Origin of the sequence: Lentilactobacillus kribbianus, assembly GCF_013184075.1 — a bacterium.
Lineage (GTDB): Bacteria > Bacillota > Bacilli > Lactobacillales > Lactobacillaceae > Lentilactobacillus > Lentilactobacillus kribbianus.
This window is the reverse complement of record NZ_JABEQQ010000002.1, coordinates 172887-230150: the sequence shown is the minus strand read 5'-3', so window position 1 is coordinate 230150 and position 57264 is coordinate 172887. Positions and strand designations below refer to the sequence as shown.

The 57264-nt window shown below is 35.9% G+C and carries 67 protein-coding genes, 2 tRNA genes, 1 other RNA gene, 2 pseudogenes and 1 other annotated feature (2 of these 73 running past the window's edge); of the genes and pseudogenes, 27 read left to right on the top strand and 45 right to left on the bottom strand.

The window, feature by feature from the left end; genetic code table 11:
- Both HII32_RS05895 and HII32_RS05890 read right to left on the bottom strand, forming a co-directional pair.
- On the bottom strand, window positions 1–638 hold the 5' portion of the coding sequence (locus HII32_RS05895) for a glycerophosphodiester phosphodiesterase family protein (protein ID WP_172189293.1). Its footprint begins 583 nt before the window's first position; the window shows 638 of its 1221 coding nt (coding positions 1–638); its start codon is at window positions 636–638; the stop codon falls past the left edge of the window.
- A gap of 254 nt (window positions 639–892) precedes the next feature.
- The gene (locus HII32_RS05890) at window positions 893–2017 is read right to left on the bottom strand and encodes a D-alanine--D-alanine ligase family protein (RefSeq protein ID WP_172189291.1); all 1125 of its coding nucleotides are present in this window, start codon (window positions 2015–2017) and stop codon (window positions 893–895) included.
- A 128-nt stretch (window positions 2018–2145) separates the two neighbouring features.
- On the opposite strand from HII32_RS05890, the gene HII32_RS05885 reads away from it, so the two are divergent.
- Window positions 2146–2817 carry a DUF975 family protein gene (locus HII32_RS05885; RefSeq protein ID WP_172189289.1) on the top strand — a complete coding sequence of 224 codons (672 nt, stop codon included), beginning with the start codon at window positions 2146–2148 and terminating at the stop codon, window positions 2815–2817.
- 48 nt (window positions 2818–2865) lie between these two features.
- Here HII32_RS05885 and HII32_RS05880 read toward each other — a convergent pair whose 3' ends face one another.
- From HII32_RS05880 to HII32_RS05755, 26 genes and pseudogenes are all read right to left on the bottom strand, one after another.
- The gene (locus tag HII32_RS05880) at window positions 2866–3636 is read right to left on the bottom strand and encodes an ABC transporter permease (protein WP_172189287.1); all 771 of its coding nucleotides are present in this window, start codon (window positions 3634–3636) and stop codon (window positions 2866–2868) included.
- Complete coding sequence (locus HII32_RS05875; protein WP_172189285.1) at window positions 3626–4504, bottom strand: ATP-binding cassette domain-containing protein; 879 nt, start codon at window positions 4502–4504, stop codon at window positions 3626–3628. Before HII32_RS05875 ends, HII32_RS05880 begins: the two co-directional genes overlap by 11 nt.
- Window positions 4504–4869, bottom strand: a complete 366-nt coding sequence (locus tag HII32_RS05870; protein ID WP_172189283.1) for a GntR family transcriptional regulator — start codon at window positions 4867–4869, stop codon at window positions 4504–4506. The genes HII32_RS05875 and HII32_RS05870 overlap by 1 nt, the downstream gene beginning before the upstream one ends.
- A 127-nt stretch (window positions 4870–4996) precedes the next feature.
- Window positions 4997–5821 (bottom strand): MetQ/NlpA family ABC transporter substrate-binding protein, encoded by an 825-nt coding sequence (locus HII32_RS05865; RefSeq protein WP_172189281.1) that lies wholly within the window; start codon window positions 5819–5821, stop codon window positions 4997–4999.
- A gap of 14 nt (window positions 5822–5835) precedes the next feature.
- On the bottom strand, window positions 5836–6531 hold the full coding sequence (locus HII32_RS05860) for a methionine ABC transporter permease (RefSeq protein WP_172189279.1): 696 nt from the start codon (window positions 6529–6531) through the stop codon (window positions 5836–5838).
- Window positions 6524–7558 (bottom strand): annotated as a pseudogene (locus HII32_RS05855) (methionine ABC transporter ATP-binding protein). The gene HII32_RS05860 and the pseudogene HII32_RS05855 overlap by 8 nt, the downstream one beginning before the upstream one ends.
- Window positions 7559–7618: 60 nt before the next feature.
- Window positions 7619–7855: a binding site (T-box leader), on the bottom strand.
- 51 nt (window positions 7856–7906) lie between these two features.
- Entirely contained in the window at window positions 7907–9109 is a 1203-nt protein-coding gene (locus HII32_RS05850) for an FtsW/RodA/SpoVE family cell cycle protein (RefSeq protein ID WP_172189277.1), read from the bottom strand.
- A gap of 18 nt (window positions 9110–9127) precedes the next feature.
- Window positions 9128–9349: a DUF2969 domain-containing protein gene (locus tag HII32_RS05845; protein WP_172189275.1), complete on the bottom strand. Its 222-nt coding sequence runs from the start codon at window positions 9347–9349 to the stop codon at window positions 9128–9130.
- A gap of 23 nt (window positions 9350–9372) precedes the next feature.
- Entirely contained in the window at window positions 9373–9687 is a 315-nt protein-coding gene (gene yidD / locus HII32_RS05840) for a membrane protein insertion efficiency factor YidD (RefSeq protein WP_216655655.1), read from the bottom strand.
- Entirely contained in the window at window positions 9656–10666 is a 1011-nt protein-coding gene (mreB, locus tag HII32_RS05835) for a rod shape-determining protein (protein WP_172189271.1), read from the bottom strand. The genes yidD and mreB overlap by 32 nt, the downstream gene beginning before the upstream one ends.
- A gap of 122 nt (window positions 10667–10788) precedes the next feature.
- Window positions 10789–12099, bottom strand: a complete 1311-nt coding sequence (gene murA / locus HII32_RS05830) for a UDP-N-acetylglucosamine 1-carboxyvinyltransferase (protein WP_172189269.1) — start codon at window positions 12097–12099, stop codon at window positions 10789–10791.
- Between the two features lie 33 nt (window positions 12100–12132).
- On the bottom strand, window positions 12133–12363 hold the full coding sequence (locus HII32_RS05825; protein ID WP_172189267.1) for a DUF1146 family protein: 231 nt from the start codon (window positions 12361–12363) through the stop codon (window positions 12133–12135).
- Between the two features lie 125 nt (window positions 12364–12488).
- Entirely contained in the window at window positions 12489–12917 is a 429-nt protein-coding gene (locus HII32_RS05820; RefSeq protein ID WP_172189265.1) for a F0F1 ATP synthase subunit epsilon, read from the bottom strand.
- Window positions 12918–12929: 12 nt separating this feature from the next.
- A complete protein-coding gene (gene atpD / locus HII32_RS05815) occupies window positions 12930–14348 on the bottom strand; it encodes a F0F1 ATP synthase subunit beta (RefSeq protein ID WP_172189263.1) in 1419 nt (472 codons plus the stop codon).
- 30 nt (window positions 14349–14378) lie between these two features.
- Entirely contained in the window at window positions 14379–15287 is a 909-nt protein-coding gene (locus tag HII32_RS05810) for a F0F1 ATP synthase subunit gamma (protein ID WP_172189261.1), read from the bottom strand.
- Window positions 15288–15305: 18 nt separating this feature from the next.
- Window positions 15306–16844, bottom strand: a complete 1539-nt coding sequence (gene atpA, locus HII32_RS05805) for a F0F1 ATP synthase subunit alpha (RefSeq protein ID WP_172189259.1) — start codon at window positions 16842–16844, stop codon at window positions 15306–15308.
- Between the two features lie 26 nt (window positions 16845–16870).
- Window positions 16871–17413 carry an ATP synthase F1 subunit delta gene (atpH, locus tag HII32_RS05800; protein WP_172189257.1) on the bottom strand — a complete coding sequence of 181 codons (543 nt, stop codon included), beginning with the start codon at window positions 17411–17413 and terminating at the stop codon, window positions 16871–16873.
- The gene (gene atpF, locus HII32_RS05795) at window positions 17400–17918 is read right to left on the bottom strand and encodes a F0F1 ATP synthase subunit B (RefSeq protein ID WP_172189255.1); all 519 of its coding nucleotides are present in this window, start codon (window positions 17916–17918) and stop codon (window positions 17400–17402) included. The genes atpH and atpF overlap by 14 nt, the downstream gene beginning before the upstream one ends.
- 35 nt (window positions 17919–17953) lie before the next feature.
- Window positions 17954–18166, bottom strand: a complete 213-nt coding sequence (gene atpE, locus HII32_RS05790) for a F0F1 ATP synthase subunit C (protein ID WP_172189253.1) — start codon at window positions 18164–18166, stop codon at window positions 17954–17956.
- 22 nt (window positions 18167–18188) lie between these two features.
- On the bottom strand, window positions 18189–18902 hold the full coding sequence (atpB, locus tag HII32_RS05785) for a F0F1 ATP synthase subunit A (RefSeq protein WP_172189251.1): 714 nt from the start codon (window positions 18900–18902) through the stop codon (window positions 18189–18191).
- A gap of 267 nt (window positions 18903–19169) precedes the next feature.
- Window positions 19170–19799 (bottom strand): uracil phosphoribosyltransferase, encoded by a 630-nt coding sequence (upp, locus tag HII32_RS05780; protein ID WP_172189249.1) that lies wholly within the window; start codon window positions 19797–19799, stop codon window positions 19170–19172.
- Between the two features lie 67 nt (window positions 19800–19866).
- Window positions 19867–21105: a serine hydroxymethyltransferase gene (gene glyA / locus HII32_RS05775; protein ID WP_172189247.1), complete on the bottom strand. Its 1239-nt coding sequence runs from the start codon at window positions 21103–21105 to the stop codon at window positions 19867–19869.
- 24 nt (window positions 21106–21129) lie between these two features.
- Window positions 21130–22158 carry an L-threonylcarbamoyladenylate synthase gene (locus HII32_RS05770; RefSeq protein WP_172189245.1) on the bottom strand — a complete coding sequence of 343 codons (1029 nt, stop codon included), beginning with the start codon at window positions 22156–22158 and terminating at the stop codon, window positions 21130–21132.
- Entirely contained in the window at window positions 22148–23026 is an 879-nt protein-coding gene (gene prmC, locus HII32_RS05765; RefSeq protein WP_172189243.1) for a peptide chain release factor N(5)-glutamine methyltransferase, read from the bottom strand. Before prmC ends, HII32_RS05770 begins: the two co-directional genes overlap by 11 nt.
- Window positions 23019–24101, bottom strand: a complete 1083-nt coding sequence (gene prfA, locus HII32_RS05760) for a peptide chain release factor 1 (RefSeq protein ID WP_172189241.1) — start codon at window positions 24099–24101, stop codon at window positions 23019–23021. Before prfA ends, prmC begins: the two co-directional genes overlap by 8 nt.
- A gap of 20 nt (window positions 24102–24121) precedes the next feature.
- On the bottom strand, window positions 24122–24691 hold the full coding sequence (locus HII32_RS05755) for a thymidine kinase (RefSeq protein WP_172189239.1): 570 nt from the start codon (window positions 24689–24691) through the stop codon (window positions 24122–24124).
- Between the two features lie 184 nt (window positions 24692–24875).
- On the opposite strand from HII32_RS05755, the gene HII32_RS05750 reads away from it, so the two are divergent.
- Both HII32_RS05750 and HII32_RS05745 read left to right on the top strand, forming a co-directional pair.
- Window positions 24876–26222 carry a Mur ligase family protein gene (locus HII32_RS05750; protein ID WP_172189237.1) on the top strand — a complete coding sequence of 449 codons (1347 nt, stop codon included), beginning with the start codon at window positions 24876–24878 and terminating at the stop codon, window positions 26220–26222.
- A complete protein-coding gene (locus HII32_RS05745; protein WP_172189235.1) occupies window positions 26222–26929 on the top strand; it encodes a type 1 glutamine amidotransferase in 708 nt (235 codons plus the stop codon). The genes HII32_RS05750 and HII32_RS05745 overlap by 1 nt, the downstream gene beginning before the upstream one ends.
- A 26-nt stretch (window positions 26930–26955) precedes the next feature.
- Here the strand turns inward: HII32_RS05745 and HII32_RS05740 are convergent, their stop codons facing one another.
- The 3 genes from HII32_RS05740 to HII32_RS05730 form a co-directional block, all read right to left on the bottom strand.
- Window positions 26956–27966: a serine hydrolase domain-containing protein gene (locus HII32_RS05740; protein WP_172189233.1), complete on the bottom strand. Its 1011-nt coding sequence runs from the start codon at window positions 27964–27966 to the stop codon at window positions 26956–26958.
- An 83-nt stretch (window positions 27967–28049) separates the two neighbouring features.
- Complete coding sequence (locus HII32_RS05735; protein WP_172189231.1) at window positions 28050–29879, bottom strand: ABC transporter ATP-binding protein; 1830 nt, start codon at window positions 29877–29879, stop codon at window positions 28050–28052.
- Window positions 29872–31614, bottom strand: coding sequence for an ABC transporter ATP-binding protein (locus tag HII32_RS05730; protein ID WP_172189229.1), 1743 nt, complete (start codon window positions 31612–31614; stop codon window positions 29872–29874). The genes HII32_RS05735 and HII32_RS05730 overlap by 8 nt, the downstream gene beginning before the upstream one ends.
- A 175-nt stretch (window positions 31615–31789) precedes the next feature.
- On the opposite strand from HII32_RS05730, the gene HII32_RS05725 reads away from it, so the two are divergent.
- The gene (locus tag HII32_RS05725) at window positions 31790–32119 is read left to right on the top strand and encodes a hypothetical protein (RefSeq protein ID WP_172189227.1); all 330 of its coding nucleotides are present in this window, start codon (window positions 31790–31792) and stop codon (window positions 32117–32119) included.
- Window positions 32120–32276: 157 nt separating this feature from the next.
- Here HII32_RS05725 and HII32_RS05720 read toward each other — a convergent pair whose 3' ends face one another.
- The 8 genes from HII32_RS05720 to HII32_RS05685 all read right to left on the bottom strand — a co-directional run bounded on the left by HII32_RS05720 (window position 32277) and on the right by HII32_RS05685 (window position 38111).
- Window positions 32277–32576: a hypothetical protein gene (locus tag HII32_RS05720; RefSeq protein WP_246224872.1), complete on the bottom strand. Its 300-nt coding sequence runs from the start codon at window positions 32574–32576 to the stop codon at window positions 32277–32279.
- Window positions 32577–32633: 57 nt separating this feature from the next.
- Window positions 32634–32999, bottom strand: coding sequence for a DUF805 domain-containing protein (locus tag HII32_RS05715; RefSeq protein WP_172189225.1), 366 nt, complete (start codon window positions 32997–32999; stop codon window positions 32634–32636).
- A gap of 86 nt (window positions 33000–33085) precedes the next feature.
- A complete protein-coding gene (locus tag HII32_RS05710) occupies window positions 33086–33424 on the bottom strand; it encodes a hypothetical protein (protein ID WP_172189223.1) in 339 nt (112 codons plus the stop codon).
- Window positions 33425–33456: 32 nt separating this feature from the next.
- The gene (locus HII32_RS05705) at window positions 33457–33804 is read right to left on the bottom strand and encodes a hypothetical protein (RefSeq protein ID WP_172189221.1); all 348 of its coding nucleotides are present in this window, start codon (window positions 33802–33804) and stop codon (window positions 33457–33459) included.
- Between the two features lie 314 nt (window positions 33805–34118).
- Window positions 34119–35279, bottom strand: coding sequence for a site-specific integrase (locus tag HII32_RS05700; RefSeq protein ID WP_172189219.1), 1161 nt, complete (start codon window positions 35277–35279; stop codon window positions 34119–34121).
- A gap of 325 nt (window positions 35280–35604) precedes the next feature.
- A complete protein-coding gene (locus HII32_RS05695; protein ID WP_172189217.1) occupies window positions 35605–36480 on the bottom strand; it encodes a hypothetical protein in 876 nt (291 codons plus the stop codon).
- A 175-nt stretch (window positions 36481–36655) separates the two neighbouring features.
- The gene (locus HII32_RS05690) at window positions 36656–37105 is read right to left on the bottom strand and encodes a GNAT family N-acetyltransferase (protein WP_172189215.1); all 450 of its coding nucleotides are present in this window, start codon (window positions 37103–37105) and stop codon (window positions 36656–36658) included.
- 100 nt (window positions 37106–37205) lie between these two features.
- On the bottom strand, window positions 37206–38111 hold the full coding sequence (locus HII32_RS05685) for a helix-turn-helix domain-containing protein (protein WP_172189213.1): 906 nt from the start codon (window positions 38109–38111) through the stop codon (window positions 37206–37208).
- 162 nt (window positions 38112–38273) lie between these two features.
- Here HII32_RS05685 and HII32_RS05680 point away from each other — a divergent pair, with 162 nt between their 5' ends.
- From HII32_RS05680 to HII32_RS05610, 15 genes are all read left to right on the top strand, one after another.
- Complete coding sequence (locus HII32_RS05680) at window positions 38274–38456, top strand: hypothetical protein (protein ID WP_172189211.1); 183 nt, start codon at window positions 38274–38276, stop codon at window positions 38454–38456.
- A 63-nt stretch (window positions 38457–38519) separates the two neighbouring features.
- Entirely contained in the window at window positions 38520–39194 is a 675-nt protein-coding gene (locus HII32_RS05675; protein WP_172189209.1) for a Rha family transcriptional regulator, read from the top strand.
- 13 nt (window positions 39195–39207) lie between these two features.
- Complete coding sequence (locus HII32_RS05670) at window positions 39208–39483, top strand: helix-turn-helix domain-containing protein (protein ID WP_172189207.1); 276 nt, start codon at window positions 39208–39210, stop codon at window positions 39481–39483.
- 72 nt (window positions 39484–39555) lie between these two features.
- Window positions 39556–39816 carry a hypothetical protein gene (locus tag HII32_RS05665; RefSeq protein ID WP_172189205.1) on the top strand — a complete coding sequence of 87 codons (261 nt, stop codon included), beginning with the start codon at window positions 39556–39558 and terminating at the stop codon, window positions 39814–39816.
- A 133-nt stretch (window positions 39817–39949) separates the two neighbouring features.
- Complete coding sequence (locus tag HII32_RS05660) at window positions 39950–40312, top strand: hypothetical protein (RefSeq protein ID WP_172189203.1); 363 nt, start codon at window positions 39950–39952, stop codon at window positions 40310–40312.
- 157 nt (window positions 40313–40469) lie between these two features.
- Window positions 40470–40811, top strand: a complete 342-nt coding sequence (locus HII32_RS05655) for a hypothetical protein (RefSeq protein ID WP_172189201.1) — start codon at window positions 40470–40472, stop codon at window positions 40809–40811.
- 85 nt (window positions 40812–40896) lie between these two features.
- Window positions 40897–41103: a hypothetical protein gene (locus HII32_RS05650; protein ID WP_172189199.1), complete on the top strand. Its 207-nt coding sequence runs from the start codon at window positions 40897–40899 to the stop codon at window positions 41101–41103.
- A 19-nt stretch (window positions 41104–41122) separates the two neighbouring features.
- Window positions 41123–41920, top strand: a complete 798-nt coding sequence (locus tag HII32_RS05645; protein WP_172189198.1) for a bifunctional DNA primase/polymerase — start codon at window positions 41123–41125, stop codon at window positions 41918–41920.
- A complete protein-coding gene (locus tag HII32_RS05640; RefSeq protein ID WP_172189196.1) occupies window positions 41913–43355 on the top strand; it encodes a virulence-associated E family protein in 1443 nt (480 codons plus the stop codon). The genes HII32_RS05645 and HII32_RS05640 overlap by 8 nt, the downstream gene beginning before the upstream one ends.
- 175 nt (window positions 43356–43530) lie before the next feature.
- Complete coding sequence (locus HII32_RS05635) at window positions 43531–43710, top strand: hypothetical protein (RefSeq protein ID WP_172189194.1); 180 nt, start codon at window positions 43531–43533, stop codon at window positions 43708–43710.
- A 1483-nt stretch (window positions 43711–45193) separates the two neighbouring features.
- Window positions 45194–45496: a hypothetical protein gene (locus HII32_RS05630; protein ID WP_172189192.1), complete on the top strand. Its 303-nt coding sequence runs from the start codon at window positions 45194–45196 to the stop codon at window positions 45494–45496.
- Window positions 45497–45551: 55 nt separating this feature from the next.
- Window positions 45552–45782 carry a type II toxin-antitoxin system RelB family antitoxin gene (gene relB, locus HII32_RS05625; RefSeq protein WP_172189190.1) on the top strand — a complete coding sequence of 77 codons (231 nt, stop codon included), beginning with the start codon at window positions 45552–45554 and terminating at the stop codon, window positions 45780–45782.
- A complete protein-coding gene (locus tag HII32_RS05620; protein WP_172189188.1) occupies window positions 45779–46045 on the top strand; it encodes a type II toxin-antitoxin system RelE family toxin in 267 nt (88 codons plus the stop codon). Before relB ends, HII32_RS05620 begins: the two co-directional genes overlap by 4 nt.
- A gap of 123 nt (window positions 46046–46168) precedes the next feature.
- On the top strand, window positions 46169–46615 hold the full coding sequence (locus tag HII32_RS05615; RefSeq protein ID WP_172189186.1) for an ArpU family phage packaging/lysis transcriptional regulator: 447 nt from the start codon (window positions 46169–46171) through the stop codon (window positions 46613–46615).
- A 143-nt stretch (window positions 46616–46758) separates the two neighbouring features.
- Window positions 46759–46923 (top strand): hypothetical protein, encoded by a 165-nt coding sequence (locus tag HII32_RS05610; RefSeq protein ID WP_172189184.1) that lies wholly within the window; start codon window positions 46759–46761, stop codon window positions 46921–46923.
- Window positions 46924–47232: 309 nt separating this feature from the next.
- On the opposite strand, the gene HII32_RS05605 is transcribed toward HII32_RS05610, so the two are convergent.
- Window positions 47233–47305: transfer RNA gene (locus tag HII32_RS05605), tRNA-Gln, on the bottom strand.
- Between the two features lie 122 nt (window positions 47306–47427).
- Here HII32_RS05605 and HII32_RS05600 point away from each other — a divergent pair.
- The 3 genes and pseudogenes from HII32_RS05600 to HII32_RS05590 all read left to right on the top strand — a co-directional run bounded on the left by HII32_RS05600 (window position 47428) and on the right by HII32_RS05590 (window position 49720).
- A tRNA-Glu gene (locus HII32_RS05600) sits at window positions 47428–47501 on the top strand.
- Window positions 47502–47615: 114 nt separating this feature from the next.
- Window positions 47616–48999 (top strand): annotated as a pseudogene (locus tag HII32_RS05595) (amino acid permease).
- A gap of 58 nt (window positions 49000–49057) precedes the next feature.
- Complete coding sequence (locus HII32_RS05590; RefSeq protein ID WP_172189182.1) at window positions 49058–49720, top strand: hypothetical protein; 663 nt, start codon at window positions 49058–49060, stop codon at window positions 49718–49720.
- A gap of 44 nt (window positions 49721–49764) precedes the next feature.
- Here HII32_RS05590 and HII32_RS05585 read toward each other — a convergent pair whose 3' ends face one another.
- The 4 genes from HII32_RS05585 to HII32_RS05570 all read right to left on the bottom strand — a co-directional run bounded on the left by HII32_RS05585 (window position 49765) and on the right by HII32_RS05570 (window position 54039).
- Window positions 49765–51105 carry a glucose-6-phosphate isomerase gene (locus HII32_RS05585; protein ID WP_172189180.1) on the bottom strand — a complete coding sequence of 447 codons (1341 nt, stop codon included), beginning with the start codon at window positions 51103–51105 and terminating at the stop codon, window positions 49765–49767.
- A 74-nt stretch (window positions 51106–51179) separates the two neighbouring features.
- Window positions 51180–52622, bottom strand: a complete 1443-nt coding sequence (locus HII32_RS05580) for a sensor histidine kinase (RefSeq protein ID WP_172189178.1) — start codon at window positions 52620–52622, stop codon at window positions 51180–51182.
- Window positions 52623–52624: 2 nt separating this feature from the next.
- On the bottom strand, window positions 52625–53341 hold the full coding sequence (locus tag HII32_RS05575) for a response regulator transcription factor (RefSeq protein WP_172189176.1): 717 nt from the start codon (window positions 53339–53341) through the stop codon (window positions 52625–52627).
- Window positions 53342–53352: 11 nt separating this feature from the next.
- The gene (locus HII32_RS05570; RefSeq protein ID WP_172189174.1) at window positions 53353–54039 is read right to left on the bottom strand and encodes a cysteine peptidase family C39 domain-containing protein; all 687 of its coding nucleotides are present in this window, start codon (window positions 54037–54039) and stop codon (window positions 53353–53355) included.
- Between the two features lie 115 nt (window positions 54040–54154).
- Between HII32_RS05570 and HII32_RS05565 the strand changes: the two genes are divergently transcribed.
- From HII32_RS05565 to HII32_RS05550, 4 genes are all read left to right on the top strand, one after another.
- Window positions 54155–54928: a Cof-type HAD-IIB family hydrolase gene (locus HII32_RS05565; RefSeq protein WP_172189172.1), complete on the top strand. Its 774-nt coding sequence runs from the start codon at window positions 54155–54157 to the stop codon at window positions 54926–54928.
- A 44-nt stretch (window positions 54929–54972) separates the two neighbouring features.
- Window positions 54973–55344, top strand: a transfer-messenger RNA (tmRNA) gene (gene ssrA / locus HII32_RS05560).
- Window positions 55345–55623: 279 nt separating this feature from the next.
- A complete protein-coding gene (locus HII32_RS05555) occupies window positions 55624–55959 on the top strand; it encodes a hypothetical protein (protein WP_172189170.1) in 336 nt (111 codons plus the stop codon).
- A gap of 70 nt (window positions 55960–56029) precedes the next feature.
- The gene (locus HII32_RS05550; RefSeq protein ID WP_172189168.1) at window positions 56030–56353 is read left to right on the top strand and encodes a heavy metal-binding domain-containing protein; all 324 of its coding nucleotides are present in this window, start codon (window positions 56030–56032) and stop codon (window positions 56351–56353) included.
- A 189-nt stretch (window positions 56354–56542) separates the two neighbouring features.
- Here the strand turns inward: HII32_RS05550 and HII32_RS05545 are convergent, their stop codons facing one another.
- Complete coding sequence (locus HII32_RS05545; RefSeq protein WP_172189166.1) at window positions 56543–57001, bottom strand: MarR family winged helix-turn-helix transcriptional regulator; 459 nt, start codon at window positions 56999–57001, stop codon at window positions 56543–56545.
- 150 nt (window positions 57002–57151) lie between these two features.
- Between HII32_RS05545 and HII32_RS05540 the strand changes: the two genes are divergently transcribed.
- On the top strand, window positions 57152–57264 hold the 5' portion of the coding sequence (locus HII32_RS05540; RefSeq protein WP_172189164.1) for a LicD family protein. Its footprint extends 718 nt past the window's final position; 113 of the gene's 831 nt are visible here — the first part of the coding sequence; the start codon lies at window positions 57152–57154; its stop codon lies beyond the right edge, outside the window.

Here is a 57264-nt window from a genome sequence, read left to right as displayed (position 1 = left end):
TTGGTTTCTCTAACATCCATTTCTACATAATCAAATTTTTTTAAAGCTGTTTGTTTTAAGGCCTTAATAGAATTAGGTTGTTGCTTAGCATTATATATACCTCGATGGGCAATAATTTCTTGCTTATTTTGATTATTTAACTGCCAAGTAGTTATTCCCCATGCCATATACCCACCAATACTAATAACTATTAATGTGCCTACGAATTGAATTGGAGTTACCTGAATCGGCAATTGCCATACTTTGGTTAAAAACAGTAGTTGCATGCCAGTTAAACCAACAATTAATAGTATATTTAAGGCCTTAATGAATACTAAATCATTCAATGACCAACCCACCAGTGCACTAATCAGTACTAATATCGTCTCACTAATTAACAGACCAAAATAATATTTTAGCAACCTAATAAGAGCCTGCTGATAACTAATAATTTGAACTTGGGCTAAAAGCCACGCCAGAAGACCTAATACCACAACTAATAGCATAATGCTGCCACAAATGATTAACTTAAAGTGTTCGTTCATAAATGTAATCATGACCGCGTTGACAGGTAGATGAATTAACATCACTGGTAAAGCACCAGCAATATTAAACCCAGTCCAAGATATAATTGCTAGCAACCAATAGATAATAATCATTATGGAACTTAGCTGCTTATGATAAATTTCAAATATTTGCTTCAAAGCTATTATCAGCCCGGTACCAATTAACATTAACCCCCACCATGTTAAGTGATATTTGTTATTGATTAATACATAATATTGACTACTTAAAAGACCAATAAACACCAAACTTAACCATATTAAACTATTTTTTCTTTCTACGTTCATATGCTCTCCAACTTCTCCTCAAAATAAAAAAGATTGAGGTTAATTACCTCAATCTTAACATATTATAAATCTTGATCTTTAGGGTCTAATGGTTTAAAATCATGTAAAATTTTAGCTTGATGATCGAATTCATCAATTCCTAATTGAATTAAGCGATCAATTAGTTCGGTATATGAAATACCTGATTTTTCCCACATTTGTGGATATAGACTAATATTAGTAAATCCTGGTAATGTGTTAACTTCACCAACATATGGAACACCGTCGTTTGATACTAAGAAGTCAATCCGGGCCATTCCTTTAAGTCCTAATGTCTTAAAAGTATCTAATCCCATTTTAGTGATTTCTTGAGCTAAAGCTTCGGGAATATCAACAGGAATATCAAACTTAACTTGGCTAGCGTCCACAAATTTGTTGTCATAGGTATAAAAGGCATCTTCAGCAGGTACCTTAATTGCTCCAACTACAGAAGCAATTGGATGGAAGTTACCCAAGATAGAAATTTCTAATTCTTCTGGACCGTTAATGGATTCTTCAACCAATACTTTATCATCATAACGAAAAGCATCTTCTAGGGCACTAATATATTCAGCAGTAGAAGAAACCTTATGAATACCAATAGAAGAACCTTGGTTAGCTGGTTTAACAAACAAAGTTGGTGTTAACTTTTCTGCTAAATCATCGTAAGTAAATCGTTCTGCAGTTTGTGGCGTCAACAATTCGTAACGGGTATTACGAATGCCGGCAAGGGTAAGCATTTTTTTAGTGATATCTTTATCAAAGCCCATAGCTGATCCAAGAACGGCACTACCAACATATGGCTTATTTAGCAAACGTAATAAGCCTTGGATAGTTCCGTCTTCCCCTAAGTTACCATGAACAATTGGGAAGAAAACATCAATAGAATCACTCTTAGCAATATTAATCACTGGTGCAAGCGGATTATTCATATCTAATTTTGGTAATTCTTCGGCAACTATTTTATCTTCTGGTTCACCATCAAATACTCGTTTAGAAGCTTCAGAAGTCAAGAAAATTCCGTTCTTAGTGATTAAAAACAAGGAAACATTATATTGATCCTTATCCATTGCATCATAAATATTATGTGCTGATCGCTTTGAAACATCATGTTCGGAAGAATTTCCCCCAAATATCAAACCAACATTTAACTTCTCTTTATTTTCCATAGATTGCTCATCCTATTCGTATATATTTCAGAAACTTAAGTATACCACGAAAGTAGCTACCAAGCCAATTTTAGGATTGAAATTTAATGTATGGTAAACTAAAGTTATTAAATTATTGGAGGGATTAAATGAACAACGTACCGTTTTCACAATTAAAAAATGAGGTTCGCCAACTATTCGAAAATCGTTGGTCAATCGCTATCAAAATTTGTCTGGGCTTTTATTTACTTAATATTTTATTTTCACTCATTAACACCCCTGGTCAAATCACCGATAATGATGTCACTGCTAACTTAATTAACCAATACACTGGCACTAATGGCGTAATTCTCTTCTTGTTTAATGCTATTATTACATTTGCCACCGTAGGAGTCCAATATTCCTTTTTAGATTGGTTACGTACTAATCAGCCAGTTAATAACCCCATCACCTCTGGATTACAAACTTTTTCACGTAAATATTTTACTTCTACTTTAGCAATTTATTTGATCAAAATGATTTTAACCTTTTTATGGGGACTTCTTTTTCTTATTCCTGGGATTATCAAAAGCTATTCATATTCGATGGCCTTTTTTATCTACAAGGATCGCATTCAGTCTAATCCTGATATTAGTTTTTTAGATTGTATTACTGAAAGCAGAAAATTAATGAACGGTCACAAAATGGATTTATTTCTTTTACAATTAAGTTTTATTGGTTGGTATTTACTCGGTCTTATTACTTTTGGCATTGGCTTAATTTGGGTAATTCCTTACAAGGACGCTGCTAACGCCAATTTTTACCGTCATTTAGTTAAATAGTTGGTGCTCAAATAAAAGTGCGTATCGTAATTAGCGATACGCACTTTTTTATTCTCGTTTTAATTGTTTTTTATTAAAGAAAATTTTAGTGATAAAAAGCATAAAGCCACTCCATAATACCTCGGTCACTACCAAAGGAATAGGATTGAATCGTCCGGCTTCTTTACTATAACCAATAATAAAAGTAAAGACATCTTCTAGCCAAGTTACTTGTAAATGAGTTGTTATAAATAATCTAATCATAAAAACTGCGCCTACCACTAAGATAATGGGAATGGCAATTAGTGTTATTCGTTGAGCTCGTTTAGAAAGTAAGGATAAGATACTGCCAAACGCCATTAATGAAACGATAACTGCTGTTGAAGTTAAAATTCTAAGTACAGTTTCAAAAAGACCGTTAAAAATTTGATTACTAATAAAATAACGGTACAAACTAGTGTAAATGCTATCTTGGCCTTTTATAGGAACAATAATTAACCAATAATCAATTTCATTAACTAGAGAACCAATTAAAATTAATAATCCCGTAGTCTGAATTTGACCTCTAAAAAAAGTATTACGAGAAATACCATTTTGGATTAAAAACTTATAATTTTCGTAAGTAGCTGAAGACAAATAAGCAATCGCAAAGGTCGTCACAAAAAAGAAGTATGACGTATTGCCCAATTCATTAGAAAGTGAATAGTATCGTAATGTACCACTTCCTAAAGCTAATAACAGCGGCCAGACCGTATTTACAATGAAGAAAATAGCATAAGCCATTAATAAGTATTGAAATTGTTTTTTAAATAAATATTTAGTTACCCGGTTAGTTTTCATCCTTAGCACCTCCCGTGTAATCAGTTAAATTAATAAATAATTTTTGTAAATCTAATGGTGTAATCGTTACTGTATCAGGTATTTGTCGATCATCTGGTAACTCATCAAAAACATAGCTAGCTTTTAATTGACCAATATTTTCATGCCCAATTACATGTAATCCCATTATGTATTGATCTACAGCACTTGTAGGACCAACCACAGCCACCGCCTTTGCCGTAACATTTTCCACAGAATCATTTAAGACCACTTCACCTTGATTAATGACAATGACATCACTAATGATATTAGTTATTTCTTCAATTAAATGGGTGGAAATTACAAATGTTCGTGGTCGTTGACTAAAGGATTCCAACAAAACTGAATAAAATAATTCGCGGTGGTTAGCATCTAGTCCCAACACCGGTTCATCTAACAAAACGTATTCTACTGGTAAAGACATTGCTATAATTAATTTAAAAATACTTCGATAACCCGTAGATAACTTACCAAATTTTTGTGCTAAATCCAAATTGAATTTAGTGGCTAAATCGTTTACTAATTCCCGATCAATATTGCCATAAAGCATTTCAGTATCATCAATAATTTTACTCAACCGATCACTATCACGATATAAATTAATTTCACTCATCAAGTACATCTTACTCAATTGAGCATCATTATTATCAACCGGTTCACCATCAATAGTAATTTTACCGTTAGAAGGAAAAATTCGATTGGTCATGATATTTAATAAGGTACTTTTACCAGCTCCGTTGCGCCCTAATACTCCATATATTTTATTTTCGGATAATCTTAAATTAATGTCTCTTAATACTACTTTGTCGCCAAATTTTTTACCAACGTGATTAATGTCTAATACACTCATTATTCATACCCCCGTTGAATCATTTGATTGAGATCTTCAGCAGAAATTCCCAAATTAATTGCTTCTTTGACTAATTTGGCTACTTTATCATCATAAAAATTATCTCGTTTTTGCTGCTTAATTCGGTTCTTTGCGCCAGCAGTCACGAACATTCCTAGTCCTCGTTTCTTTTCAATTAATCCTACATCCACCAATAAATTCATTCCTTTTAACACCGTTGCCGGATTAATATGAAATTGTTTGGACACCTCGGTGGTTGAAGGAATTTGAGTTTCTTCAGCAAAACTCCCCGTCAAAATGGCTTCTCTGATCTGATCTGCCACTTGCCGATAAATTGGTTCAGAACTATTAAAGTTAAACTCCAAGGCTGTTAAACCTCCCTTATCTATCAATCAATTCGCTACTGGTTAATCACTCATGTAACTAACTATATTAGTCGATAACATTTTTGTCAATAAAAAAAGGAAAAGAAGGAATTCTTTTCCTTTTTGCTTATTTATCAGATTTTACTGGAATCACTGCACCTTTATACTTGTTATTGATCCATTTTTGGGTTGATTTAGATTTCAATACTTGAACCAATTTCTTAATTGCTGGTTGATTGCGATCTGCTTTTCTAACCGCAATAATATTAGCATATGGAGAGGTATCTTTTTCTAACGAGATGGCGTCTTTACGAGGATCTAATCCAGCTTGAACAGCATAGTTAGAATTAATGACTACCGCATCACCCTCACCATTTTGATAAAATTGAGGCATTAATTTTGGCTCTAAATTATGTTTAAATTTCAAATATTTCGGATTAGTAGCAATATCATCAAAAGTGGCTGCGGTAATGTTAACACCCTTTTTAATGGTAATTAGGCCCGCATCTTTAAACAATTGCAAAACTCGACCATAATCGGCTGTATTATTACTTACTAAGACAGTTGAATTATTTTTAAGATCTTTTAGGTTTTTCACTTTTTTAGAGTAAATGCCAATTGGTTCTAAATGAATTTTACCTACGTTCACTAAATCACCATGATTAGCATGGTTCCAATTATCTAAAAAAGGAGCATGTTGAAAATAATTAGCATCTAATTCCTTGTTAGCTAACGCTTTATTAGGCATTACATAATCTTGAAAAGTAACAATTTTTAAATTGATACCTTCTTTTTTTAACTCCGGCTGAATATGCTTTAAAATTTGAGCATGTGGCACATTAGAAGCTCCTACCGTTAGAGTGTTTTCTTTACTATTTTTGGAATTACCACAACCAGCTAGTCCTATTGATAATGCTATTAAGCTCAAAATATCCCAAATTTGTTTTTTCATGTTTTTGTCCTCCATTATTTTTCTCGATGATCCACTAATTTGGACCACCAATCACCACTCAACTGAACTACAAAAACGATTAAAACGATCACAATAGTTGCTACTAAGGTCACCGTGTTATTGTTCGATTGAAAACCATCTTGATAGGCTAAGTTTCCTAATCCACCAGCCCCAATTGCTCCTGCCATTGCCGAATAAGAAATTAACGAAATTAACGTTACAGTGGCTCCAGAAATTAGCGCTGGTTTACTTTCTGGTAATAAAACTTTACCGATAATTTCTAATTTTGATGCTCCCATAGATTCCGCTGCTTCAATTACCCCAGTACTCACATCACGTAAATTAGACTCTACTATTCGAGCGTAAAACGGTGCGGCACTAATAACTAAAGAAGGAATGGCTGCCTTAGGACCAATAATGGTGCCAATAATATCTTTGGTCATTGGCAACAGTAAAACAATTAGAATAATAAATGGAATGGAACGAAAGACATTAACCAAAATACTGACCAACCAGTTTATCAATTTAACCAAAAAATTAGGTGAGTCCCTGGTTTCAAATAATAACAGACCTAAAATGATCCCCAGAATAATAACAAAAATGCCAGCAACAATTGTCATCCAAATTGTTTCACCAGTTGCCGACCAAATTGAATGCCAATCAACATTTTGAAACTGAAAATATGACTTAATACCAGTTGCGTCATACATGTCCTAACACCTCGCTTTCTACTTCTAGGCGACTAATTTCGTTAATAACACCAGCAACATCTTTATCGGATCCAATTAATTGAACGTCTAAAGAACCCATTGCCCCCTTTTGAGTCTGGTGAATACTTCCTTGTAAAATATTTAACTGTACTTCAGGAAACTGACGAATTACATCAGACACAATGGGCATTTCCGTTTTGGGACCATCAAACGTTAAGCGAACAATTTTACCGTTGGGATACTTGCTTAATAGATCTGGCACAGAAATTGAAGTCTACCCCACCTTACCATTGAGTTCATCAGCAACAAACTGTTTAGTAATTTGTTCTTTAGGATGTTTAAAAACTTCGGTTACACTTCCAGTTTCAACTATTTGACCATTTTCCATAACCGCAACTTGTGAGCCAACCTTCGCTACCGCGTGCATTTCATGAGTAATTAGTAAAATAGTAATATTAACTTCCTGGTTGATTTTTAAAAGTAAATCTAATATTTCATTAGTAGTTTCGGGATCCAAGGCACTCGTTGCTTCATCAGAAATTAAAATATCTGGATTATTGGCTAATGCTCTCGCGATACCTACTCGTTGCTTTTGCCCACCAGATAATTCAGCCGGGTAAGCATTTTCTTTTTCTGATAAGCCCACTAACTTAGCTAATTCATGTGCTCTAGTCATCCGTTGCGTTTTGTTTATTCCGGCAATTTCCAATGGTAATAAAATATTTTGTAACACTGTTCTGGACCATAATAAATTAAAATGTTGAAAAACCATTCCAATTTTTTGTCGTTTTTGGCGTAATTGATATCCTTTTAATGCTGAAAGATTAGTTCCATTAATCAAAATCTGGCCTGATGTGGGTGTCTCCAATCCAGCCAACATTCTTACCAATGTGCTTTTCCCAGCTCCTGAAAAGCCAATCAATCCAACAATTTGACCATCATTAATTGTCAAATTAACGTCCTTTACAGCTGTTAAAACACCATTTTTAGTTTTATATTTTTTAACTACATTTTCAAATTGGATCAATTAATCTACCTCTTTCTCAGGAAAACAAAAAGGTCTTTCGTCCCATAGTTGTTGCAACAACTAAAGGGCGAAAGACCTCGCGGTACCACCTTTATTTACTGATTAATTAAAATCAGCCTTAAGAGTAATTTCTCTATTAACGCAATAATGAGCGTCAACCATTATTAATTTACTTGCAAGTTCATTAATAAACAAAACATCAAAGACCATATTCGAAAATCTCTACCGGCTTGCTTTCACCTTACCAAGCTCTCTAAACAGTGTCTGACCTTCTACTCATCTTCTCATTTGTTTTTAATAATTATTGTGTCTTAGTCTACTGAAAAAAACAAATAACGTCAAGTCTTTTTAAGAGAATTCTTTATCTTGGCCAAACATGTAGCTCTTATTATGATATTGCATGGACATCACTAACCCTATACCAATCATATTACCGACTAGTGCCGAACCACCAGCACTGACAAATGGCAAAGGAATCCCCGTAAGAGGCAGAAGGCCAATACTCATACCGATATTTTCAAATACATGGAAAACAATCATCATAATAACACCGGTGGAAATATACGCATAAAACACATTTCTAGTTTCAAAGGTTACCTTAATCATTTGATAGATTAATAACAAATATAGAAAAATTAATACGGCACTACCAATAAAACCAAAATTTTCTCCAATAACAGAAAAAATCATATCAGATTCTCGAACCGGGACGTAAACATGTGATTTATCAAAACCAGTTCCGAAAATGCTCCCAGAACCGATCGCTTTCATACTTTGCCAAAGTTGATAACCCTGATTGGTCGTATCAGCTTGTGGCTTTAACCAGGTATCCACTCGATTAAATTGATATGCTTGAAAACCAACTTTTTCCAAAATTTTACGTCCACCATCGGTTGCTACCAATGATAAAGCTGTAATTCCGATTGTCGCTACCCCAATAAAAGCTGGTAAAATGATTTTCCAAGTTATGCCAGAAACCAAAATTAGACCAGCTAAAATAGCAAAGAAGACCAGCATAGTACCAAAATCATTTTGTAATTTTAATAATACAACTACTGGCAAAGTCCAAATTGCCATCTTCCCCAGTAACATCCAATCACTTTTAGTTGTTCGTTCTGGGTACAAATCATTATGCTCAACAATAACTTTAGCCATCATTAAGATAAATGCCGGCTTCATAACTTCTGATGGTTGAAAGGTAAATGGTCCTAATGCAAACCAACTCTTAGCTCCGGTATTAGCGAAATATGCACGACTATAAAAGATTAACACAGCCGCTAAAAGGAGAATACCTGCCCCATAAGCATAAGGCGCTATTTTCCATAACTGTTCAGAATCAAACTGCATAATAATCACTACTGCTACCGTCCCAATCGCATACCACATCAATTGCGAAATAACTGATTTAACCACACTTGTGGAACTAGAATCATGATTAGCGGCAACATAAATTGATCCTAAACCAATTAAGGCCAGCATCAAAACGCAAAAAATGATTCCCCAATCAATTCTAGATTCGGCATCATCTTTTCCTCTACGACTAACTTCCAAAATATTTCTCCTTTCAACTTAGTGATGTAAGTGAAAAGCTTTAATCAATTCTTGGATTCCTTCATCAAAATTAGCCACTTTGTAGGTTTCACCATTAGTGGTTTCAATGATAAACTTACCATCTTGTTCTTTGACACTGCCAATTGAATTACCCGAAATAACTACTTCAGAAATCGCTTGTCCAGTGGCATTTTTTGTTTCATTAATTTGAACCCCAATACTCTTTTTTGCCTTACTCATTATTTATCTCTACACCTCAACTATTATTTTAAATGCATATCCCGGCGATACTTGGCAGCTGCTTCTTTATTTCGATGAATCGAAAAATGGTCCGGTACTGGATCGTAACCACCCTTAACAAAGGGATGGCATCTTAAAATCCTAGCCGTCCCCATAATGATTCCCTTAATAGCCCCGTGTTTTTGAATGGCTTGAATCATATAATTACTGCACGTAGGATAGTACCGACAAGTTGGTGGAAACAGCGGAGAAATATACCTTTGATATCCTCTAACCCAAAAAATAAAAAATGATTTCACAAAAAACCTATTTTTCTTCCTTTGTCCCTGGTTTACCATGCTTATTGTATTGTTCTAACAAAACACCCGCACCCTTGGCAACGTTATCAAGTGGGTTTTCTGAAATAATAACTGGTACAGTTAATTCATCAGCCATAACCGTATCAATGCCAGTTAACAAGGCACCACCACCAGTAAGCATTATGCCTCGATCAACAATATCGGCTGCTAATTCTGGTGGAGTCACTTCCAATACTTCCTTAGCTCCATCGATAATCAATTGAATGGTGTCATGAATAGCACTAGCAATTTCATTACTGGTAATAGTGACAGATTTAGGCATTCCCGTCACCATATCACGACCACGAACTTCCATTTCCTGTGGATTGTCATCATTTAATTTGGCAGTACCAATTTCAATTTTAATTTTTTCAGCAGTATGTTCACCAATTTGAAGTGAGTGATTTTGTTTAATATAGGCCACAATTTCGCTATTCATCTTATCACCAGCAACTCGAATAGACTTACTAGAAACCACATCACCTAATGATAGAACAGCAATATCACTGGTACCGCCCCCCATATCAATGACCATGTTACCACGAGGTTGGAAAATATCCATTCCTGCACCAACAGCAGCCACTTTAGGTTCTTCTTCAAGATACACAGTACCACCACCAGCTTTTTCTGCTGCTTGAATAATGGCATTACGTTCGATTTCAGTCACGTTGGTTGGGGCACAAATCATAATTTTAGGACGTGACATAAATCCTTTAACATTTAATTTATTAATAAAATATGTGAGCATTTCTTCAGTAATATCAAAATCAGAAATAACCCCATCACGAAGTGGACGAATTGCGCGAATATTACTAGGAGTTCTCCCCACCATTTTGTAGGCTTCTTCTCCGACAGCAAGCACCTTACCGGTCTTAGTATCAATCGCAACAACCGATGGCTCGTTTAACACAATTCCTTTACCAGAAACGTAAATCAGTACGTTTGCTGTTCCCAAATCAATTCCAATATCTCTTGCCATCTACGAATTTCCTCCTAAAAGTACGTTAATCTCAATTTATAATTATAGCATATTCACATCTTAAACCAATTAAATCTTCAATAATAAAAAGGCCACGATGTTAAAATCTTGGCCTTAAATCGTTATTTTTCAACTTTATTTTCTTCTACTACTACTTCAGTTTCTTCTGGAACATCAATACGCTTAATTTCTGCTCCTAATGAAGCTAGTTTTTGGTGGAAATTATGATACCCACGATCTAAATATTTCAAATTGCGAACTTGAGTATAACCTTTGGCCACTAAACCGGCAAGTACTAACGCAGCTGCAGCTCTTAAATCTGTAGCAGCCACTTCAGCACCACTAAAATCGGTTGGACCTTCCATAACCACGGTTCTTCCTGAAATATTGTACTTAGCATTCATTCGGCGTAATTCTTCCAAATGCATAAACCGATTTTCAAATACCGTCTCAGTCATTGAGCTACTACCTTCAGCAGCTAATTGTAAAATAGTCATTTGTGGCTGCATATCAGTTGGAAATCCTGGATGAGGCATGGTTTTAACTGCTACTGGCTTGAGGTGTTCAGGGCCAATAATTCGAATACCCTCAGCAGTTTCGTTAACAATAACTCCCATTTCCTGCATTTTAGCAATTAAAGGTTGGTTATGTTCAGCGATAGCACCATCAATAAAAATATCACCTTTAGTTAAAGCACCAGCCACCATAAATGTCCCTGCTTCAATTCGATCCTGAACAACGCGATGTTCAGTCCCGTGCATACTTGGTACTCCCTCAATTCTTAATTGTTCAGTACCAGCACCCACGACTTTAGCGCCCATTTTATTTAACACATTAGCTAAATCAACAATTTCTGGTTCACGAGCAACATTTTGAATTGTAGTGGTTCCCTTAGCCAAGGTGGCCGCCATCATAATGTTTTGGGTAGCCCCTACACTTGGAAAATCAAGGTAAATATCAGCACCATAAAGACCATTTGGTGCGCTAGCTTCCACGTAACCAGCATGTTGTTCAATTTGAGCTCCCAAAGCGCGAAGTCCTTTTAAATGTAGGTCAATTGGCCGTGAACCAATCGCACATCCACCAGGTAAGGCCACTTTGGCATGTCCCAATCGAGCGACTAAAGGACCCATGACTACGATGGATGCTCTCATTTTAGAGACGTATTCAAATGGCGCTTCACTAGATAATTGTGATGTTGCATCAAAAGTAACAGTATTATTGGCTTCATCAAAATCAACGTCGACATTTAAGAATTTAAGAACATTATTCATGAGATATACGTCTGACAACAAAGGAACATTCGAAATCACACTTTTACCTTCGCTGCCTAAAATCATAGCCGCTTGAATCGGTAAAACTGCGTTCTTGGCACCATCAATATGTACAGTTCCAACTAATTTATTACCACCGTGAACCACAATCTTTTCCACAATCCGGACCTCCTACAATTGCAATTTAGTATTTTATTTAACTAAAAAAATTAAGTTTCTGATATTATCAATTAACGACATAAAAAATTCACTGGCATTATATCCCAGCAAAATCGACAAAAGAATAATAAGTAATTTCCCTTGTCTAGCTCTCATTGGAATGTATCTTTCAATATGTAATTCCTGAATACACCAAAAGGCCAAACTAATAAAAATAATATAAGCTAATAGTGTAATTAACGCAGTAACTCCAATTGATTTCAAGTAAACACCTCCAACGAGATAACTATAACATAGCCCGTTCAATATATCAGTCATTTTGGGAAGTCTTAATAAAAAAGTGAAAAGGACTAATCAGCTTTCTGCTGATTAGTCCTTTTTTGTAAATATTATTGATCTTTATCAATTTTAGCAACATTAATACGGTTAATAGCACGTCTCAAAGCAATTTGAGCTCGATCAAGTGATTGTTGATCACGCTTTGCTTTGGCCTTTTTAATCTCAGCTTCAGAACGTTCCTTGGCACTTTGAGCCCGAGCAACATCAATATCACTTTGATTTTCGGCACTATCAGCAACGATCATGGCTTTATTATCAATAAACTCAATAAATCCACCATTAACCGCAATTCTATCTTCCTGATCCCCATATTTGACACGAGTTTCAGCAATCTCCAAATTAGCAATTAATGGTAAATGGTTAAGCATAATACCAATTGGCCCAGTCTGTGTTGCGACTTCAAGTAAATTGGCATCATGTTCGTATACTTTACCGTCTGGAGTAACGATACTAACCTCAATCATTGGATGATCTGCCAATTAGTTTCCCTCCTAGCCTTTGGTGCTTTCTTCTAATTTCTCAGCATTCTTTAAAACGTCAGAAATTGGGCCACAATTACGGAAAGCTTGTTCAGGAATTTCATCATATTTACCATCCAAAATTTCCTTAAAGCCTTGAACTGTGTCTTCAACAGAAACATAACTACCAGGCATACCGGTAAATTGAGAAGCTACTGAGAAGTTTTGTGATAAGAAGAATTGAATCCGACGAGCACGACCAACAATGGTCTTTTCTTCATCAGAAAGTTCATCCATCCCAAGAATTGAGATAATATCTTGAAGTTCTCGGTAGCGTTGCAATACACGTTGAACCGCAGTAGCCACTTCATAATGTTCTTGACCAACGATATGTGGATCCAGGGCAGAAGAAGTTGAAGCAAGTGGATCAACGGCAGGATAAATACCTTGTTGAGTTAATGAACGTTCCAAGTTGGTTGTAGCATCCAAATGGGCGAATGTTGTTGCAGGAGCCGGATCAGTATAATCATCGGCAGGCACATAAACGGCCTGAATCGATGTAATGGCACCTTTATTAGTTGATGTAATCCGTTCTTGTAATTGTCCCATTTCGGTAGCTAACGTTGGTTGATACCCAACGGCAGAAGGAATTCGACCAAGTAAGGCAGAAACTTCAGAACCGGCTTGAGTGAATCGGAAAATGTTATCAATAAATAACAACACATCTTGTCCAGCAACATCACGGAAGTATTCCGCAATTGTCAAACCTGTCAAGGCAACTCGCATACGAGCTCCAGGGGGTTCGTTCATTTGACCATAAACCATGGCGGTTTTTTCCAAAACGCCTGATTCTTTCATTTCATAATACATATCGTTACCTTCACGGGTTCGTTCTCCGACACCTGTAAAGACAGAAATACCATTATGACCTTGTGCAATGTTATGAATTAATTCTTGAATTAAAACAGTTTTACCAACACCGGCACCACCGAACAACCCAACCTTACCACCACGAATATATGGTTCAAGTAGGTCGATAACTTTAATTCCTGTTTCCAAAATTTCAGTTGATGGAGTCAACTCATCGTATTTTGGTGCTTCACGATGAATTGGCCATCTTTCGGCATCGGGGCCGAAATCAGGGCCACCATCGATGGGATCCCCCAAGACGTTAAATACTCGACCTAAGGTATCATTACCTACAGGAACACTAATTGAAGCTCCAGTATTTTCAACCGACATTCCACGACGTAGTCCTTCAGTTCCGTCCATGGCAATAGTTCTAACAACCCCATCACCTAATTCCAACGCAACTTCGACTACTAATTCTTTATCGTCGTTTTCGTGAATTACTAAAGCATTATTAATTTCGGGTAATTTTTCGTCCAAGGAGAATTCAACATCGACAACTGGTCCAATAACTTGAATAACTTTACCAGTACTCGTACTCATGTTTGCTAACTCCTCTATCTTAAAGTTTAACTAATTTTTAAGTGCTTCTTGTCCACCAGTGATTTCAGTGATTTCAGTAGTAATCGCAGCCTGACGCGCACGGTTATACTGTAGTTCCAACTTATCAATTAAGTCGTCAGCATTATCAGAAGCAGACTTCATTGCAGTTGAACTTGACGCATGTTCAGATGTCTTAGCATCCAAGATAGCTCCGTAAACGAGGCTTTCTGAATACTGAGGCAAAATAGCAGCCAAAACAGCTTCATTAGATGGTTCTACATCAAAGTCAGTACTTAATTCATGTACTGGAATATCTTTGGATGCATTATTATCTAAGGTTTCACTATCAATTGGCAACATTTTTTCTGCTCGGAACGTTGACATAATCCGATTAACGTAATGTTCATAACAAACATATAATTCATCGAAATCACCATCATCAAACATTTCCGTTGCTGTTTTGACAATCTCACTAACTTCTTTAAATGTAGGAACGTCGCTGACTCCACGATATTCATAACTAACATTGGCACCACGTTTATGATAAAAATCAGAACCGGTACCACCAATAGCTAGAATTTGGTATTCTTGACCATTACTATGCTGATCGATAAACTGGTTAGTTTCTCGTAACACATTACTGTTATAACTTCCAACCATGCCTCGATCAGAGGTAATTACCAAGTATGCACTTCTTTTAGGTTTGTTTTCAGCTGTATCTTCTTGACTTGAGGACTCTGTTAGATTATCTAGCAAATGAGCCTGAGCTAGATGATAAACTAGTGATTTAACTTTACTAGCATATTCATCATAGTTCTTGGTATGCTTGAGAATCTGGTTTAGCTTTGATTGCGAAACCATTTCCATCGCATTAGTAATCTGCCGAGTTTTCTTGGTAGATGTAATCCGATGTTTTACATCGTTTAACGATGCTCCCATTACTATCGTCCTCCTTTACTAGTCACCTAATGCAGCTTCTTCTTCATCCTTTTTGTTTGGCTGAAAAGTCTTAGCAAATTCGTCAATGGCTGTATCAAGTTTATCAGTATCTGGTAACTTACCAGTCTTGGCGATTTCTTCTAAGAGATCAGCATGGTGTGTATCAAAGAAATCAAAAATGTCATTTTGATATTGTTCGATATCATCAAGCTGAATTTTATCTAAATATTTCCGAGTCAAGCAATAAAGAATTAAGACTTGTTTTTCGACTGGAAGTGGAGAATGTAATGGTTGCTTAAGAACTTCAACAGTTCTAGCACCACGATTCAATTTAGCTTGGGTAGCTGCATCCAAATCAGAACCAAATTGAGCAAATGATTCCAATTCTTTATATGAAGCCAAGTCCAAACGCAATGTCCCAGCAACTTTCTTCATGGCCTTAATTTGAGCATCCCCACCAACTCGAGAAACAGAAGTACCAGCATCAACGGCTGGACGAACACCTGAATAAAACATATCGGCATTCAAGAAAATCTGTCCATCGGTAATAGAAATTACGTTAGTTGGAATATAGGCAGAAACGTCACCAGCTCGAGTTTCAACAATTGGTAAGGCGGTCATTGAACCACCACCTAATTTATCGTTTAGCTTAGCGGCCCGTTCTAGCAACCGTGAATGAGTATAGAAAATATCACCAGGGTAAGCTTCACGTCCAGGAGGACGACGAAGAATAAGTGAAAGTTCACGATAAGCATCAGCTTGTTTTGAAAGATCATCATAGACAATCAAAACATGTTGGCCGTTGTTCATGAAATATTCACCCATTGTTGCACCAGCATAAGGAGCAATATATAGCAATGATGCTGGTTCAGATGGTCCGGCATTAACAACAATTGTGTAATCCATGGCCCCATATTGTTCTAGGGTTCTAACGGAAGAACGAACTGTTGATTCCTTTTGACCAATAGCAACATAAATACAAATCATATTTTGATCTTTTTGATTCAAAATAGTATCAATGGCAATTGAGGTTTTACCAGTCTTACGATCACCGATAATCAACTCACGTTGGCCTCGTCCAATTGGAACTAATGAATCAATGGCTTTGATACCTGTTTGTAATGGTTCAAAAACAGATTGACGAGCCATGATACCAGGAGCTTTATGTTCAATTGGCTTATGATCAGCAGCGGTAATACTTCCTTTACCATCAATTGGTTGACCCAAAGAGTTAACCACTCGTCCAACTAAATCATCGCCAACTGGTACTTCCATAATTCGGCCAGTTCGTTTAACAGTATCGCCTTCACGAATTCCTGTATCCTCACCCAAAATCATGATACCAACATCGTTGGTTTCCAAGTTTTGAGCCATTCCATAAACACCATTTGAAAATTCAAGCAATTCACTCGACAAAGCATTTTCGAGCCCGTGTGCACGAGCGATACCATCACCGACATATGTAACGATACCTGTTTCTTCAACATCGAGTTCATTATTATAGCCTTGCAGCTGTTGCTTGATTAGAGCACTGATTTCCTCAGCTTTAATGCTCATAAAATTCACCTCTTTAATAGATATCGTTAGTTCAATAACAGCTTTTTAACTCTGTCAATATTATTTTTAACACTACCATCAATCACAGTATCATTAGACTTAACAATTAAGCCACCCATAATACTAGGATCAATTGTAACGTTTATAAGAACTTTTTTGGCTCCAACTCGTTGGGCATATGCTGCCGCAATGCGATCTTGTTGATCTTGACTAAGTTCAACAGCAGAAGTAACTTCTGCTCTCACAATATTTTGATCAGCTTCATAAAACTTTTCAAACTCATCAACAATTGTAACAAAATCATCGAAGCGGTTATACTCACGAATTATCTCTAATAACCGTTTGGTAAACGCAGATGCGGAATCTAAAATTGGTGATAAAAGAGATTTTTTCGTATCAGAGTTAACAGTTCCATCACTAAGGATAGAACCCAACGTTGGGTTTTGAACGAAAATAGATTTAACATCGAAAAGCTCTTGTCGCTCTTCATCTAAATTACCATTTTCCTTTAAAACTTCTAAAATAGCTCTTGCATATTTTTTGGCAGTTTCAATTTTATCTTGACTCATTATGCTTCCCCAACCCTTCGATATAAGAATCAACGAGTGCCTTATGATCATCCGAATTTAGATCTTTTGAAATGATCTTGGAAGCAATTTCAATAGATAAGCTTGCAACGTCCTTTTTAGAGTTAGCCAAAGCTTCTTGTCGTTGTTGCTCGATATCTTTTTCAGCGGCAACTTTCATACTAGCAGCATTATTTTGTGCATCTTCAACAATCTTGTCACTTTGTTTTTGACCAGTTTGTTTAGCTTCACTAATAATGGTTGAGGCCTCTTGACGAGTACTTGCAAGTTCAGTTTGTCGTTGTTCAGCCAATTTTGTAGCATCCGCTCGTGATTTTTCAGCAGAATCAATATCATTTGCAATTTTATCAGAACGATCCTTCATCATTTTCGTTACCGGTTTCCAGGCAACAAGCTTGATAAGACACATTAAGATAATAAAGCTGACTGCAATATAGGCCATATCACCAACATAAAGTTGAGCTCCAACTACAGAAAACGAAAACATCTACTGGCACCTCCTTCATTAAATTTTCGATTTTATTACTTGTTCATAAGTAACAAGGCGATAACGAAGGAAAGGATTGGCATAGATTCAACCAAACCAACACCAATAAACATTGTAGTACGTAATTGTCCAGCCATTTCTGGTTGACGAGTCATACCTTCCAAAGTCTTAGAAATAACAATAGCATCACCGAAACATGCACCAATAGCAGCACCAATCATAACAATAGCAGTTGCAAAAACACCCATAATATAAAACCTCCTAAATTTTTTATTCCTCGATTTCAATTTTTCGAGAAATGTATACAGATGACAATGTAACAAACACATAAGCTTGAATACATCCAACAAAGACTGAGAAGCCTTGCCAAACCATTTCTACGGGTAACATGGCAATCGAAGTTCCTAGACCACCTTTAACGGCCGCACTAGTAATCATGCCCAAAAGCATTTCACCAGAATAAATATTCCCATACAAACGAAGTCCTAAGGTCAACAAGTTAGTAAATTCTTCAAAGAAGTTAATAACGAAAAATACCTTAAATGGCTTTAAAAAGTTTCCAAAATGATTACGATATCCTAATCGTTGTACTCCCAGGAACTGAGCGAGTAACAGCGTCATTGCTGCCAATGTCATTGTTACTAATGGATCAGCAGTTGGACTCTTTACATAAACAACTCCGCCAACATCCACATGGAATAACAAGCCTTGCAAGTTTGAAATCAAGATGAAAAAGAAAATTGTAAATGACCAAAGTCCTAACTGTCTTCCTTTACCATCCGGGATAGTTGATTTAATAATACCGTTAGTAAAATCAACCATATATTCTAGTACATTCTGAGCTTTACCAGGTTTAAGCGTAATATGTCTTGACAACGCGAATACTAAAATAAATACGAGTAAACACGCTAGCGTAATCGAAACCATGTTACTAACATTAAAAGTCATGCCCAAAAATGTAAACGTAGAAGTCGGTTCTCTCATAGGTTCTCACCCCTTTCAGTCTTAGATTCCGCAGAAAACGATTATTATTATTTCATCGTTTTAATGCGATCGTATTTGTCCAAAAGCCTGCGACCAATACAAGTTAAATAATACCACCATTACAATTAAATTTCAAAGCAAAATGAAATCCTTTTCAAACATTATTATCTAAAGATTAAAAGCGCTTTCAAAATAGTCAAAAAAACGCTTTCGAAATTAACTAAAAAAGATAAACCCAATCTCATTATCAGGTTTATCTTTTCGAAATTATTTAGTTCCAAATAATCTGTCACCGGCGTCACCTAAACCAGGAATAATATAACCGTCCTCGTTTAAGCCTTCATCTAAAGCAGCCGTATAAATATCGACATCTGGATGAGCTTCTTGTAATGCTTTGACTCCTTCAGGAGCAGCAACTAAGCAAACAAATTTAATATTGTTACCACCGCGCTTTTTCAACGCGTCAATTGCCATAATGGCAGAACCACCAGTAGCTAGCATTGGATCAACAACAAAAATTTGGCGTTGATTAATGTCAGATGGTAACTTAACAAAATATTCGTGTGGTTCAAAAGTTTCTTCATCACGATACATTCCAATATGGCCAACCTTAGCAGCGGGGATAAGGTTTAAGATGCCATCTACCATTCCGATTCCAGCACGTAAAATTGGAACAATTGCCACTTTTTTACCGGAAATTTGCTTAGCATGGGCAATGCCTTCCGGTGTTTGAACATCAACATCTTCCAGAGGCATATCTCGTGAAACTTCAAATGCCATTAATGTTGCAATTTCATTAACAACTTCCCGGAATTCTTTAGTTCCACAATTTTTATCACGAATCATTGTTAATTTGTGTTGAATCAACGGATGATCCATAACTTGAAATTTACCCATTAAACTTCACTCCTTTTAATTTTCTTCATATATTGTATCACAATCATTCTTTATTTCATTGGTGATTTTAGTTAATTGGATGAAGTTCAACTAGTCGTTGTACTCCTTCACTGACCTTTTTCAAATTAGCCTTATCATCAGGTTGTGAAATAGCCATTAAAATCAATTCTGCTACTTGTTTTGCATCGGTTTCTTTAAAGCCCCGCGTAGTGATTGCGGGAGTTCCGATTCTTAGGCCACTAGTTTGCGAAGGTGGCAATGGATCTGCCGGAATCGCTTCTTTATTGGTTGTAATGTGTACTGTATCCAATAAATCTTGCACTTGTTTACCATTTAAGCCACTCTTAGTTAAATCTAGTGTCATCATGTGATTATCAGTACCACCAGTTAAAACAGAAACTAAATCAGATTCAGCAAAAACAGTTGCCATCGCTTGAGCATTTTTAATAATTTGGCGAGTATATTCTTTAAAATCTGGTTTTAGGTCTTCATAAAATGCAGCTGCTTTACCAGCAATCACGTGTTCTAATGGTCCCCCTTGATTACCAGGGAATACGGCTGATTTTATTTTTTTAGCTAATTCTTGCTTAGCTAGAATCATGCCACCACGAGGACCTCTTAAGGTTTTATGGGTTGTAGTAGTAACCACATCAGCAATTCCCACTGGACTAGGATGTAATCCAGTGGCCACTAGACCAGCAATGTGAGCCATATCCACCATAAGATAAGCACCCACTTCATCGGCTATTTCTCTAAAACGTTGCCAATCAATAATTCTACTGTAAGCAGAAGCTCCGGCAACAATAATTTGCGGCTTTACTTCTAGGGCCATCTGTTCTACTTGATCATAGTCGATTAATTGGGTTTGTGGATCCAAACCATATGAATATGAATCGTATATCTTACCAGATGAGCTAACTTTGGCGCCGTGAGTTAAATGACCACCAGCATCCAAGCTCATCCCTAAAATACGTTCGCCTGGCTTTAATAATGCAGCATAAACTGCTTGATTAGCCTGAGAACCTGAATGAGGTTGAACATTTACATATTCAGCATTAAATAGTTCCTTAGCTCGATTAATAGCTAAATTTTCAACAATATCAATATACTCACAACCGCCATAATAACGATGGCCAGGATAACCTTCAGCATATTTATTTGTTAGCACTGATCCTTGAGCGGCCATTACGGCATTAGAAACAATATTTTCAGAAGCAATTAATTCAATCGTGTTTTCTTGACGTTTTTCTTCATTACCAATTGCATCCCACAATTCTGGATCATCCATCTTATAATCGTAATTCATTGACAAAGACCTCCCTAATGGTTACTACTTGAGTAATTCACCAACATAGGTTTGACCAGCTGACTTATTCAAACGATTCATATAAGCAGCTCCTAGTCCAGTTGGTTCAAACCCTTTCACTATAATAGTATCGACATCATTTCGATTATCAAATTCACGTAACTCTTTAAATAACAAATGACTAGCGGAAATAACATCATTTCCTAAAGAAATCAGTTCCGCATTAGCCGGCCAATCCAACTGGTTTTTAATGTCATCAGTGGTCATAATTCCCACCGGTTTAGTCTGAGCAGCAACCCAATCACGTACAGCTGTCCAATCATTATCATCGTTAACAATATATACTTGAGCATTGGGAGCATAATGTTTGTATTTCATACCAGGAGCCTTAGGGACTTCTGTTACGCCAACATGATGGTGTTCATCATTCACCTTGGTACCTAAGATAGTCTCTAATTGTTCTTTAGCAATTCCACCCGGTCTTAATATAGTAGGAACGGTCACCGACATATCCAATACTGTCGATTCCACCCCTACTTTAGTTGGACCATCGTCAACAACTGCCGCAATTTTACCATCTAAATCATGAAGAACATGTTTCGCCGTAGTCGGACTGGGTTTTCCAGAGGTATTAGCAGAAGGTCCGACCAACGGAACCCCCGCTGTAATAATCAAATCCAAAGTGGCTTGATTAGCCGGAAACCGAAATGCAGCTGTATCTAATCCACCAGTCACGGACTTTGATAATGCATTGGGCTTTAACTTAAAAATTAAGGTTAATGGTCCAGGCCAAAATGTGTTCATTAATTTTAATGATGCATCATCTAATGGTTGTGCGTATTTTTGAACCGTTTCAATATCAGCTACGTGGACAATTAAGGGGTTATCACTAGGACGTCCCTTAGCAGCATAGACTTGCTTAACGGCTGCCTCATTGGTTGCATCAGCACCCAGGCCGTAGACCGTTTCAGTAGGAAAGGCTACTAACTGTCCCGCGTTAATCAATGCAGCGCCTTCTTTAATCGTAGCTTTATTTAATATTTTAGTTTTCATGTTCAGTTGTTACCCCCAAATCTAATCTTACCATTCGAGGCTTTTTGGCAACGTCTCGTTTTACTTCAACTAAGTTATTAGGAAATTGGTGTTTCATAATTTCAGTGATTGCTTGTCCCTGCTGAAAGCCAATTTCAAAAAATAATTGACCATGATCAGTTAAGTGCTGGTTAACCCCCGCAACGATTTTTTTATAGATTGCTAAGCCGTTGTCAGGGGCAAACAAAGCCAATGCAGGCTCAAACTCTAATACCCGTGTATCCATGAGTTCTCGTTCATTCTCAGCAATATACGGTGGGTTAGATACAATCAAATCATATTGCTGAGAAATATTATCAAACACATCACTTAACACAAAATCAACAGCAACTTGATTAACAGCTGCGTTATTTTGAGCTACGGCCAAGGCTGATGATGAAATATCACTACCTACCACGTGCCAATTAGGTCGTAGTTTTTTTAACGTAATCGCAATCGCTCCAGTACCAGTACCAATATCTAACACTGATAATGGTTGCTGTTGATCTGGATAAACTGAGAGAATCCAGTCAATTAATTCAGCCGTTTCAATACGGGGAATCAACGTGGCCTCGGTTACCTTAAATTCATTACCATAAAAATGAGTTTTACCAACAATATATTGTGGCGGTTTATTTTGCAATAATGCTTGAATATCTGATTGAAATTGTGCTTGCTGAGTGGCGGTCATTTTAACCCGAGAATTAATAATTAATTCCGTTGTCGAAAAGCCAAACCGTTCCCGCAATAAAAAATCAACATCGAAGCTATCGCCAACCGCTTGTTTCATCACCTGATTAGTCGCCCATTGACGAGCCTGACCAAAAGTCATTGCATCAGAACTATTCATTATTTAGTTGTTCCAACTTAGCTGCTTGATCTGATAGAACTAAGGCATCAATAATTTCTTCCATGTCACCATTCATAATCCGATCAAGTTTATTAAGGGTCAGGCCAATTCGATGATCAGTAACCCGGTTTTGTGGGTAATTATACGTTCTAATTCGTTCTGAACGATCCCCAGTTCCCACTGCTGATTTTCTTTCAGCATCATACTGATCTTTTTCTTGTTGTGAATAGTAATCATAAACCCGAGCCTTTAAAATTTTCATAGCTTTAGCACGGTTTTGTTGTTGTGAACGTTCATCTTGCATGGCTACTACAATTCCGGTTGGCAAATGTGTCATTCGAACTGCAGATGAGGTCTTGTTAATATGCTGGCCACCAGCACCAGAAGAACGATAAACATCGGTCCGAATATCTTTAGGATCAATTTCAATATCCACGTCTTCAGCTTCTGGCATTACCCCAACTGTGGCAGTAGAAGTATGAACTCGTCCTGCTGATTCAGTAGCTGGAATTCGTTGAACTCGATGAGCCCCATTTTCATACTTTAGCTTGGAATAAACATTTTCACCCGTAATCATCAAAACGATTTCTTTAAAACCGCCCACTTCAGTATCACTGTGATCCACGATTTCAATCTTCCAACCTTGTTTTTCAGCATAACGTGAATACATTTCAAATAAATCAGCAGCAAACAAGCTTCCTTCGTCACCACCAGCAGCGCCATGAATTTCCATAATGATGTTCTTGTCATCATTAGGGTCTTTAGGCAATAACATAATGGTTAATTGATGTTCTAGATCTTCCTTTTCATCTTTTAGATCAGCAATTTCGTCCTTAACCATGCTAGCCATATCATCATCGAGTTTTTCACGCATCATTTCTTCATCGTCAGATAAATTAGTGACCACTTCTTGATAATGTTTAAAAGTGGCTACGGTGTCACGTAAACTACCTTCTTCTTTAGATAATTTCATGAAGCGTTGGGTATCAGCAATCACTTCGGGATCACTAATTAATTCGTTTAATTCATCATAGCGATCAACGACCGCTTGAAGTTTTTCAAATATTTCGTCCATTCTATTGATTCCCTCTTTCTTTAAAGTAATGGGTGGTTATAATGCTTGCGGCAAACCGGATAATAAGACTCATTGCCTCCCATTTGAATCTGCTCACCTTCGTAAACTGGTCGACCATCATGAATTCTTAAATTCATTGTTGCTTTTTTACCACAGAACCAGCAAATGGTTTTCATTTCTTCTATTTTGTCAGCATACAACAATAAATATTTGGAACCTTCAAAAAGCTGATTTTGAAAATCATTTTTTAATCCGAACGCAATAACTGGAATTCCCAGTTCATCAACAATTTGAGCTAATTGCAAGACGTGTTCTTTTCTTAAAAATTGAGATTCATCAATCAAGATACAGCTAGCGTTTGAGTCAATTGCTTGAACCGCTTCAAAAATATTAGTATCATCATAAATCACATGTGCCTGGCGCTCCAAACCAATTCGTGATGAGACCATTCCCTTTTTTTCACGAGTATCCGTTGCACTGGTCATAATAATGACACTTTTATTTTGTTCTTCGTAATTATGGGCTACTTTGATTATTTCAATAGTTTTCCCACTGTTCATTGCTCCATACCGATAAAATAGTTGAGCCATAATCTCACCTTTTCCTAGACATATTCTTATCTATTATACAAAAAAACGAACTTCATTTCATTGTTTTATCAAATAATGATTTATTTGAATTTTGCAAAGAACAATGACAAAATAATACATTCCGCTCAAGATATGGTAAAATTTATCTTTAACGATTATGGATATAAATTAAGGAGTGTCAACAATGTCACTAAAAAGTTCAATTGCAACTGCTGCCGGCAAAAGCTCCTATTGGTTTTTACATACCTTTAGAAATGGTGGTAGTTCGTTACCAGGTAAAATAACTTTAAAACTAGATCCTAATATTTTAGACGAACTAGGTAAAAATTATGATGTAATTGTCATTACCGGTACTAACGGTAAAACGTTGACAACCGCTTTGACAGTTCAAGTTTTAAAAGAAAAATATAAAAATGTTTTAACCAATCCGTCTGGCTCCAATATGGAACAAGGCATCGTTACCACTTTCTTAACTGCTAAACGCAGCAAAAATCAACGACCATTAGCCGTCCTGGAAGTTGATGAAGCCAATGTAATTAAAGTTACTCAACATATTAAACCCAAAGCGTTTGTTTTCACTAATATTTTTCGAGACCAAATGGATCGATATGGTGAAATTTACACGACTTATAAAAAAATCATGGATGGGGTTGCATTAGCTCCTAATGCGACGATTATCGCTAACGGCGATGCTCCGATTTTTCACTCAGTTTCATTGCCTAATCCTATGATTTATTATGGATTCAATAATCAAGCTGATGGTGATATTAAGGCTGATCCCAATACTGATGGCGTCTTGTGTCCTCGTTGTCAACACATTTTACATTACCACTTCATTACTTATGCTAACTTAGGTAAGTACTTCTGTCCTAACTGTGGCTACAAACGACCTGAATTAAACTATCAAGTAAACAAACTAACTGAACTAACTCCTGTCTCCTCATCATTTGAAATCGACGGTGAACCAATGAAGATTGGTATCGGTGGTGTTTACAACATTTATAATGCTTTAGCCGCTTATGCCGTCGGCCGCTTCATGGGCGTTACACCTAAGCAAGCTCAAAATGCATTTCAACGAGATGAACGTATCTTTGGTCGCCAAGAAGAAATCAACGTGGATGGTAAAAAAGTTACCCTAATTCTAGTTAAAAATCCGGTGGGCTTAAATCAAGTAATTGATACCATCGCCAGTGATAAAGATCCGATTTCTTTTATGGCCTTTTTGAACGCTAATTACGCTGACGGGATAGATACTAGTTGGATTTGGGATGGCGACTTTGAACGTTTAAATGACTTAAATATTAAGCAATTTGTCACTGGTGGTGAACGCTACAAAGATATCACCTTCCGGCTACAAGTAGCTGGTGTGCCAGATGATCAACATATTATTGAACCAGATTTAACCAAAGTTCCTGAACTAATCAGTAAAATGCCAACTGAAAAGGTCTATATTTGCGCTACTTATACTGCAATGCTACAATTACGAAAAATGTTTGCTGATCAAGGCTTTATTAAGGGAGGAATGGAATAATGCAATATAGTTTAAATATTGCCCATTTATACGGCGACCTAATGAATACTTACGGTGATATTGGTAATATTTTAGTTTTACAATATTTCGGTAAGCAAATGGGCGTCGAAGTAACTTCTGAAGTAATCAGTTTAGGCGATAAATTTGATCCTGATAAATTTGATTTTGCTGTTTTTGGTGGTGGTCAAGATTTTGAACAAGCGATCATTTCACCAGACTTAATTGAAACTAAAAAAGCAGACTTGACCAACTTCATTGAAGATGGTGGTTCACTTTTAGCTATTTGTGGTGGTTACCAATTATTAGGTCACTACTACATCGGAGCTGACGGTGAAAAAATCCCTGGTATCGGCGCTTTGAATCACTACACTGAACAACAAAATGACAATCGTTTTATCGGTGACATTGTTATTCAAAATAGTGAGACCGGCGAAAAATATCATGGCTTTGAAAATCATCAGGGAATTACCTTCCTTGGTGATGGCGAAGCGCCTCTTGGTGAAGTAGTAGAAGGCCACGGTAATAATGGTGAAGATGGTACTGAAGGTGCCATTTATAAAAACGTTTATTGCTCATACTTTCATGGCCCTATTCTGGCTAGAAATAGTCAATTAGCCAAACGGATGTTATTAAATGCTTTAACCCGTAAGTATCCTGATGCTGATTTCAGTCAAATTAAAGAAATGACACTTCCAGCTACTTATTAATAATAAAAAAGACACCTAGCAAAATGTTAGGCGTCTTTTTTATTTGCAAAAATTTGAATTAATTTTTCTCTTTTTTGTTGATAAATTGCAGTGGTTTCATGCATATTTACCCGGTTAGTTAAAAAAGCCAGAGCTACTTGCCGGTGTCTATCCAAAATTAATACCGGACCAGTAAAACCAGTGTGTACCAAATATTCATGACCATCCTCATGATGACGTAAATCCCAACCAAAAGAACGATCATTAGTATGTTGGGGCGTTTGATCCCTAAATAACTGTAATTTCATTTGATTACTAAGTACCATTTCTTTGTTGTTCCAATTGAGTAACCATTGACTAACTTTAATTAAATCTTCTAAGGACGCAAATAGACCGGCCGCACCACTGTGTTCACCTAAAATGAAGGTTTTAGGATCATGAACTACCCCTTCAATAAGGCCTCGTTTCTCATCGACAGCAGTGGGCACTACCGTTAGTGTGCTGAACTGAGGTTCAAAAGTTGCATCTGGTAATTGTAACGGACGTATAACACGGTCAGTAGCCAATTGATGAATATTTTCTCCCGTAATTTGTTCAGCTATCCAGCCTAACATTAAAAAATTAATATCCTGATAACGAACCTGTTTTCCCAATTGATTACCACTGCTTAATCCTAATAAAGCCTGCTTTAATTCAGTAGCTGCTAATTGATTACGATTAGGGATATAACCAACCACATCACTAGTATGAGTTAGTAAATGGCGTACTGTGAGTCGTGAGTCACGCCATTGGGGTAAGTATTTACTGACTCGATCAGTTAGCTTCAATTGTTTTTTTTCAATCAATTGCAAGATAACCGGCGTGGTAGCAATAACTTTCGTTAATGAAGCAACATCGTATAACCCTCGCTTTGGATGGGGTTTTCGTTCAGGATATACTTGTAAATCACCATAAACTGCTTGTTTTACCTGATTAGGGGTAATAACCGCTATTTCTGCTCCCGGAATGATTTCTTGATCAATTAATTTATTAATATAATTCTTTAATTCAGCAATCATTCGATTCCCCTCCTCTTTTCCTGAATAAGTCTATTGTACAAAAAAAGACGTTACTTGACTAACTGTCAAATAACATCTTTTTATTATTCTAGGTTGTTGCCTAAGAATTGTGAATTATAAAGATCAGCATAGAAACCATTTTGAGCCATTAATTCATTATGATTTCCAGTTTCAATGATCTGACCATGATTCATGACCACAATATTTTGAGCACTTTGAATAGTCGACAAGCGGTGAGCAACCACAAAACTAGTTCTCCCTGCTGATAAGCTATCCATCGCATCTTGAATCATTTTTTCAGTACGAGTATCTACTGAAGAAGTAGCTTCATCTAGAATTAAAATTTCTGGATTAGCTAAGAACGCCCGCGCAATCGTTAATAATTGTCGCTGACCTTGTGAAATATTACTTGCATTTTCATTTAAAATGGTTTCATAACCATTAGGCAATTCTCGAATAAATGTATCGGCATGAGCTTCTTTAGCTGCTGCATAAACATCTTCTTCACTGGCCTGTTCGTTGCCATACTTAATGTTGTCGAAAATAGTTCCCGTAAATAGCCAAGTTTCTTGCAATACCATCGCCATGTGACTTCGTAGTTCAGATCTGGTTATTTCTCTGGTATCTTGTCCGGTTAATTTAATAGAACCGGAATTAATATCATAAAAACGTTCCAACAAATTGATAATGGTGGTCTTACCAGCCCCAGTTGGCCCCACAATTGCTACCATTTCACCGGGATCAACCTTCAGATTAAACTGTTTAATTAATGGTTTATCTGGCACATACGAGAAATCAACATCTTCAAAGTGAATCTTGCTCTTATCGTTTGGATCAACCGGAATATCAACTTCTTCACCAGTCATTTCAGGTTCATCTAAGATTTCAAAGATTCGTTCCGCAGAAGCAATTGTTGATTGGATGGTGTTAGTCAAGCTAGCTAGTTGAGTAATTGGTTGCGATAACATATTGGTATATTGTAGAAATGCTTGAATATTACCCAGTGATACCTGTCCCTTAGTTACTTGAATCCCACCAATAACCGCCACAAACACGTAATCTAGGTTTTTAACCAAGTTCATTAGTGGATAAAGAAAACTAGAAACAAATTGAGCCTTCCAAGAAGCTTGATAATATTTTTCATTTTGTTTCTTAAAATCATCAATCGTTTGTTCTTCACGATTAAAAGTCTTAATCACATTATGACCAGCATAACTTTCTTCGGTCATACCGTTTAAAGTTCCCAATTCTTTTTGTTGCGTACCGAAGAACTTCTGTGATTTAGGAGCCACAATACCAACAATCAATCCACTAACTGGCACCGTAACTAATGCTACCAAGGTTAATTGCCAACTAATGGTAAGCATCATGTACAATACCCCAAAGAACATGAAAAAACTAGTAATCATTTGGGTCAAACTAGATTGAAGCATGGTATTAATGTTATCCATATCATTAACGGCCCGTGACATTACATCCCCATTAGAGTGTTGATCATAAAATGAGATTGGTAATCGTTGCATTTTAGCCTTCATATCTTTTCGCATTTGATAAACGATACTTTGCGAAATTCGTGACATGATAATTTGTTGTACTAACTGAGCTAACCCAGCTAAAACATACAGAACAATGACCTTGATAATGATATCCATGATCTTAGTGAAATTAATGGGAAAAGCACTCATATGAATGCCGGCCTTTAATTGTGCCGTACCAGCCATTACTCCCTTAAAAATTTCGGTAGTAGCTTTTCCTAAGATTTTAGGGGTGACAATCTGTAGGTAAACTCCTAACAGCGCCATCACGATTGCAATAATAATTCCCGGCATCCATCGTTTGGTATAGCCAATTAGGCGCGCAGTCGCATGCCAAAAATTATTAGGCTTTTTTACTGCTTGGTTTGGTCTAGGCATCGACTACGTCCTCCTTTTTAATTTGTGAATTCAAAATATCACGATAAATTTGATTATTAGCCACTAATTCTTCATGCGTTCCTTGGCCAACCACTTTACCTTCATTCATTACTAAAATAATATCTGCATCGGCTACCGTTGAAATTCGTTGAGCCACAATAACACTAACAGCATTTTGAATCTGTTCATCATCACGTAAACTCATCCGCAATTGCGCATCGGTTTTAAAATCCAACGCTGAAAAAGAATCATCAAAAATATAAATAGATGCCTTTTTCAAGATAGTTCTAGCAATTACCAATCGTTGGCGTTGTCCACCGGAGAAGTTAGCACCATCTTGTTCAACAACATAATCCAAGCCACCCTTATCATCAGTTATGAATTCAGCAGCCTGAGCGACTTTTAAAGCATGCCAAATTTCATCATCGGTGGCGTCAGGTTTACCAAATTGCATATTTTCCCGCACTGTACCAGAGAAGAGCACCGCTTTTTGTTGGGTAATCGAAATCAATGAATGCAAATCATGTTGTGTCATTGCATTATTGGTTACCCCATTCACCAAGATTTGACCACTTTCTGGATCAAACAACCGCGGAATTAAGTTCACCAATGTTGATTTACCAGAACCAGTTCCTCCAATAATGGCTACTGTTTGTCCCGCCTTAGCGCTAAAGTTAACATCAATTAAGGATAGTCGTTCAGCACCTGTATAGCGAAAGTTAACGTGATCAAATACCAATGAACTATTCTTACTGATTTGAGCAAATGGGACTGGTTGCTTAGGATCTTTGATGGTGTCATCAACATCCAGCACTTCGTTGATTCGTTCTGCAGAAGCGGATGCTCTAGGAATGAAAACAAAAATCATTGATAACATCATAAAACTGATTAGGATTTGAGCGGAATAAGTCATAAATGAGATTAGATTTCCCACCTCTAAAGCTTGAACGCCAATTAGCTTACCACCATACCAAATAATGGCAGCATTAGTTAAACTAAGAATTAACGTCATTACCGGCATAATAAAGGAAACAATCGTAAAAACCTTCATTCCCGTTTTGGCAAAATCCTTGTTGGCCACATCAAAACGTTTTTGTTCAAATTCATCCTGGTTAAAAGAACGAATAACACGAACACCAGTTAAACCTTCTCGAAAAATCAAATTAATTTTATCGGTTTTCTTTTGCAGGCTCTTAAATAAAGGCACCGCAAAATACATAATAATTCCCACTAAAACTGCTAATAGTGGTAATGAAATTAAAAAGATAGTAGTTAATGATGGGCTCTTGATGTAAGCCATCACACCTGCACCAATCAACATAATCGGAGCCATTAACATCATTCGTAAAATTTGAACCATCACATTTTGAATCTGAACAACGTCATTTGTAGTTCTAGTATCTAATGATGATTCGCCAAACTTATTACCATCTTCATCCGAAAAATTCATTACTTTAGTAAAGAGATCATTTCGAATATTGCGACCCATCTTCATAGATTGAGTAGCCGCTAAGTAAATATTTCCACCAGCTGCTAATAAGCCCAAGAATGATACAAAAATCATTTGAAATCCTTGATGCCAAATGTAGCCAATATCATTGACTGCAATTCCTTTATCAACAATATTGGAGGTGACGGTTGGCAAAAATAAATCACAGGCAACTTGTAAAATCATAAATACAACTGCCCCAAATACTGCCCACCAAGACAGCCTTGACTTTGCTAATTTAAACAATTCCTTACCCCCATTAATGAGTTAAATAATACTAAAAGATAAAAGCTATTATACGCTTTTCAATTACCAATGACACGGATCATTTTACCTTGAAATGTCTAAATAAAGAAAAAAATTAACCTATTTTCTCAAGTTTTGTTAGAATGGGAATGAAAATAATCTCAGGGAGGTTCTCATGCTAAGTAATTCTGACACAATTTCTCAAGTTCTTGCATATATTAAAAATCATCCCGATAAAGCAGTCATTAATGCTGGTTATTATACTAATGCAATCGATGCTTTTATTGCTGATACCACTAAAATCAGTAACGCCGACCGTTTCTTTCCTGATCATAAAGTCGTAGTAAACAGAATGGCGCCAGAGTTTATTGATGCCAACGGAGATTTGCTCGATTATTTTTATGATAAAACCAAACAAGCGGATCAAAATTATCATGATTTATGGATTACTACTGGTCATATCGCTGAATCTAATAAGTATTTAATTGAACTTTCATTTGAATAAATTTAAAAAGGTAGTTCTCAAGCATTTTGAGAATTACCTTTTTTAAATATAATATTTAATGTTTTTTATCAAACTAGAAATGGCTTTATTAAGGCCTTTGTTTAATTTATCATAATCTGCTTTGTTCGATTTTTTATTATCCGTATTAAAATTTTTCCTAACCTAATTGTCCATTTAAGTAAGCTTTCACAATAATTATTCCCAAACCTATGATGATTAGTAGCGCTGAAATCCAAGCTAATCCTTTATTTCGACTTTGGTAATGAGTAAAAAAGCCATAACGAACTTTAGTATTTAAAACATATATAAGTATACCTATACCAAAAATAATTGAGCCGATTAAAATAATTATATCCATTGTGATTCCCCCTAAACTCCCAGCTTTTTTAGTCGTCAGAATTTGGACTTGGAAAGTAAAAAAGTACCTAACCAGAACTAAAACAGTTTCCTTTTTCATTAATCCCGTCAGCAGAATCGAACTGCTGTTAATCACCAAAACGGGACGCCCTTACTTTTAATTCCAGCGACTTCGCTTGGATGGTAATACCATTAATATAAAGAACCAGATGGTACCAATCAGTGGAATAATACTAATTAAAATCCACCAGCCTGAACGATTAGTATCGTGTAAACGACGTACTTTTAATGACCAAGTCCCTAACCAAACAATAAAAGCTACTATCTTAGAAATAATATTAAGATGAAAATCAGTTACATTATAGATGCTATCAATAGGATGACCAACCACTAATTGAATAATGGCAATAATAATTCCGCCCAAAATGTAGTTGATGATAATTGGCCACCAGTAATCAGATCGGTTAGCAACCCCTGAAAAATTAGTAATATTATGCCAGAAACGTTTGTATGATTCAACCATGTTATTCACCTCCTTTCGCAATTTTTAATTTACTCTTTATGTGGCTACATGGTCCTCATGAAAATTGCCGGGGCAAGTAACAAAAATTATTTACGGTACGTATGCCAATATGAATTTGATGTTAACTTGTGGCGACCAATATAATGAACATGAATAATCGATCCATTTTTGTCTTTCAAACTATATTTATTTTTTCCCAGATAACGCCATTTGACTTTCTTACTTGTTTTCTCACCAGAATATTTAAATGTATACTTGGTTATTTTAAACACGTAATGATAATTATCTTTAGCACGCCAACAACCACGCAATTTTTGAGGGATGGCTGATGTATGCCATTTAGCAGCATTGGCTGTGGATGCATTAACAATCATTCCTAAGGATAAAGCTGTAACACCAGTTAAGATAACATTAATTAATTTCATTTTGATAGACTCCCAATACATAAATTATTTAATTATCTGATGCCGGTTTTAAACCAATGGCCTTTGGTATTATAAACAGCATAAGTATAATAACTGTTGGTATTGAACAGTTTACTTTCCGATAGCCATAAAAAGCTAGATCCATGATGAATTTTTAAATGAGTCTCCTTTTTTACAGTGTAGTTTTTGACCTTGTAACTGTAAGCACGAGGAATAGTATTGTGAATTTTTGCGATCTTAACCCGCTTAGTAGTAGTTACCCAGTGTGGACGTAAACACCAAGTATAACTATGAGCGCTGGCGGTAATACTGGATGTGGCCATAATGCTACTAAATGTCAGAGCGGTTAATCCCGTTAATATGTATTGCTTAAACTTCATGGTAAATCATCCAAATCTTAGCCCCTCAACTAAGTTAATTGCCAGCTTTTAGAGTCGTCAGGATTTGGACGTAGCTTATTTGATTGTGTGGTTTTAAAAACGTATTTTAAATTTCATCATATAACTTTTAATTTACTTATTAGATTACATAAGAAAAGCCGGTACCAAGGCATTTAACTGCTAATGATAACGGCTGATATACACTAGTTGGGTATACTGGTTCTGACCCCCGTATCCTAACAATGCTTATATATCAGCATTTGCAGCCCTTTTAGGGGCTATTTTTTTATGTTTGACTACCCCTTTGACTACCCCTAAAAATTTACATACTTAGCTAGTCGGTTGCTCGTTTCATTTTTTACGGGCTTAGTGACTGCTGTATATATATCTAAAGTAGTGTTGTAACTAGAGTGTCCTAATTGTTCTTGAACTGCTTTGACGCTTGAACCTGACTCAAACGCCAGCGTTGCATAAGTGTGTCTAAAGGCATGAACCGTTACATGTTTTAAATCATATCGGTTTAAGGTATGCTCTAACCACTTACGGGGTTTAGACGGTTGCAACATCTCGCCCCGCTCGTTAGTAAACACATAACTTTCTTTTTGGTTCACATTGAAGCCTAGTTGTAACAGTAATTTTCGTTGTTCTATTTGCCAATGATGAAGTACCGAGACAGTTGTCGGGTCAATGGAAATATTTCGATTAGACCGCCTTGTTTTAGGCGATTGAATCACCAGTTTAGCATTGTCACCACGTGATTGAGTTTTATTAATAGAAATGGTGTTATCCCTAAAATTAATATCTTTCCACGTCAATGCCAAAGCTTCACCCTTACGCATCCCACTAAAGGCCAGTAACCTAAAGAATGGATATGCTTGCGGAGCATTGTCATCATCTTGTAAGCATTCAAAGAAGTGTTTAAGTTCATCTTTGCTATAATAATTTTCCAGATTATCCCTAGAGCGATCATTCTTATTCTTAGGAACAATCACTCGTTTAGCTGGATTATAACTAATCAGACCAATGTTAATAGCAAAGTCCAATACCTTACCCACATAGTTTAAAAAGGTATGATACTTTGACAGTCCAGCATTAAACCAGTCGTTAATAGCTTGCTGACAATGCCTAATAGTGATCTTAGAAATACGATAATCGCCAAACACTGGCGTAATGTGTAACCTGAATATTCTTTCAGTAGTCACCCATGTACTTTCTTTAACGGTTTGCTTGTATTGCGTAAACCATAAGTCGTATACTTCATTAAAAGTAGAATTTTGATTGGCCATACTATTAAGCTCACCTTTTTGTAGTTGAATCTCTAATCGAGATAACGCAAGGCGGGCTTCTTTTTGTGTCTTAAAACCACGGCGGGTTGTTCGCTTCTTCTTTCCAGTTAATGGATCAGTACCCAAATATAACTGAAATTGAAATAACGTGTTACCGTCTTTGTCTTGATACTCTTTAATATTTGTCATAATTTATCCCTCTCATATCGTACCGGCGCAAGGCATGTTATGTTACGGGATGACCAAGCTTTTAAAGTCATCAGGATTGGACTGGTATGTATGTATATATTAATTTTAAAAGTTTATAAAATACGTGGTATAACGTGGTATCGTGGTACATCCCTTATATACCAAGGGATTAGAGATTTGGTAACGTGGTACACTGGTGGTACAACGTGGTAACATTATCAAACTAAAGTGATTGGTGCAAATTTAGCATGAATCATTTTTTACTTGGTTTAATCCCTTTAACGGAATCGAACCGTTATTTAATCACCAGATAAGGGATGTTTACTTAATATTCAGAAACCCATTTACCATTATTCATTTTCCAACTATTGGTGTCTAAAGTCCCGCCTCGAAAATATTGTACTTTACTCCAATACTTAGCTTTAGAGTATTTTTCTCCATGTGGAAATACAATTTTTGATTTAGAACTAGGGCTATACGGAGAATATATTCTTTTTATGGAACTATCAAACCAACTATTATATGGCTGAAATTCGCCGTTAGCTTTTATAAAATAAGTTTTAGAGCCATATCTAATTCTTAGAACGTCGTCCTTACCCTCGTTGTCCCATTTAGCATAATATTTGTGGTAAATACTCTTTACAGTAATATGCTTTCCTGATTTCTTTTGGGCACTAGATGAAGAAGTATATAACTTTTGTGAACCATAATCTGCTTGTAGGTAAGCAGATGAATAGTCATCAAAATAGAAACCATTATATTTGGCAGTTTTATATTTTATTGGCTTTACATATTTTTTCCACTTAGCACGGGAATTCATAGCTCCAATATGATACAAATATGTATTTCCACCTTTTCTATACATCTTCCAACGACGGCTACTATTGGCTCCCATAGTCGCATATGCGTTTAGTGTATAGTACTTTTTGCTGACTTTAGCAAAAGCAAGTTTGCGCCAGCCTGACCAACTACTCTTATAGTCAGCCTGACCATTAGTATAAATAGAATACTTGTTTACTTTCATGGTATCGCCGTACGAATTATAGTAAGTCCCCCGCCAACTAGCAGGCATAGAGTATCGAACGTTTTTAAATGGTTGATAATACCTAGAACCTAATGCGGTATCAGGGGTTAATGTATTTACAACCATCCCGAATGATAGAGCTGTAACGCCTGCTAATATGTAATGCTTAAACTTCATGGTAAACCCTCCAAATCTTAGCCCCTCAACTAAGTTTAATTACCAGCTTTTAGAGTCTTCAGGATTTGGACGTATATAGTACTAGCTTATATGGCTAGTACTTTTTTGTTTGGTTAGAAAAAGATGAGGGGGTCGCATTTCACGACCCCAGAGTTTTAGCTAATTTACGAAAATACTATCTTGATTTTGTCATTGTATAGTTTATAAATTTTTGCCCTCTTACTTGAACGTGATTTTCTTGTTTAACTTGGTATCCCTTATGCTCAAAAAAGGCACGTGAAGTTATTGAAGCATGTACAAAAAGTAGCTTAGTACTTACTTCATATTCCAGTCTACTTAACAATACTGATCCAAGGCCTTTATTTTGATAATCAGCATGAATAAAAAACATATCTATATAGCCGGTATCGTCAACATTACCAAAACCTAGAATAGCGTTATCTTGAGTAATAACTTTAGAATGAGTAGAAAGTAAATTATTATTTAACTTGGTTGTATCTATATTTATCCATGCCTTAATTTGATTTTCAGAATAATCTTTTGAATTAACAACATGAACTGTATTTTGAAATAGATCATAGACCTTATTCAAATCATCAACTAAGTAATTACGTACTTTTATCATCTTATTCATTCCTTGTAAGTTAATCGATTTGTTGACGTTAAAGCACTATCCTATATGGTTAGTGTTTTTTAGTATGAAATTATTCATATATTCTAATTGCTTAGTTATTTTTACTATCCAGTACATCAAACAAATCATCGTTATTTAAAATAGCGCTCGCAATCTCGGCAGCTAAATAACTACCTCGTTCTTGTATAAATCCTTGAGAGTCTTCTTTAATGTAAAACTGGCTTAAATTATTTTTTTGAGATTGTTTAGGTTCTTTAGCAAATCTAATTATTGAATATGCTACTTCAATCTTCGTTACAAAACTTTTTTCTTGATTGGGAATAGTTAATTCAGATGATAGATTTTTAAAAAATGGAATTCTTAAAATTAAATTTAGAAAAGTATCAGCAGTTTTAGGAGAATAAACCGTGCGCTCATATAATTCTTTAGGTTCAGATGAATTTTTTAAATATAAGTTATCTTCCGTTAAAAATTTACCATCTAAAATTTCCATTGATCCTCCTATTGCCTCAATGGAAGAAGCAATTAATCTTCGATCCATTTTGGACAATAATTGAAACCTTAAATAATCTCCTTCAATACCTAAGTAAGCGGTAGGATAAATGCCTTGTTCACTTTTATAATCTTCGCTTTTTGCATCTTTTAAGAACGCTATGCCTAAGATAATTCTAGGTTCGGCGGAAACATTTTTTCTGCTATTTACTATTTTTTTTATATGCTTCGATTTGCTTGCTAAAAAGTTATCATCATAAATTCTAAAATTTTCTATTAATTCAAATCCAACTTCTTTAATCCCAAAGAAATTAACCATTGGAATATTAAGATATTCAGATATTTTAGTTAATGTTTCAATCCTAGTTTTATTCGGGATGTATTCTGATTTGCTCAAATCAGTTAATGTAGTTCTAGATAATCCCGTTCCCTTACTTAACTCGCTAACCGTAATACCTTTTTCCTTTAAGAACTCAGGAATATTTGATTTTATTTTGGAATCCATAAACTCACCTCCCTTTTATAATATATGCTTTTTTAGAGAACATCAATGATTTTTATTATTGACATATAGTGAACAATAAATTAAGATTTATTTGTCCATTAAAAATATATTTTTAATTAAATAGTGTTCACTAAAAAATCAGAAAGTGAAGGGGAGATAAAATTGTCAAATAATACTATTAGAACAAAAATTAAGCAAGCACGTTTAAGAAATTGGGAAGTTGCAGAAAAAGTAGGCATTTCGGATAGTCGCTTTTCAGTTTGGTTGCGGACACCGTTAAACGACGAACGCAAAGAACGAGTACTAAAGGCGATTGATGAACTTACCAAAGAATTACACGTTTAAACGCAAAAAAGCCCGCCAGCATAAGCCAGCGAGCTAGTAAATTATTGAAAGGATGGCTATATTATGGACTTTAATTTCATGACTGACAAACTAGTATTTCTAAATTCTAACGATGTGAACGCTGAACCATATACGACTAGCGATATTATTGCCGAGTATGCGGGAATCCAACATCGTTCAGTAAATAAAGTAATTAATAGAAAAATGAAAAAGCTACAAAGGTCAGCTCCAGTGCGATTTAAAATCGCAGACAATAAAGAAAAAACTTTCATATTAAACGAAAAACAGGCGATTTTGTTACTAACACTTTTAAGAAATACAGAACGTGTTGAGAATTTTAAAGTTGCCTTAGTAGACGCCTTTTGTGATATGCGGGATGAAATTGCTAGAATGCGAATCAGTTACGATCAAGGCAAAGTAGTTTCTAAGGATTTGGGAGATGCCATTAAGGCTAGTTCATTGGCTGATAATAAGTATATCTATTCTAATCTTAACAGGCTTATCTATAAGCAAGCCCTTGGCGTTAATGCTAATCAGTTAAGAAAAGAGCGAAACATCCCCCAATACCGGAGTTTAACTCAATACCTAAGTGTTAAAGAGCGGGATGCCGTCAATAAGGTTAAGAATCTAATAATTGCCCTGCTTACTCTAAATTATGATTATCAGCAGATTAAGCAGACCTTAAAGAACAAAGGCGTTATTTATCAAATCCAGTTATCTATGCCAGTCAATGCTTAAGGAGGTTTAAATTATGGCGATTTCAGTACCATTGGAGCTTTCAGAAAAAACATTAAAGCAACTACAACAACTTATGTTAGTTAGCGCCCAAGATGCTTTTAAGCAGGCTTCACAACAACAAAGTTTTAGACCATGGATGACATTATCGGAGACCGCTGAATATATGCACATCTCCCCCAATACCCTTAATAAATTCATCAAACAAGGATTACGTCCATCCCTAGTTAACGGAGTTCAACGAATTAGCCAAAAGGAAGCGGATAGATTTTACAACGAACACCAAATATAAATCAGTATGCCGGCGCAAGGCATTTGTTAAATGTTCATATGGTAACTACCCCATAAGAAAGAAGTGAACAACATGAATAATTTTAATGATGAGTTAAATCATTTATACAGAAGTGACCGTAATTTATTCGCCGTCAGTCAAGAACTAGACCAGCTAGTAACATGGGTAAATGAAGCCGTTAACCAAGGAAGATTAAAAGATAATCAGGTGGACAACATCACGACTTTGGCCAGAAGTATCCAGATTAATTTAAACGGCTCACGACGGGATCTGCAGACTACTTATTATGGTCTAAAAGATAAAATCATCCCGGTAATCGGTGAAACTAATTAGGAGGAAAAGGCTATGTTATATCTAATTTTAGGTAAGTTATTCGCTGGGATATTGCTGTTAGGAACTCCCCTAGTATTAGGCATTTTATTGGGACGTTACAGCAAGCAATTCCATAGCTAGGAGGACTTTATTAATGACTTCTTCAACTAATCAACTGACAGATTACATTTACCCTAACGAGGTGGTTAACGCCTTTGCACAACTGGACGACAAAATCTTTAAGTTAATGGTTCAGGCCAACGGATTAGCCAAAATGAACGCTGTTGCTAGTGATTATGTATTAAATGAATTACAGCCTCAAATTGAAGCCCAATTAAAGTATTTAGATGATTACCGTGGTCTTGAGGAATGGCAATTAAAGCAAACCACAAAGCGCCTAGTTGAACTTATTAATAAGAATGATGACATTGCCCAAAGTGCTGAAGAAAACTTAGCAGTAATCAAGTCAAACATCCGCAAAATCAACCGACGTTACAAATTACTACAAGTTAAGTAGCATTTTAATATTTTTAACTAAGGATAGGTAATTAACGATGACAAAAAGGCGCAAAAAAATAGACTGGTTTACTTTGGCGAGTACCAGCCTATCAACTGCATTGAGATATGCGTAATGCGCCTTTTATTGTAACCGAATAAGAGGAGAAAACACAATTATGACTAAAAACATTAATAAAATTGAATTAATTAGCAATTTGAAAGATACACAACGGAATTTGGAAAACTTTGTTCGCTACGAGGAGTTTATTACCTCATCATTTGATCTAGCTGGTAAAGGATTAGACCACTTTACAGATCCGGTTAACCCGTTAAAGTTATCTTCAGAAGACTTAGAAAGTCTATTAGATGAATGGTCAAATACTATTTATCAATGTAAGACAATGATTGTCGGTCTATCTGATCGGCTTTGGGATAATGACCGCTGGCTAAGAAGTTTACAAGAAACAATCAAAACTACCCTAGTCAGCTTAGAAAATGGCGGTGATTTAGATGAATAACATTATGGACTTAAAAATTACTAATCTTTCCGAGCAGGCAAAATCTTTAAGCGAATCGGTGAATGGTTCAGCCTATGTAATTGAGATGATTGACGATTTGTTAGATAAACGTGAAATTGTTGTAGACTACAGCGCTGTAAATGATGAACAAACTAAAAGAGTTATGCAAGCAAATGATTATTTGCTTCTTCAATTAGAAAACGTCTTGAAGTATTTACAATCTAATGCACGTCATACCAGTAGTGAATTAGATACTTTGAGTTGTGAACTTGAAACTTTGCACATGGATTAAATTAAATGAGGTAAATAAAATGAATCAATTACAGGAATTATTTAACCAAGGTTTTTCTGTTTTCCCACTAGCTACCAATAGTAAAACCCCTACTAACAAACAGCAGGGGTTCAAAAATGCTACTACTAGCCTAGAAACGTTTCAGCAGTTACAAACTAGTAATAACAATAATGTGGGCATTCTGTTACGAAATGCCGGCTTAATCGTGGTAGACATTGACCGACACGAGAACGGAACGAATGGGATTGAATTAATGGCCAAGTTATCCAAACAAGGTAAACATTTGCCAGAAGATACCTATATCGAAATGACTCCCAACAAGGGGCTTCATTACTTTTACAGCTTTAATTATACCAGTAGTAACTACCCCAACACTATTAAATTATTTGATGGTGTAGAAATAAAAACAAATGATATTATCGTAGCCCCTAGCAAATTATCCGGGATTAATTACACGCCTATTAATAACTGGACAGATGTAAAAGAAGCTCCTCAATGGCTTATCAATGAAATTAATCACCGTATTAACCCTACTTCATCCCGTGATTACAGTTATAAGTCCACCGTTAAAACGTGGACAGGTAAATTATTAGATGAAATTATTCAGCCTAATTTTAACAATGGCGAGCGGAATACGGAGCTAACTAAATTGGCCGGTAAAATATTAGCTACGGGATGCACTTCTCAAACCGCCTACACTTTCTTGTTAATGGCTAATAGTGCCCTAGCCGACCCATTGCCAGATAATGAAGTGAATACTGTCTTTAAATCTATTTTGAAGCGTGAAAGTAAAAAAGTAGGTGGCCTAGTTGGTTAAATTACCGGATGAAATAGCTGAATTAGGTGCTAAACGTGATGAAAAGATTAATACAGCTAATGATTGGCAAGACCAATTACGCCGAACTACTAACGGCGGTTTATATAAAAGCTCAATCACTAATGTAGAGCTGATTTTTAAGCATGATGAGCATTTAAGTGACTTAATCCAATATGATGAATTTTCAGGTCAATTAATTAAAACCCATAGCGATTCTTTAGTAGGACTAGAAAAAGGCTATCTAGTTGATTCAGATAATGCGGTTATTCGCTCTTACCTAGATCGAGTTTATCAAGTAACCTTTGCACAAGATATTATCATGGATGCCCTAGTGACCACTGCTCAATTAAATAAGATCAATCCTTTAAAGAGCCGAATTGAAGCCCAAAAATGGGACGGCAAGCCACGAGCCGAAACTTATTTTATAGACTACTTAGGCGCTAACAATAACCACTACACCCGTACCGTTACCCGCAAATGGTTAGCTGGAGCGGTTAGCCGAGTTTATCATCCCGGTTGCAAGTTCGACATCATCCCTATTCTAGAGGGTGGCCAAGGATTAGGAAAAAGCGCCAGTACCAGAATTCTAGCACCGGAATACTTCACCGATAGTATGAAGAACATGGGTAAAAGTAAAGATGATTATCAGCTATTAATTGGGAGTTGGATTGTTGAAATTGCTGAATTATCCGCTATGAAGAAAACAGATTTGGAAGGTATGAAGAACTTTACCAGTGCTGTTTCTGATCGTTATCGGGCTAGTTACGGTCGTTATAGTACCGATCATCCCCGCAAGAATGTTTTTATTGGAACGACTAACCAAACAGACTACTTAAAAGATGCCACGGGTGAAAGACGTTTCTACCCCATTAAATGCGGAGTAAATCGCCCCACTAAGAACCCACTTGAACCTAATGAAGATGACATTTTGCAAATACTAGCAGAAGTTAAGACTTGGGTGGACGCTGGCGAACCATTATATTTTGACGAGCAGACTATCCAAGAAGCTAAAGTTTATCAGCAAGAAGCCCAAGTAATTGATCCGGTTAAAGACGCTATTCTTGATTACATCAACATGGATGTACCGACTAACTGGAATGAACTAAATAACAACACCAAGCGTAGCTATTACCAACGTTATCAAAATGGTGACGATATGGACGACCTAGGAGAATGGTTAGACCAAAAACTAGATAACCAAAAAGAATCTATGCAAATGACTTCATCGGCTGAAATTATGGCGGTCGTTTTCGATAAGTCCGTGGATCGCTATTTAACCGGTCGAACCAACAGCGAGGCAAAGAAAATTAAGTTAATTATGGATAATGAAGATGATTGGAAAGCGTCTAGAAGAAAAATAAATAATCGTTTTCAACGGGTTTATGTAAGAAAAATTGATGCGGATATGATGAATCAGTTAAAGAGCCAACAATAATAATCATAATTATTGAAAAGATACCACATGTTACCACGTTATACCACGCTAATCGTTAATATGTTTAGTATGTAATTACTGATATACCAAGGAAAGTACCACGTTACCACGTGTTACCACGTATTTTTAAGTTTAAACTTTTAAAAAAACGGAGAAATTAAAAAGAGGTAGTCGCATGAGAGTAAAAACTTTTACAAAATCAATTAACGTAGCCCATTCTGTTTCTGATTTAGCTGACTTAGATGTATCAGTTAATGAATTTATTGAAAGAGCAGACGTGTTCAAAATCATACCCCATTTAATTAGTAGCGGAGTGAATTTAGTTTACATGGTTACCGTCTTGTATAAGATTTAAGGTTACTGATTGAGCTACTTTTTACCGTACTAGTTAAGCTACTTAGTACGCTAACTATACGCCAGACGGTAACGCATACTACGCAAAGGATACGGCCAGAAATGCCAGTATAATTTTATTGGAAATTAATGGAAATCAAAAAAGTAAAAATGTAGGAAAATGTTGGAAATAAAAAAGGTAAATATATGTAGTTATCGGTAGATTTTGAAGAATTTACCTCCTTGCTGTTAAGCTAAGTTAACATTTTTTATCAATGCGGAGATTTGGGAGTCCCTAAAAAGGTGTAACGATTCGTTATTCCCTCGTGGTTCAAGATTAAGCAGTGAAATCACCAGCGCCAAAAGTAGCGCCGTGAATTAAAGGGAGTCGCAAATTACGACCCCTTTTATCAGCAGATTAAGCAGACTTAAAAAGAACCTAATCAACTCATAATGGCAAAAAAAAGAACCCTATTAGCTATTTTGGATTCTAATTTGAGTAAATACATCAGGGGAACGTACGAGCGCTTAAAACGACTTAGATTGCTTTAAAGGTAATTGTTAATTTATGACTGCTAAAAAGCCATGACATTTGTAAAAAAACTCATTAGCTAAACAGTAAAAACGCTGGATATAACTGGCTTCAAGGGATGCTTTAATTTTTGACACTTTCAGGAGTTATTTAACGGAATGCATTGCCTTATATTTGTTACATTGCAAATCTAACAAGCAATTTAACAGCTATAACGGTTGTTATTAAACCAATTATAGTAATTAATGGTTACTACTTAACAAGCAACTAACAAGCAAAATATTATCGACCAACCTGTTAAAACCTGTTATCTGAACAGCAAAAAAACAACAGCCGAACTCCTAACTAACTGGTATGTATAAACTAGCGTATTTTAACTTTTTTCAAGTTAACTACGACCGAACAGCAAAAGAACGGCAAAACTTAACAGCCAAATATTGACGGGATACCCTTGTGGTAGTTGGCGTTGCCACTTTTTGCAATACCAAGCTAACAGTCACCTAACAGTCAGCTAACAGACACCTAACAGACGCCTAACAGTTAACATCAATGGAATAACCGAAAACCTGCAAAAACCCGCACTTAAATTTAAAGTATTAATGCCACAACCTATTAAAACCTATGGTTAATTTGCAGTAAGAACTTAACAAAACTTGATATTATTCTGCCCCTTTTGGCGTAAAACCTCATAAAACCTCAACTTAATTTTCCATTTTTAGTATTTAAGAACCTGACAAAACCTGACATTTTTTAGTGGATAACTTAATAAAACTTAATGTGTTTTTGCCATTAGCTTTGAACAACTGTAGCTATAACTACCCTTGTTAATTGAATAAGTATCCCGAGATTTCCGAGGCCTTAAAAAGATAGCTAGTTGTTGAAGAATGTTAAGGTTTCAAATTAATATGGTCAGATTGGGCAGACTATAAAAGACCGAAATAAAATCAATTCAAATTGAAAAGGAGTGAATAAAATGAACTTACCAGTAAACAGCAACTTAGAGCGGATATATAACTTATTGCCTCATGGCATGGAGCGACCTATTACCGCTAAAGAACTAGAAAAGATCACCGGCATTAGCATGCGAGACGTTTATAGCATTATTAACACGCTCATCATGAAGTATGATATTCCCGTGGCTGGCGTTAGAAGCGGTAATCAAGGCTATTTCATCGTTACTAATGAGGATGAACGCCAACTAGTATTAAAGCCCCTAATGAGTCATACGGCTAAAATGGAGCAACATATTAAGAAGCTGGCTAACATTCCTTTATAATTGACTACTTTTTCAATATGTATTACTATGTAATACAAGAAAGCGGGGCGATTTTATGGCAATGATTACAGTACGTGTTTCAGATGCTGAAAAAGAATGGCTACAGTATATGGCTGATTTTCACGGATTAACGTTATCTGACTTAGTTAAAAATTACTCTATGGAACAATTAGAAGATGAATACGATAATCAAACAGCAGAAATTGCTCATAAGCGTTTTATTGAAGATGGCAAGAAAACTGTACCTATGAGTGAGATCTTAGATGAATTTGGTGGTTTGGATTGAGTTATAAACTGAATTTCTCTCGGGATGCACAACGCTCATTAAGAAAGATGGATAAGCACCAGTCTAAACTAATAGTTCGGTGGCTATACCAGCATATAGATGGCATTGAAGATCCTCGTTCTATTGGTAAGGGATTAACTGCTAATCGTTCAGGACAATGGCGCTATCGAGTTGGTAATTACCGAGTTATTTGTATCATTGAAGATGATGAACTTGTAGTTGAAGCGATCAATATTGGTCATCGTCGTAGTATTTACGATTAATCAAACCAATATAAACAAAAAAGCCATTTCCACGGGTATGGAAACAGCTAAGTAGGTAAATAAACGTATTGTTTGGGTACTTACATTTTAGCATATTCTATTATACCTATGGAGGTGGCTTTTTTGACTGACAGCAGCATCTTGCCAGTAGTAGACAAACCAGCAACTATTAAGAACGTGGCTAACTTTTTAACTAAGACTTTGCCTAAAATGGCTAGAATTTGCGGTTACGGTATGGCGGGCATTAAGGATCTAAACGTTAATGATTTACCGACTGAACTACCGAACCGGGATGAGAATATCACCATTGTACGGTATAAAACGGCACAAATGATTGTTAAACAGACGCTTATCGCCATAGAAGCCGTTAGAAACATCCCTATCAAAGATAAGCACAATGAAACGTGTTACATAATACTAAAAAAGCGCTATGTTGAGGAATGTAGCGACGGTGAAGCCTGTGAGGCTACTGGCTATTCAAAAAGTACTTACTTTCATACGTGGAAACTAAGAGCCTTACTACAGTTTGCGGATTGCTATTTATTGACGGACTTACATGTATTTAAGTAGCTTGTTAGCTGAATCCAGCAATGATAAAATAAATTATAATGATATGATTAGATGTAACTTAATTGAAATATTAGCAACTACTTCAAGTCGCCTGCCGGGGTGACTTTTGTTTTATCTCGAGGGATACTATAGGAGGCTTAACCATGATAAAAAGTAATAACGATCTAAGTAACCTTAAAGACCTAGTGAAATCATCTCACTTCACCAAAGAGCAAAAGAAAGACCTAATTAAATGTATTAAAGACGAAAGTATGTGGCTACCGATTGAAGTTGGTTTTGACGATGATATTAATATAAATTGCGGTTAACACTGTCAGATAACTAAAACGGCTGTAAATATTGATAGTACTGAGATTAGCAAGAATATCTATCTTTTTTCGGACGATTGTTACTGCTATAAATGTTAATTTTGACTACCCCTACTGACTTCCTTAAAAGCTTCAAAGCATAAAAAAGACCGTTAACACTGAGTTAACGGCTCATGCCTTGCGCTGTTTTTGACTACCCTTTTGACTACCCCGGGATGAAAAACAATGAAATATAGTAAACACTGTATATATAAGAAAAGCCGGTATCACGGCATTTGACTGCTAATGATAACGGCTGATATATGCTTATTGGGTATACTGGGCTCGAACCAGTAAATTACGGATTCAGAGTCCGCTGCCTTACCAATTTGGCGAATACCCAATGATTGATTACAATTAATAATGTTATCTAAAATAATAAATTTTGTCAATGAAATCCAGTAAAAAATTCATTGACAAACCCTAATCAGTTCATATAGAATTATTAAGTAAGTTTGAAAGCATTGCCCGCTGGTCAAACTGGTTTAAGACGTCGCCCTCTCAAGGCGGAGTTACGGGTTCGAGCCCCGTGCGGGTGATAAGAGATTAAAGAGACTGCTAATTAGCAGTCTCTTTTTTGTTTTTCGGTTCTTTTCTTTTCATTATTTTGACTAACCTGTATTATAGTTACAATAACATTGGAGGTGATCAATTTGGAGGAAAAAACAAATCCCCCCCAACTTGCACGAGAATTAAAAAATCGCCACGTACAGTTAATTGCTTTAGGTGGAACAATTGGTACAGGACTATTTCTGGGTGCTGGTGAATCTATCAAACTTGCCGGGCCTAGCATTTTATTAGCTTATGGAATCGCTGGTATTGCCTGCTTTTTGTTAATACGCGCTTTAGGTGAATTACTAGTCTCAAATTTGGGAATAACCTCATTTGTTGATCTTATTAAAACCCATTTGGGACAACGAGCTGCATTTGTAGTCGGCTGGACTTATTGGTCATGTTGGATTGCCATTGCCATGGCCGAGCTAACTGCTGCTGGTCTTTATGTGCAAATGTGGTTTCCCAACATTCCGGTTATTGTGACTGCGCTTAGCTTATTGGTCATTTTATTTTGTTTAAATATTTTCACGGTATCAGCCTTTGGTGAGACTGAGTTTTGGTTTTCAGTCATTAAAATTGTGGCTATCGTTGGCTTAATCATTGTCGGTATTGTGATGGTAGTTGTTGGTTACAAAACGCCTTATGGTTACGCTAGTTTAACCAATTTAACTGGTAATAATTGGTTTGCTCATGGTGCTAAAGGGTTCTTCTTGTCATTTCAAATGGTTCTCTTTAGCTTTACCGGTGTCGAAATGATTGGGATGACCGCTTCAGAAACCAAAGATCCTGAAAAAAATTATCCCTAAAAGCATTAACGAAGTACCGCAACGAGTCATGATTTTTTACATTGGTTCTTTATTGGCTATCATGTGTATTTATCCTTGGCAATATTTATCGGCCAATACCAGCCCTTTTGTTCAAGTATTTTCGGCTATCGGTATCAAAACGGCTGCTGCCGTTATTAATTTTGTCGTTTTAACCGCCGCGGCTTCTTCTTGTAATAGTGCCATCTTTACTACCGGAAGAATGATTTTTTCAATGACCTATGGTTCTAAGTCTAAGTTAGGGCAACGATTGGGTTCTTTATCACTGCGACAAATACCTAAAAACGGTATTATATTTTCTACTATGACCATTGCTATTATCATGGTAATGGGACTCTTTTTACCAGGAGATTTATTTACTTTTATTGCTAGCGTTGCCACCACTTGTTTTCTATTTGTTTGGGGAATGATTATTTTAGCTCATTTGAAATATCGACATTTTGTCAAAGTTACCGATAAAGAAACTAGTTTAAAATTTAAGATGCCCCTTTATCCGATCTCAGATTATTTTGTTTTAATATTTTTTTTAATTGTAACAATTGTCTTATTTTTACGAACCAATACTCGAATTGCTTTAATCGCTTCAATCATTTGGTTAACTGGCCTCTGGATTGTTTCAAATCGCCAGAATCGACCATCATCCGAACTTGACCAATAATTTTTACCGTGATAATCTTAGCGCAAGCTTTAACGTTTATTCTAAGAGGAGAAAATCGATGAAAAAAATTAGTACTATTGCAATTCTGGCACTTATTCCACTAATGCTTGTTGGCTGTGGTAAACAAGCATCACACTCAAAACAAGCTGCTAGTGAAACTTCTAGTTCTAGCAAAAAAAGCGATTCAGCTAAAAAAAATTCAGCATCAGAAAGTTCTTCATCAGCAGATACAACCAATGAAGTAAATAACGATACTGAAAAGAATGAATCAAGTACTCAAAGTGACAAGCAAACTACTGAATCAAATAATAGTGACGCTAAATCAACTTCAGCTGATTCAGTTACTACCAAGAACAATAACCAAGAAAATAACAACCAATCAAAAACTACTGATACTGGTACCACTATTAACTTCAAAGGTGGTTCTTACAATAGTATCTACACGCTAGATCAAATGCGACAAAAGTTTAATTTACCCAGCTATGATACTAAGCAAAGTGACACTGTGACTGTTCATCATAATCAATATATGGGACTGGTTAAGGGAAATAACGTTGCTAGTCAAGCCGCGGGGGCAGATCAAACCCAAGGAAATGTTAATAATACAGATTATTATGCCGCCTTTTTTACTTATTCTAGCGACCAAAAAACTTCTGAAAAAAAATATGTTAATTTAAGTGACGGTAGTTTTTACGTTCAACGTTTTGGAACAGTTAAATAATAAATAAAAAAGAGTTAGTGAATAAACACTAACTCTTTTTTTATTTAGATTCGATCATTTAATTGTTTACCAATTTCTTCATAGCCTGGTTTACCAAGTAAGCCAAACATATTTGTTTTATAAGCTTCAACTCCTGGTTGGTTAAATGGATTAATGCCATTTAGGTAGCCGGAAATACCAACCGCAATTTCAAAGAAGTAAATCAAGTAACCCAGAGTATAGGCTGATTGATCAGGAATATGAACTGTCATCACAGGTACTCCCCCATCAGTATGAGCCAATACTACCCCTTCATAGGCTTTAGTGTTAACCCAATCTAATGATTTACCTTGAAGATATTCTAGACCATCTAAATTACCTTCTGCATAAGGAATATTAACGTCTTCTGTTGGTTTATCTACTTTAACTACCGTTTCAAATAAGTTCCGTAGCCCCTCTTGAATGTATTGGCCTAATGAATGCAAATCAGTAGTGAAGTTAGCTGATGAAGGATAAATTCCCTTTTGATCCTTCCCTTCTGATTCACCCATTAATTGTTTCCACCATTCTGAAAAGCTTCTCATATTTGGTTCGTAGTTTTCCAATAATTCAGTCGTAAAGCCTTTACGATACAAAATATTTCTTAAGGCTGCATATCGATAGGCTTCATTCTTAGTCAAATCGGCTGAAACATATTCATGTTGAGCATCAGCTGCACCCTTCATTAATTGATCAATATCAACCCCAGAGGTAGCGATTGGTAACAAACCAACTGCTGTTAATACTGAAAAACGTCCACCAACGCCATCAGGAATAATGAATGATTCCCAGTTATTAGCGTCAGCTTCTTGTTTTAATGCCCCTTTGTTAGCGTCAGTGGTAGCATAAATTCGTTTATTAGCCTCATCTTCACCATATTTATTAATAAGAATTTCCTTAAAAACTCGAAAGGCAACTGCTGGTTCAGTAGTAGTTCCTGATTTAGAAATAATATTAATTGAGAAATCATCGTCACCAATCATCTCAATCAATTGACTAAGATAAGTTGAACTTAAAGAATTACCAGCAAAGACTACCTTAGCCCCAGTTTGATCTTCGCCACTAGTATAAAAGTTATTATGCAGAAAATCTAAGGCCATTTGAGCGCCTAAATATGATCCACCAATGCCGATAGTCACCAAATATTTGGAATCTTGATTAATTTTTTGAGCTGCTGTCTTGATTCGAGCAAATTCAGCTTGGTCATAATTAGTTGGTAAATCAAGCCAATCTCTGAAGTCACTTCCAGCACCAGTACCGTTTCTTAATTCATCATCTGCTGCGTTAACCATTGCTTGCATTTCAGAAACTTCATTATCGTGAACAAATTTACTTAATTTTGAATCATCAAAATTTAAATATGACATCTCGTTGGACCCCCACCTAATAAAATTTATTTACATCTTTATTTTACTACAATCTTCTTAATTTTGGTATATACCTATTTCGGATAGTTATCTTCATTGGGGAAAGTAAGACTAAATGTTGTTCCCTTACCCAACTTAGAAACCACTTTAATCGTTCCACCATGTTGTTCAATTAGTTGATGAACAATTGCTAATCCCAATCCAGATTCGCCATACTTACCGCTTCTTCTGGAAGCATCAGCTTTATAGTAACGTTCAAAAATATTTTTCATTTGCTCTTCTGACATTCCAATACCAGTATCTGTAATATCAAAAACATCTAAATTATTTTCCCGTTTAGCGGTGACTGTAATTGTTCCATTATCAGTAAACTGAATACCATTAGTAATAATATTTACCAGTACTTGAACAAAACGATCATAATCAGCGTAAATTGGTAACTTATCCGGTGCCTTAATAATAATTTCATCATTTGATGCTTGTGCTTTGCCAGATAACTGTTCTTGCAATTGATATAAAACATCAGTGGCATTGAAATGAGTTCGATTCAGTTTAATGGATTTAGAGCGAATTTTTTCGTAATCCAAATTTTCATTCACCAATCGAATCAAACGTTGGGTTTCACTCATCATCAAATTTAAACTCTTATCCCGTGAGTCTTCAGGAATAACACCATACTTAAAGCCTTCTAAAATTCCATTTATGGTTGTTAATGGCGTTCGCATTTCATGGGCTGCATCCGCTAAAAACTCTTGCCGTCGTTCTTCTTGACGTTTAATTTCACTATCAGCATTTTCCAAAGTATCAGTCATGTGGTTAAAGTCATTAGTTAAATCATCAATTTCATCTCGATTACCAGACTGAAGTCGGATCTTATAGTGTCCTTGAATAACTTGATTAACCGCATCTCGCAAGACGCTAATCCGCCGGTTTAGCCGATGAGCAAAGGCAAAACTAATAATCAAAGAAACAATTAATGATAAAATCAAGGCTAAAATCAAGTTACTGTTGATTCTAGATAGGTTCGCTTCTAATTCGGATGTATAGGTTCCGACAGCTACTACCGCTACTAATTTTTTTTGATAGTAATACGGTTTTAGTATTTCCACCATTTCTGAACGTTTTTTAGATTGGTGTTTATCGATTTCATTACCTCGATTGACTTTACGTATCATTTGACCTTTTTTTAGTCGTTTCCAATCATTAGCAGCAATCGTAGAATTTTTATTACCTTGCGGATAAAAAGCTTTTTTAGAGGGCGCATACATCGTAAAATCACTATCTTGACCGTTAAGAATTCCCTCTGTTGTCGATAAACTGGTAGGATTAAAGGTCACTTTATTATTTTTAGTTTGAAGTGACTGCTCCACCACACTATCAGAGTAATTTTCAAGTCGTGACCAAGTTGTGTCATAAACAAATGACTTAGCCAAACGACTAAATGAGAAACCCAACAGTAGGATTGTGAGCGTGATCACCGCAAAAAACGCAATTACCTGTTGGTAGATTATCTTCATTATTATTTGACCTCTGTATCATCAAATTTATATCCAACGCCCCAAACCGTTTGAATTACTTGCGGACCAGCTTTTTCAACTTTTTGACGTAATTTTTTTACATGGGCGTCAACGGTTCGTTCGTCACCATAATATTCATAATCCCACACCAATTCTAATAATTGTTCACGAGAAAAGACTTGTCGTGGTTTTTGAGCCAAAGTTTTCAATAAATCAAACTCTTTAGGCGTCAAATCCGGAATTAAATTATCATTTAAGTAGGCTTCATGAGTATTGCTATTTAACTTAAAGTGATCTGTAGTAATATCAAAGCCATTGTTTTTATTTTGATCCTCATCATCACCATTAGCCATATGACTGCGCCGTTGTAAGGCTTTAATCCGAGCAATCAACGTAATTGGACTAAATGGCTTAGTAACATAGTCATCTGCGCCCATTTCAAAGCCCAATACTTGATCACTGTCTGAATCGCGAGCAGTAAGCATTAAAATGGGCACTGTTTTAGAAATTTCGCGAATCTCTTTGGCAACTTGCATTCCATCTTTTTTGGGTAGATTCAAGTCCAAAGTAATCATATCCCAACTTTCAGGATCAGATTTAAAAACGACTACCGCTTCATTACCATCGTAGGCGTAAGTAACGTCCCATTCTTCTTTTTGAAAAAACATGGCCATCATTTCTGACACTGACTTGTTATCTTCAACCATTAATAACTTCATAATATTACCTCTCAATAACTGATTGCTTCAAAATCACCATTTTTCCAAAATCTTTTTAAGTGTTTTTGAGACATCACTTCTAATTTTCCTGTCCATGGATTGTTATAATAATATGTTCTACGATTAAAACCGGTCAGCAAGACAACGCTGGACTTTAAATTATTCAAGTCATTCGTTCTAATCATGACCGGGCGTCCTCTTAATAATTGTCGGTTAAGTTGCCGAAAATCAGCATTATTTAGATCCTTAATAGAATTGGTTTTGGCAATAATTAACTCGCTTAAATCTAAGAAGCTGGACGATTGTTGATGCCACTGATCAACTCTTTGTTTAAGTTCTTGCGGTGTCACCGGGTGACCCGCGTAATCAAACATCATTTCCAATACTGCTGAATAATTATCTAAATCAGAAGCTGTCGCTTGTTTTATTGGCTTAACAGCCAATCGACGAAAAGTACGTCGAATATTATTTTTGACTAGCCAACCGTTAATACCACCATTATCAAAGTGATACCATACGTGATTGTTAAAAAAACTAATTTGATTAATGTTAAAGTCTTGCGTCAATAAATTTCTAGGTATCTTGGTTTTAGATTGATAATTGTTTTTTTCAGCCAAATACCAATGTTCTCCAGGTATTTTACGAAGCCGAACAAAAAATAACTGTGTATTTTCATCAGCAACGGTTGTTTTCTTCATTAACTCCACCCCACTTAGTACCATTTTAACAATAATCGAAGCAATTTGTTAAAAAAGGTTGTTATTTATTATGCTAAAATGAAATTAATCATATAAAAAGGATGGTTACACTTTTATGTACAAAGCTTTAGTCTTTTTTGATCTGGATAATACATTGTTAAACGCACAAACGCGAGTAGATCCAGAAGTTGCTGCAGCCATGGATTCTTTACGGCAAAACAATGTTCTTCCTGTTATTTCTACTGGTAGAAATATTTTTGAAATTCCTAATACCATGCGTAATACCAAAATCGATACGGTTGTTTCAGGTAATGGCGACTATGTTATTTATGAAGGCAAGCCGGTCTATGCTGTTGAATTTCCTAAAACACTTGTTGCTGAGATGGCTGCATATGCAGCTGACTTTGAAGACGCAGTCGCTGTCTTAAATAGCAAAGAATCTCATATGAATAAAGTGACTAAACTAACTCAGCAAGCCTATGATTCGGTAAATAGTACCGTGCCACCTTTAGGAGCCGAAGAGTTTTGGCAAAATAACCAAGTTAATATGATGATTGTTATGACACAAGGACATGACGCTGATTATCGTTTAAAGTTTGGTGACCAACTAACCTTTTATCGAAACACGCCTTTTAGTATGGATATTGTTCTTAAGGGAAACTCCAAGAGTGAAGGCATTAAACAACTCATTAAAAATGCTGGTTTAGAAGGTATCCCTACCTATGCCTTTGGTGATGGTAATAACGATATTCCAATGCTTGATTTCGTGGATCATCCAGTCGCTATGGGTAATGCCTTAGATAACGTTAAACCTTATGCTGAATTTATTACTACCAACAATACCGATCATGGTATTGTTAATGGTTTAAAACACTTTGATTTGATTTAATTCTTTATGTTTCAACGATTCTATGATATACTTTTCGTGTTTATGGGGTCGTTATGGATTCGACGGGTATAGGTCGAACCTGGACTGCGTTTCGTGCGGCGACACGTTAAAACGTCCAGTTTTTAAAATTATAACTGCAAAAAATAATTCTAACTCTTACGCATTAGCTGCCTAATAAGCGCTTAGCGTAGATCCTCCTACTTTTGTCTGTGGGGTAGATCTGGGTCCTATAATAAGCAGACTTACGTATCTAGCTCCCATCTGAAGTTAGGTAAAGAGACTAATCAGATTAGCTAGTAATGAGAGCCTCGATTTATGGCGTTTTTACTAGTGAATTTCAAATAATAAATCTATGAATGTAGATGTTTGGGTGGCGATATGCTCGGACGCGGGTTCAATTCCCGCCGACTCCATTTTAATAACAATGAGAACTATTTTAAAAAAGCCAAGATTCTTGATATTAGAGAATCTTGGCTTTTTATTATTTAAAATTTTTAGATATTTACAAAAACGGTATTGGGATCAGCCCTATTTTCCAAATATATTAACTAACATTTTAGAGTTAAAAAATGTGTAATTTAACCATAGTTAACCTATAATCAAAACAATCAATTATTAGGGCCCATTCACTTTGATATAACTAAAATGAATCATGGCACAGCCCAAAATATAAATAAGTAAACGAGGTGACAGCTATGCCGTTAATTGCAATCATTATTGATTTCATTACGCTAGGATTTTATTTTCTTCAACTAAGAACCCTTACCCCCTCAATGTTTGTACTGGGAATAATCGTTCAAATTTTAGCTGTTTTATTTTTATTAGCGTTAGTATTCATTTATCAGGGACAACGTCGGAGTAATTGGCATCCAGAAGGCTACCATTATTTAACCATTCGTTACGGAATTATTATTATTTCTTTCATTTTCAATGCTATAGCATTATTTTTATACATTTTAAATTTTACTGGCGACAACGATATTGTCTTCAGTGGTTTTAGTCAAGCGCTACCATTGTTACTAATAGCGTAAGTCTAATTACTTTACTCGGTAACTGATTATGTTAGAATACATTTAAAATAATGATATTGGGGGAACTATCATGGAAAAACTATTAGTGACAACAACTGAAAATATTCCAGGTAAAAATTACGAAGTTATCGGCGAAGTCTTTGGCCTTACTACCCAATCCAAAAACGTTTTTAAAAATATTGGTGCTGGTTTGAAGAATGTTATTGGTGGCGAAATCAAAGCATATACTGAATTACTTACTGAATCAAGAGATACTGCGGTAGATCGACTTAGAGATAATGCAACTGCCATGGGTGCTGATGCGGTCGTAATGATGCGTTATGATTCTGATTCTATCAGTCAGGATATGGAAACTGTTGCGGCTTATGGTACAGCGGTTAAATTTGTCGATTAATAGCATTTTAAGTTAATTTTAAGCAAAGATTTATATTATGAAGCTAAGCTAACCGATGTTAGTTATGGTAAACAATTGTAAACCGCTTATAATGACAAATTGCTTACGATACGCTTATTGAATACCTATCCTGACAATAAGTATTCAATAAAAAAGAGGTAACCCATAATGGGCTACCTCTTTTTTATATTAATCCTTAGTTTCATTATAACCACCCATTTGATGGTCAGCAAAATCACGAATAAAATCAATGATATCATGTGCACGATCTTCGCCATAATAATTAATCCAGTTATCAAAACGGTTAGCAACAACATCAGTCACTTGTTGTTCTACTTCTTTTCCTTCTGGGGTTAGTCGAAGATACAACCGCCGACGATCACTTTTAGCAGGTTCTTGTGAAATATAGTTATGGTTAAGCAACACTTTAATTTGTCGTGAAATTGCACTTCTAGTAACATGACGGTCATTAGCAATATCCATCAATGAAACTTGGTCGCTTGTAGCAATAGTATGTAAAATTAAATATTGTTCAAATGATAAGCCGTATTTTTTGGCCGGTTCCGAGACAAAGTTATCTAAATATTTTAACGAACTTAGATATACTTCAATTGCTTCATTCAGTAAAGCATTGTTCATATTACTCATTATAATCCACCATTCTAATAATTAATTAACTATCATGTACCAGTATAATAGTTTGCCGCATTTCTTACAAGCCAATTTTGGTTTGTCAATAAGCTGTTAAAGGCTTTCCTGTAGTATAATATGCTTAGATTATTACTACGGGAGATTGCAATGACCACCAAAATGATTAATTTAATCCATCAAACTGAATTAAGTACATTAAAAGCATTCATTAACATTTGTCAGCAACTGGAGATTCCATATATTGCTACTGGTGGTACTTT

Excerpts from the sequence above, each read along its gene's own strand:
- HII32_RS05890 (WP_172189291.1), bottom strand. The coding sequence starts at position 2,017 with ATGGAAAATAAAGAGAAGTTAAATGTTGGTTTGATATTTGGGGGAAAT.
- HII32_RS05885 (WP_172189289.1), top strand. The coding sequence starts at position 2,146 with ATGAACAACGTACCGTTTTCACAATTAAAAAATGAGGTTCGCCAACTA.
- HII32_RS05880 (WP_172189287.1), bottom strand. The coding sequence starts at position 3,636 with ATGAAAACTAACCGGGTAACTAAATATTTATTTAAAAAACAATTTCAA.
- HII32_RS05875 (WP_172189285.1), bottom strand. The coding sequence starts at position 4,504 with ATGAGTGTATTAGACATTAATCACGTTGGTAAAAAATTTGGCGACAAA.
- HII32_RS05865 (WP_172189281.1), bottom strand. The coding sequence starts at position 5,821 with ATGAAAAAACAAATTTGGGATATTTTGAGCTTAATAGCATTATCAATA.
- HII32_RS05860 (WP_172189279.1), bottom strand. The coding sequence starts at position 6,531 with ATGTATGACGCAACTGGTATTAAGTCATATTTTCAGTTTCAAAATGTT.
- HII32_RS05845 (WP_172189275.1), bottom strand. The coding sequence starts at position 9,349 with ATGAGTAAGGCAAAAAAGAGTATTGGGGTTCAAATTAATGAAACAAAA.
- yidD (WP_216655655.1), bottom strand. The coding sequence starts at position 9,687 with ATGGTAAACCAGGGACAAAGGAAGAAAAATAGGTTTTTTGTGAAATCA.
- mreB (WP_172189271.1), bottom strand. The coding sequence starts at position 10,666 with ATGGCAAGAGATATTGGAATTGATTTGGGAACAGCAAACGTACTGATT.
- atpD (WP_172189263.1), bottom strand. The coding sequence starts at position 14,348 with ATGAGTACGAGTACTGGTAAAGTTATTCAAGTTATTGGACCAGTTGTC.
- HII32_RS05810 (WP_172189261.1), bottom strand. The coding sequence starts at position 15,287 with ATGGGAGCATCGTTAAACGATGTAAAACATCGGATTACATCTACCAAG.
- atpA (WP_172189259.1), bottom strand. The coding sequence starts at position 16,844 with ATGAGCATTAAAGCTGAGGAAATCAGTGCTCTAATCAAGCAACAGCTG.
- atpH (WP_172189257.1), bottom strand. The coding sequence starts at position 17,413 with ATGAGTCAAGATAAAATTGAAACTGCCAAAAAATATGCAAGAGCTATT.
- atpF (WP_172189255.1), bottom strand. The coding sequence starts at position 17,918 with ATGTTTTCGTTTTCTGTAGTTGGAGCTCAACTTTATGTTGGTGATATG.
- atpE (WP_172189253.1), bottom strand. The coding sequence starts at position 18,166 with ATGGGTGTTTTTGCAACTGCTATTGTTATGATTGGTGCTGCTATTGGT.
- atpB (WP_172189251.1), bottom strand. The coding sequence starts at position 18,902 with ATGAGAGAACCGACTTCTACGTTTACATTTTTGGGCATGACTTTTAAT.
- upp (WP_172189249.1), bottom strand. The coding sequence starts at position 19,799 with ATGGGTAAATTTCAAGTTATGGATCATCCGTTGATTCAACACAAATTA.
- glyA (WP_172189247.1), bottom strand. The coding sequence starts at position 21,105 with ATGAATTACGATTATAAGATGGATGATCCAGAATTGTGGGATGCAATT.
- HII32_RS05770 (WP_172189245.1), bottom strand. The coding sequence starts at position 22,158 with ATGAAAACTAAAATATTAAATAAAGCTACGATTAAAGAAGGCGCTGCA.
- prmC (WP_172189243.1), bottom strand. The coding sequence starts at position 23,026 with ATGAATAGTTCTGATGCAATGACTTTTGGTCAGGCTCGTCAATGGGCG.
- prfA (WP_172189241.1), bottom strand. The coding sequence starts at position 24,101 with ATGGACGAAATATTTGAAAAACTTCAAGCGGTCGTTGATCGCTATGAT.
- HII32_RS05755 (WP_172189239.1), bottom strand. The coding sequence starts at position 24,691 with ATGGCTCAACTATTTTATCGGTATGGAGCAATGAACAGTGGGAAAACT.
- HII32_RS05750 (WP_172189237.1), top strand. The coding sequence starts at position 24,876 with ATGTCACTAAAAAGTTCAATTGCAACTGCTGCCGGCAAAAGCTCCTAT.
- HII32_RS05745 (WP_172189235.1), top strand. The coding sequence starts at position 26,222 with ATGCAATATAGTTTAAATATTGCCCATTTATACGGCGACCTAATGAAT.
- HII32_RS05740 (WP_172189233.1), bottom strand. The coding sequence starts at position 27,966 with ATGATTGCTGAATTAAAGAATTATATTAATAAATTAATTGATCAAGAA.
- HII32_RS05735 (WP_172189231.1), bottom strand. The coding sequence starts at position 29,879 with ATGCCTAGACCAAACCAAGCAGTAAAAAAGCCTAATAATTTTTGGCAT.
- HII32_RS05725 (WP_172189227.1), top strand. The coding sequence starts at position 31,790 with ATGCTAAGTAATTCTGACACAATTTCTCAAGTTCTTGCATATATTAAA.
- HII32_RS05720 (WP_246224872.1), bottom strand. The coding sequence starts at position 32,576 with ATGAAAAAGGAAACTGTTTTAGTTCTGGTTAGGTACTTTTTTACTTTC.
- HII32_RS05715 (WP_172189225.1), bottom strand. The coding sequence starts at position 32,999 with ATGGTTGAATCATACAAACGTTTCTGGCATAATATTACTAATTTTTCA.
- HII32_RS05710 (WP_172189223.1), bottom strand. The coding sequence starts at position 33,424 with ATGAAATTAATTAATGTTATCTTAACTGGTGTTACAGCTTTATCCTTA.
- HII32_RS05705 (WP_172189221.1), bottom strand. The coding sequence starts at position 33,804 with ATGAAGTTTAAGCAATACATATTAACGGGATTAACCGCTCTGACATTT.
- HII32_RS05700 (WP_172189219.1), bottom strand. The coding sequence starts at position 35,279 with ATGACAAATATTAAAGAGTATCAAGACAAAGACGGTAACACGTTATTT.
- HII32_RS05695 (WP_172189217.1), bottom strand. The coding sequence starts at position 36,480 with ATGAAGTTTAAGCATTACATATTAGCAGGCGTTACAGCTCTATCATTC.
- HII32_RS05690 (WP_172189215.1), bottom strand. The coding sequence starts at position 37,105 with ATGATAAAAGTACGTAATTACTTAGTTGATGATTTGAATAAGGTCTAT.
- HII32_RS05685 (WP_172189213.1), bottom strand. The coding sequence starts at position 38,111 with ATGGATTCCAAAATAAAATCAAATATTCCTGAGTTCTTAAAGGAAAAA.
- HII32_RS05675 (WP_172189209.1), top strand. The coding sequence starts at position 38,520 with ATGGACTTTAATTTCATGACTGACAAACTAGTATTTCTAAATTCTAAC.
- HII32_RS05670 (WP_172189207.1), top strand. The coding sequence starts at position 39,208 with ATGGCGATTTCAGTACCATTGGAGCTTTCAGAAAAAACATTAAAGCAA.
- HII32_RS05665 (WP_172189205.1), top strand. The coding sequence starts at position 39,556 with ATGAATAATTTTAATGATGAGTTAAATCATTTATACAGAAGTGACCGT.
- HII32_RS05660 (WP_172189203.1), top strand. The coding sequence starts at position 39,950 with ATGACTTCTTCAACTAATCAACTGACAGATTACATTTACCCTAACGAG.
- HII32_RS05655 (WP_172189201.1), top strand. The coding sequence starts at position 40,470 with ATGACTAAAAACATTAATAAAATTGAATTAATTAGCAATTTGAAAGAT.
- HII32_RS05650 (WP_172189199.1), top strand. The coding sequence starts at position 40,897 with ATGATTGACGATTTGTTAGATAAACGTGAAATTGTTGTAGACTACAGC.
- HII32_RS05645 (WP_172189198.1), top strand. The coding sequence starts at position 41,123 with ATGAATCAATTACAGGAATTATTTAACCAAGGTTTTTCTGTTTTCCCA.
- HII32_RS05635 (WP_172189194.1), top strand. The coding sequence starts at position 43,531 with ATGAGAGTAAAAACTTTTACAAAATCAATTAACGTAGCCCATTCTGTT.
- HII32_RS05630 (WP_172189192.1), top strand. The coding sequence starts at position 45,194 with ATGAACTTACCAGTAAACAGCAACTTAGAGCGGATATATAACTTATTG.
- relB (WP_172189190.1), top strand. The coding sequence starts at position 45,552 with ATGGCAATGATTACAGTACGTGTTTCAGATGCTGAAAAAGAATGGCTA.
- HII32_RS05610 (WP_172189184.1), top strand. The coding sequence starts at position 46,759 with ATGATAAAAAGTAATAACGATCTAAGTAACCTTAAAGACCTAGTGAAA.
- HII32_RS05590 (WP_172189182.1), top strand. The coding sequence starts at position 49,058 with ATGAAAAAAATTAGTACTATTGCAATTCTGGCACTTATTCCACTAATG.
- HII32_RS05585 (WP_172189180.1), bottom strand. The coding sequence starts at position 51,105 with ATGTCATATTTAAATTTTGATGATTCAAAATTAAGTAAATTTGTTCAC.
- HII32_RS05580 (WP_172189178.1), bottom strand. The coding sequence starts at position 52,622 with ATGAAGATAATCTACCAACAGGTAATTGCGTTTTTTGCGGTGATCACG.
- HII32_RS05575 (WP_172189176.1), bottom strand. The coding sequence starts at position 53,341 with ATGAAGTTATTAATGGTTGAAGATAACAAGTCAGTGTCAGAAATGATG.
- HII32_RS05570 (WP_172189174.1), bottom strand. The coding sequence starts at position 54,039 with ATGAAGAAAACAACCGTTGCTGATGAAAATACACAGTTATTTTTTGTT.
- HII32_RS05565 (WP_172189172.1), top strand. The coding sequence starts at position 54,155 with ATGTACAAAGCTTTAGTCTTTTTTGATCTGGATAATACATTGTTAAAC.
- HII32_RS05555 (WP_172189170.1), top strand. The coding sequence starts at position 55,624 with ATGCCGTTAATTGCAATCATTATTGATTTCATTACGCTAGGATTTTAT.
- HII32_RS05550 (WP_172189168.1), top strand. The coding sequence starts at position 56,030 with ATGGAAAAACTATTAGTGACAACAACTGAAAATATTCCAGGTAAAAAT.
- HII32_RS05545 (WP_172189166.1), bottom strand. The coding sequence starts at position 57,001 with ATGAGTAATATGAACAATGCTTTACTGAATGAAGCAATTGAAGTATAT.